Annotated in this window: 51 protein-coding genes and 5 tRNA genes (2 of these 56 running past the window's edge); 25 read left to right on the top strand and 31 right to left on the bottom strand. The window is 52.2% G+C overall.

Translation table 11 applies throughout. From position 1 onward, the window contains the following. The 4 genes from sixA to ACLJPE_RS17930 form a co-directional block, all read right to left on the bottom strand. Positions 1-173, bottom strand: the start of a protein-coding gene (gene sixA / locus ACLJPE_RS17945; RefSeq protein WP_001195805.1) for a phosphohistidine phosphatase SixA. It extends 313 nt beyond the left edge of the window; 173 of the gene's 486 nt are visible here — the first part of the coding sequence; the start codon lies at positions 171-173; its stop codon lies off the left edge, out of view. A 208-nt stretch (positions 174-381) separates the two neighbouring features. Further along, positions 382-2,529 carry a fatty acid oxidation complex subunit alpha FadJ gene (gene fadJ, locus ACLJPE_RS17940; RefSeq protein WP_000214136.1) on the bottom strand — a complete coding sequence of 716 codons (2,148 nt, stop codon included), beginning with the start codon at positions 2,527-2,529 and terminating at the stop codon, positions 382-384. Then, positions 2,529-3,839, bottom strand: coding sequence for an acetyl-CoA C-acyltransferase FadI (gene fadI, locus ACLJPE_RS17935; protein ID WP_001248130.1), 1,311 nt, complete (start codon positions 3,837-3,839; stop codon positions 2,529-2,531). The genes fadJ and fadI overlap by 1 nt, the downstream gene beginning before the upstream one ends. Positions 3,840-4,016: 177 nt before the next feature. After that, positions 4,017-4,301, bottom strand: coding sequence for a YfcZ/YiiS family protein (locus ACLJPE_RS17930; RefSeq protein WP_000030904.1), 285 nt, complete (start codon positions 4,299-4,301; stop codon positions 4,017-4,019). Positions 4,302-4,671: 370 nt separating this feature from the next. Here ACLJPE_RS17930 and fadL point away from each other — a divergent pair, with 370 nt between their 5' ends. Further along, entirely contained in the window at positions 4,672-5,979 is a 1,308-nt protein-coding gene (gene fadL / locus ACLJPE_RS17925) for a long-chain fatty acid transporter FadL (protein ID WP_001549822.1), read from the top strand. Positions 5,980-6,039: 60 nt separating this feature from the next. Here the strand turns inward: fadL and mlaA are convergent, their stop codons facing one another. After that, positions 6,040-6,795 (bottom strand): phospholipid-binding lipoprotein MlaA, encoded by a 756-nt coding sequence (gene mlaA, locus ACLJPE_RS17920; RefSeq protein WP_000776787.1) that lies wholly within the window; start codon positions 6,793-6,795, stop codon positions 6,040-6,042. Positions 6,796-7,083: 288 nt separating this feature from the next. Between mlaA and ACLJPE_RS17915 the strand changes: the two genes are divergently transcribed. Together ACLJPE_RS17915 and ACLJPE_RS17910 are read left to right on the top strand one after the other, a co-directional pair. Continuing rightward, positions 7,084-8,025: a formate/nitrite transporter family protein gene (locus ACLJPE_RS17915; RefSeq protein WP_000377772.1), complete on the top strand. Its 942-nt coding sequence runs from the start codon at positions 7,084-7,086 to the stop codon at positions 8,023-8,025. Positions 8,026-8,100: 75 nt separating this feature from the next. Then, a tRNA-Arg gene (locus ACLJPE_RS17910) sits at positions 8,101-8,175 on the top strand. 155 nt (positions 8,176-8,330) lie between these two features. Here ACLJPE_RS17910 and pgtE read toward each other — a convergent pair. From pgtE to pgtC, 4 genes are all read right to left on the bottom strand, one after another. After that, a complete protein-coding gene (gene pgtE / locus ACLJPE_RS17905; RefSeq protein WP_000716003.1) occupies positions 8,331-9,269 on the bottom strand; it encodes an omptin family outer membrane protease PgtE in 939 nt (312 codons plus the stop codon). 267 nt (positions 9,270-9,536) lie between these two features. After that, positions 9,537-10,784, bottom strand: a complete 1,248-nt coding sequence (gene pgtA, locus ACLJPE_RS17900; protein WP_000930843.1) for a two-component system response regulator PgtA — start codon at positions 10,782-10,784, stop codon at positions 9,537-9,539. Continuing rightward, complete coding sequence (gene pgtB, locus ACLJPE_RS17895; RefSeq protein ID WP_000678501.1) at positions 10,774-12,780, bottom strand: two-component system sensor histidine kinase PgtB; 2,007 nt, start codon at positions 12,778-12,780, stop codon at positions 10,774-10,776. Before pgtB ends, pgtA begins: the two co-directional genes overlap by 11 nt. Further along, positions 12,777-13,970: a phosphoglycerate transport regulator PgtC gene (gene pgtC, locus ACLJPE_RS17890; protein WP_000467983.1), complete on the bottom strand. Its 1,194-nt coding sequence runs from the start codon at positions 13,968-13,970 to the stop codon at positions 12,777-12,779. Before pgtC ends, pgtB begins: the two co-directional genes overlap by 4 nt. 435 nt (positions 13,971-14,405) lie before the next feature. On the opposite strand from pgtC, the gene pgtP reads away from it, so the two are divergent. After that, positions 14,406-15,797, top strand: coding sequence for a phosphoglycerate transporter PgtP (gene pgtP, locus ACLJPE_RS17885; protein ID WP_000955744.1), 1,392 nt, complete (start codon positions 14,406-14,408; stop codon positions 15,795-15,797). A gap of 249 nt (positions 15,798-16,046) precedes the next feature. On the opposite strand, the gene ACLJPE_RS17880 is transcribed toward pgtP, so the two are convergent. Further along, a complete protein-coding gene (locus tag ACLJPE_RS17880; RefSeq protein ID WP_000639889.1) occupies positions 16,047-16,289 on the bottom strand; it encodes a YfdY family protein in 243 nt (80 codons plus the stop codon). A 521-nt stretch (positions 16,290-16,810) separates the two neighbouring features. Here ACLJPE_RS17880 and lpxP point away from each other — a divergent pair. Next, the gene (gene lpxP, locus ACLJPE_RS17875) at positions 16,811-17,731 is read left to right on the top strand and encodes a kdo(2)-lipid IV(A) palmitoleoyltransferase (protein WP_000484431.1); all 921 of its coding nucleotides are present in this window, start codon (positions 16,811-16,813) and stop codon (positions 17,729-17,731) included. Positions 17,732-18,133: 402 nt separating this feature from the next. Next, positions 18,134-18,205 (top strand): membrane protein YpdK, encoded by a 72-nt coding sequence (gene ypdK / locus ACLJPE_RS17870; RefSeq protein WP_010723117.1) that lies wholly within the window; start codon positions 18,134-18,136, stop codon positions 18,203-18,205. A gap of 49 nt (positions 18,206-18,254) precedes the next feature. Here the strand turns inward: ypdK and alaC are convergent, their stop codons facing one another. After that, positions 18,255-19,493, bottom strand: a complete 1,239-nt coding sequence (gene alaC / locus ACLJPE_RS17865) for an alanine transaminase (RefSeq protein ID WP_000763118.1) — start codon at positions 19,491-19,493, stop codon at positions 18,255-18,257. 721 nt (positions 19,494-20,214) lie between these two features. After that, positions 20,215-21,180, bottom strand: a complete 966-nt coding sequence (gene glk, locus ACLJPE_RS17860; protein WP_000170372.1) for a glucokinase — start codon at positions 21,178-21,180, stop codon at positions 20,215-20,217. A gap of 203 nt (positions 21,181-21,383) precedes the next feature. Here glk and ACLJPE_RS17855 point away from each other — a divergent pair, with 203 nt between their 5' ends. Next, positions 21,384-22,619: an ion channel protein gene (locus ACLJPE_RS17855; protein ID WP_000468928.1), complete on the top strand. Its 1,236-nt coding sequence runs from the start codon at positions 21,384-21,386 to the stop codon at positions 22,617-22,619. Between the two features lie 19 nt (positions 22,620-22,638). Here the strand turns inward: ACLJPE_RS17855 and ACLJPE_RS17850 are convergent, their stop codons facing one another. Beyond that, positions 22,639-24,291 carry an alpha-keto acid decarboxylase family protein gene (locus tag ACLJPE_RS17850; RefSeq protein ID WP_001180876.1) on the bottom strand — a complete coding sequence of 551 codons (1,653 nt, stop codon included), beginning with the start codon at positions 24,289-24,291 and terminating at the stop codon, positions 22,639-22,641. Positions 24,292-24,470: 179 nt separating this feature from the next. On the opposite strand from ACLJPE_RS17850, the gene mgrA reads away from it, so the two are divergent. Both mgrA and ypeC read left to right on the top strand, forming a co-directional pair. Next, complete coding sequence (gene mgrA / locus ACLJPE_RS17845) at positions 24,471-25,469, top strand: L-glyceraldehyde 3-phosphate reductase (protein ID WP_000640283.1); 999 nt, start codon at positions 24,471-24,473, stop codon at positions 25,467-25,469. A gap of 113 nt (positions 25,470-25,582) precedes the next feature. Further along, the gene (gene ypeC / locus ACLJPE_RS17840; RefSeq protein WP_000490091.1) at positions 25,583-25,909 is read left to right on the top strand and encodes a DUF2502 domain-containing protein YpeC; all 327 of its coding nucleotides are present in this window, start codon (positions 25,583-25,585) and stop codon (positions 25,907-25,909) included. Between the two features lie 60 nt (positions 25,910-25,969). On the opposite strand, the gene ACLJPE_RS17835 is transcribed toward ypeC, so the two are convergent. Then, complete coding sequence (locus ACLJPE_RS17835) at positions 25,970-27,211, bottom strand: Nramp family divalent metal transporter (protein ID WP_000131734.1); 1,242 nt, start codon at positions 27,209-27,211, stop codon at positions 25,970-25,972. A 342-nt stretch (positions 27,212-27,553) separates the two neighbouring features. On the opposite strand from ACLJPE_RS17835, the gene nupC reads away from it, so the two are divergent. Continuing rightward, positions 27,554-28,756, top strand: a complete 1,203-nt coding sequence (nupC, locus tag ACLJPE_RS17830) for a nucleoside permease NupC (protein ID WP_000376343.1) — start codon at positions 27,554-27,556, stop codon at positions 28,754-28,756. 52 nt (positions 28,757-28,808) lie between these two features. Here nupC and ACLJPE_RS17825 read toward each other — a convergent pair whose 3' ends face one another. Beyond that, positions 28,809-30,998, bottom strand: coding sequence for a sensor domain-containing phosphodiesterase (locus ACLJPE_RS17825; protein WP_000884546.1), 2,190 nt, complete (start codon positions 30,996-30,998; stop codon positions 28,809-28,811). 190 nt (positions 30,999-31,188) lie between these two features. After that, positions 31,189-31,264 (bottom strand) — tRNA-Ala (locus ACLJPE_RS17820). Positions 31,265-31,485: 221 nt separating this feature from the next. Between ACLJPE_RS17820 and ACLJPE_RS17815 the strand changes: the two genes are divergently transcribed. Together ACLJPE_RS17815 and ACLJPE_RS17810 are read left to right on the top strand one after the other, a co-directional pair. Continuing rightward, complete coding sequence (locus ACLJPE_RS17815) at positions 31,486-31,848, top strand: MerR family transcriptional regulator (protein WP_000472034.1); 363 nt, start codon at positions 31,486-31,488, stop codon at positions 31,846-31,848. Position 31,849: 1 nt separating this feature from the next. Beyond that, a complete protein-coding gene (locus ACLJPE_RS17810) occupies positions 31,850-32,242 on the top strand; it encodes a MerR family transcriptional regulator (RefSeq protein WP_000826514.1) in 393 nt (130 codons plus the stop codon). 53 nt (positions 32,243-32,295) lie between these two features. On the opposite strand, the gene gltX is transcribed toward ACLJPE_RS17810, so the two are convergent. Beyond that, the gene (gene gltX, locus ACLJPE_RS17805) at positions 32,296-33,711 is read right to left on the bottom strand and encodes a glutamate--tRNA ligase (protein ID WP_000695623.1); all 1,416 of its coding nucleotides are present in this window, start codon (positions 33,709-33,711) and stop codon (positions 32,296-32,298) included. A 258-nt stretch (positions 33,712-33,969) separates the two neighbouring features. Here gltX and ACLJPE_RS17800 point away from each other — a divergent pair. From ACLJPE_RS17800 to ACLJPE_RS17790, 3 genes are all read left to right on the top strand, one after another. Then, positions 33,970-34,045, top strand: a tRNA-Val gene (locus ACLJPE_RS17800). Positions 34,046-34,090: 45 nt separating this feature from the next. Next, positions 34,091-34,166 (top strand) — tRNA-Val (locus tag ACLJPE_RS17795). 4 nt (positions 34,167-34,170) lie between these two features. Then, positions 34,171-34,246: transfer RNA gene (locus ACLJPE_RS17790), tRNA-Lys, on the top strand. 317 nt (positions 34,247-34,563) lie between these two features. Here the strand turns inward: ACLJPE_RS17790 and ACLJPE_RS17785 are convergent. Genes ACLJPE_RS17785 through xapA form a run of 4 tightly spaced genes read right to left on the bottom strand, consistent with a single transcriptional unit; the run spans position 34,564 to position 37,861 of the window. Beyond that, the gene (locus tag ACLJPE_RS17785; protein ID WP_000438884.1) at positions 34,564-35,448 is read right to left on the bottom strand and encodes a LysR family transcriptional regulator; all 885 of its coding nucleotides are present in this window, start codon (positions 35,446-35,448) and stop codon (positions 34,564-34,566) included. 51 nt (positions 35,449-35,499) lie between these two features. Further along, positions 35,500-35,658: a XapX domain-containing protein gene (locus ACLJPE_RS17780; RefSeq protein WP_000658727.1), complete on the bottom strand. Its 159-nt coding sequence runs from the start codon at positions 35,656-35,658 to the stop codon at positions 35,500-35,502. A 58-nt stretch (positions 35,659-35,716) separates the two neighbouring features. Continuing rightward, the gene (locus ACLJPE_RS17775; protein ID WP_023215011.1) at positions 35,717-36,973 is read right to left on the bottom strand and encodes a nucleoside permease; all 1,257 of its coding nucleotides are present in this window, start codon (positions 36,971-36,973) and stop codon (positions 35,717-35,719) included. A 54-nt stretch (positions 36,974-37,027) separates the two neighbouring features. Then, positions 37,028-37,861 (bottom strand): xanthosine phosphorylase, encoded by an 834-nt coding sequence (xapA, locus tag ACLJPE_RS17770; protein WP_001119755.1) that lies wholly within the window; start codon positions 37,859-37,861, stop codon positions 37,028-37,030. Between the two features lie 255 nt (positions 37,862-38,116). Here xapA and ACLJPE_RS17765 point away from each other — a divergent pair, with 255 nt between their 5' ends. Next, positions 38,117-38,878: an outer membrane protein OmpK gene (locus ACLJPE_RS17765; protein WP_000722939.1), complete on the top strand. Its 762-nt coding sequence runs from the start codon at positions 38,117-38,119 to the stop codon at positions 38,876-38,878. Positions 38,879-38,939: 61 nt separating this feature from the next. Here ACLJPE_RS17765 and ACLJPE_RS17760 read toward each other — a convergent pair whose 3' ends face one another. Beyond that, entirely contained in the window at positions 38,940-39,866 is a 927-nt protein-coding gene (locus tag ACLJPE_RS17760; RefSeq protein ID WP_001109838.1) for a LysR family transcriptional regulator, read from the bottom strand. Positions 39,867-39,955: 89 nt separating this feature from the next. Here ACLJPE_RS17760 and ACLJPE_RS17755 point away from each other — a divergent pair, with 89 nt between their 5' ends. Further along, positions 39,956-40,954 (top strand): bile acid:sodium symporter family protein, encoded by a 999-nt coding sequence (locus tag ACLJPE_RS17755; RefSeq protein WP_000765569.1) that lies wholly within the window; start codon positions 39,956-39,958, stop codon positions 40,952-40,954. Here the strand turns inward: ACLJPE_RS17755 and ACLJPE_RS17750 are convergent. From ACLJPE_RS17750 to zipA, 3 genes are all read right to left on the bottom strand, one after another. Beyond that, positions 40,951-41,169 (bottom strand): DUF3820 family protein, encoded by a 219-nt coding sequence (locus ACLJPE_RS17750; RefSeq protein WP_001519708.1) that lies wholly within the window; start codon positions 41,167-41,169, stop codon positions 40,951-40,953. The genes ACLJPE_RS17755 and ACLJPE_RS17750 overlap by 4 nt on opposite strands. 1 nt (position 41,170) lies before the next feature. Continuing rightward, positions 41,171-43,186, bottom strand: a complete 2,016-nt coding sequence (ligA, locus tag ACLJPE_RS17745) for an NAD-dependent DNA ligase LigA (RefSeq protein WP_000433269.1) — start codon at positions 43,184-43,186, stop codon at positions 41,171-41,173. 71 nt (positions 43,187-43,257) lie between these two features. Then, on the bottom strand, positions 43,258-44,244 hold the full coding sequence (zipA, locus tag ACLJPE_RS17740; RefSeq protein ID WP_000983115.1) for a cell division protein ZipA: 987 nt from the start codon (positions 44,242-44,244) through the stop codon (positions 43,258-43,260). Positions 44,245-44,475: 231 nt separating this feature from the next. Between zipA and cysZ the strand changes: the two genes are divergently transcribed. The 5 genes from cysZ to crr all read left to right on the top strand — a co-directional run bounded on the left by cysZ (position 44,476) and on the right by crr (position 49,339). Beyond that, positions 44,476-45,237: a sulfate transporter CysZ gene (gene cysZ, locus ACLJPE_RS17735; RefSeq protein WP_000255008.1), complete on the top strand. Its 762-nt coding sequence runs from the start codon at positions 44,476-44,478 to the stop codon at positions 45,235-45,237. 163 nt (positions 45,238-45,400) lie between these two features. Beyond that, positions 45,401-46,372: a cysteine synthase A gene (gene cysK, locus ACLJPE_RS17730; protein ID WP_000036904.1), complete on the top strand. Its 972-nt coding sequence runs from the start codon at positions 45,401-45,403 to the stop codon at positions 46,370-46,372. 383 nt (positions 46,373-46,755) lie between these two features. After that, positions 46,756-47,013, top strand: a complete 258-nt coding sequence (gene ptsH, locus ACLJPE_RS17725) for a phosphocarrier protein Hpr (protein WP_000487600.1) — start codon at positions 46,756-46,758, stop codon at positions 47,011-47,013. A gap of 48 nt (positions 47,014-47,061) precedes the next feature. Next, the gene (ptsI, locus tag ACLJPE_RS17720) at positions 47,062-48,789 is read left to right on the top strand and encodes a phosphoenolpyruvate-protein phosphotransferase PtsI (protein ID WP_000623118.1); all 1,728 of its coding nucleotides are present in this window, start codon (positions 47,062-47,064) and stop codon (positions 48,787-48,789) included. Between the two features lie 40 nt (positions 48,790-48,829). Further along, a complete protein-coding gene (gene crr / locus ACLJPE_RS17715; protein ID WP_000522253.1) occupies positions 48,830-49,339 on the top strand; it encodes a PTS glucose transporter subunit IIA in 510 nt (169 codons plus the stop codon). A 163-nt stretch (positions 49,340-49,502) separates the two neighbouring features. On the opposite strand, the gene ACLJPE_RS17710 is transcribed toward crr, so the two are convergent. Both ACLJPE_RS17710 and pdxK read right to left on the bottom strand, forming a co-directional pair. Next, positions 49,503-49,742 carry a hypothetical protein gene (locus ACLJPE_RS17710; RefSeq protein ID WP_000844541.1) on the bottom strand — a complete coding sequence of 80 codons (240 nt, stop codon included), beginning with the start codon at positions 49,740-49,742 and terminating at the stop codon, positions 49,503-49,505. After that, positions 49,739-50,605 (bottom strand): pyridoxine/pyridoxal/pyridoxamine kinase, encoded by an 867-nt coding sequence (pdxK, locus tag ACLJPE_RS17705; protein ID WP_000529602.1) that lies wholly within the window; start codon positions 50,603-50,605, stop codon positions 49,739-49,741. The genes ACLJPE_RS17710 and pdxK overlap by 4 nt, the downstream gene beginning before the upstream one ends. A gap of 82 nt (positions 50,606-50,687) precedes the next feature. Here pdxK and ptsJ point away from each other — a divergent pair, with 82 nt between their 5' ends. Genes ptsJ through ACLJPE_RS17690 form a run of 3 tightly spaced genes read left to right on the top strand, consistent with a single transcriptional unit; the run spans position 50,688 to position 53,150 of the window. After that, complete coding sequence (gene ptsJ, locus ACLJPE_RS17700) at positions 50,688-51,980, top strand: transcriptional regulator PtsJ (protein ID WP_023212336.1); 1,293 nt, start codon at positions 50,688-50,690, stop codon at positions 51,978-51,980. Positions 51,981-51,994: 14 nt separating this feature from the next. After that, on the top strand, positions 51,995-52,714 hold the full coding sequence (locus ACLJPE_RS17695; RefSeq protein ID WP_001263743.1) for a GMP synthase: 720 nt from the start codon (positions 51,995-51,997) through the stop codon (positions 52,712-52,714). 58 nt (positions 52,715-52,772) lie between these two features. Continuing rightward, entirely contained in the window at positions 52,773-53,150 is a 378-nt protein-coding gene (locus ACLJPE_RS17690; protein ID WP_000710731.1) for a YfeK family protein, read from the top strand. A 32-nt stretch (positions 53,151-53,182) separates the two neighbouring features. Here ACLJPE_RS17690 and cysM read toward each other — a convergent pair whose 3' ends face one another. From cysM to cysT, 4 genes are all read right to left on the bottom strand, one after another. Next, positions 53,183-54,094 carry a cysteine synthase CysM gene (gene cysM / locus ACLJPE_RS17685; protein WP_001093877.1) on the bottom strand — a complete coding sequence of 304 codons (912 nt, stop codon included), beginning with the start codon at positions 54,092-54,094 and terminating at the stop codon, positions 53,183-53,185. Between the two features lie 120 nt (positions 54,095-54,214). After that, entirely contained in the window at positions 54,215-55,309 is a 1,095-nt protein-coding gene (gene cysA / locus ACLJPE_RS17680) for a sulfate/thiosulfate ABC transporter ATP-binding protein CysA (RefSeq protein ID WP_000021072.1), read from the bottom strand. Beyond that, positions 55,299-56,174 (bottom strand): sulfate/thiosulfate ABC transporter permease CysW, encoded by an 876-nt coding sequence (cysW, locus tag ACLJPE_RS17675; protein ID WP_000852705.1) that lies wholly within the window; start codon positions 56,172-56,174, stop codon positions 55,299-55,301. The genes cysA and cysW overlap by 11 nt, the downstream gene beginning before the upstream one ends. After that, a protein-coding gene (cysT, locus tag ACLJPE_RS17670; RefSeq protein ID WP_000881745.1) for a sulfate/thiosulfate ABC transporter permease CysT crosses the window boundary here: on the bottom strand, positions 56,174-56,521 show its 3' end. 486 nt of this gene lie beyond the right edge of the window; only the last 348 of its 834 coding nucleotides appear in the window; the start codon falls outside the window, past its right edge — the gene reads right to left on this strand; it ends in the stop codon at positions 56,174-56,176. Before cysT ends, cysW begins: the two co-directional genes overlap by 1 nt.

The raw sequence follows: 56,521 nt of genomic DNA, 5'->3' as shown, positions 1-56,521 counted from the left end.
TGTTCGGCCCGAAGAAACGGACTCACCAGAACACGTTCGATATCCACTTTTTGACCTTTCAGCCAGTTCGCCATCAGGCGAGACTCGTCACACCCACAAGAGGTCAAGGGACGAACCGAATCACTGGCGGCATCGAGGGCTGCGTCGCCGTGACGCATGATAAAAACTTGCATATTGCACCGCTTTTGTTAACCAGTTTCACCAACACGCTTACCACATGCCCCTATTGGCTGCGGCAAAAATGCGGTGGCCGGCATTGTGCCTTATCCATTCACTGAATGAAACGCTGTTTTTTACCTCAATGGCGTAAGTATAGTCAATCCTTGATTATTATTTCGCCACTAAGGAGGCATTCAGTGCGGATTCATATTCTCTTTGACCTCAATTTCCCTGGTCAGTTTCCCTATTCGTCCAGAAATGCTCCCTGCGCTCCGCCATGCGCACTAATTGTTCACAAGGCGCGTAACGAGGACCGTAAAGTGCGGCCAGGCGCTGTAATGTCGCCACCATTTCACCCGGCCCGAGAGCATCCATATAGCGGAACGGGCCACCGAGAAACGGCGGAAAACCGATACCAAACACGGCGCCGATATCGCCATCGCGCGCGCTGCGAATCACTTTTTCGTCGAAACAGCGCGCCGCTTCGTTAAGCATTAACATGACACAGCGCTCTGCCACCTGCTGCGCAGACAATCGACTCTGCCCTTGTACGCCAATAAGCTTATAAATAGCAGGGTCAACCTGTTTTTTGCTTTTACGCCCTTTTTCGCCATAAAGATAGAAACCGCGACCATTTTTTCTACCTTTGCGATCGTCATTCAAAATTGAAGCGACAACATTTGCAGGCGCGCTAAAACGTTCTCCATACGCCGCCTCAAGCACAGGAATAATTTTAGTGCCCGTGTCGATTCCTACCTCATCCAAAAGTTGGATTGGCCCCACCGGAAAACCAAATTTTACCAGGGCGGCGTCAATATGTTCGACGCGTTCGCCTTCAGTCAGCATCCGAATCGCCTCATTGATATATGGCGCAAGAATTCGGTTAACATAAAACCCGGCTTTATCGCTGACGACTATCGGGGTTTTACCCTGTTTTTTCGCCAGCTTAACGGTCGTGGCGATGGTCTGCGCGGAAGTAGACGCATGAGGAATGACCTCAACCAGCGGCATTTTTTCGACCGGGCTAAAAAAGTGCAATCCAATCACCTGTTCCGGTCTGGCCGCATTCGCCGCAATATCGCCAATCGGCAGGGAAGAAGTATTGGAGGCAAAAATGGTGTGAGCAGCGCAATTTTGTTCCACTTCCGCCACCATCTGTTGTTTTAACGGCAGATCTTCAAACACCGCTTCAATGACCAGATCACGATGACTGAAACCACGGTAATCGGTCGAACCTGATATCAACGCCAACTGTTTATCGCGTTCGCTGGCTTTGATATGGCGGCGGCGTACTTTTGTTTCAAGCAGATCCCAGCTGTACTTCAGAGCATGATTGATTCCCTGAGTATTTATATCCTTAATTCGTACTGGCAAGCCGCCTTTACAGGCCGTAACCCAGGCGATACCGCCGCCCATTAACCCGCCGCCTAAGATGCCCACGCTGTTCAGCGGGCCGGGCGGCGCATCGCTACCGGGATCTTTTTTCACCTCGGTACTGGCAAAGAAAATAGCACGCAGCGCCTGCGATTGAGGCGTCATCGCCAGCTCGCCGAAAGCGCGCGCTTCCGCGTCATAGCCGCTACTGCTGCCCTGCGCCAGTCCGGTTTCAATCACATCAATGATCCGCTCCGTCGCCGGATAATTACCCTGCGTTTTTTGCGCCGTCTTTTTACGCACCAGGCGAAATAACAGCGCGCGCCCCAGCGGCCCCGCCAGGATACGTTCACGGACCGGTAATGTCCGTTGCGCCAGACGTTCTTTTTTAGCCAGCTCGACAGCCGCTTCCAGTAAAATAGTTTGCGGCACCACATCATCAACCAGCCCGGCTTTAAGCGCCTGTCTGGCGCGAAGCTGTTTACCTGTCAGGATCATATCCAGCGCGGTACTGACCCCCACCAGCCGTGGAAGTCGCTGCGTTCCGCCCGATCCCGGTAAAAGCCCTAACTGTACCTCCGGCAGTCCAAGAACGGTTTTAACGTCATCGGTACAGATGCGCCGATGGCAGGCCAGCGCCATTTCAAGGCCGCCCCCCAGACAGGCGCCATGAATGGCGGCGATAACCGGAACAGGCAACGCCTGGATCTCCGCCATCAGTTGTTGCCCCTGACGCGCCAGCGTTTCCGCTTCCTGCGCGTTTTGGCAGTGGCCTATCATGTTGATATCAGCGCCAGCAATAAAGTTATCTGCTTTGGCTGAGATAAAAACAACGCCCTGCAACGCTTTATTTTCCCGGATCTGCTTCAGGATGGCGCGTACCTGCGCGGCAAACTCCGCTTTCAGGGTGTTCACCTTTTCTCCAGGGACATCAATAGCGACAACCGCGACATTATCCAGACGCACGTTAAGCATAAAAGCTGATGTGGTAGTCATTATTCCGCCTCCAGAACCATCGCCGCGCCAAGACCGCCAGCCGCGCAGGCCGTGACCAGGCCAAAACCTCCGCCCCGACGCCGTAATTCATGCAACGTTTGGGTTATCATCCGCGCGCCCGTTGCGGCAAAAGGATGCCCGTAGGCGATTGAGCCGCCGAGCACGTTGAATTTAGCGTCATCCACCTCCCCTGTTGCCTGCGCACGACCAAGCACCTCACGGGCAAATCGTTCGCTGCCCAGCAGTTGTAAGTTCGCCAGAGTCTGGGCGGCAAACGCTTCATGCATGTCAAAAAGCGTCAGATCGGCCATCGTCAACCCGGCCCGCTCCAGCGCCAGCGGCGTTGACCAGGCCGGCCCCAATAGCATGTCCTGCCAGACATCAATAGCGGTAAAGGCGTAGCTGCGCAGATAACCAAGCGGGTGCAGCCCCAGCTCTTTAGCGCGGGATTCGGTCATCAGAATAACGGCGGCAGCGCCGTCGGTCAGCGGTGTACTATTGGCGGCGGTCACGGAGCCATGTTTTCTGTCAAAAGCGGGACGCAGTTTAGCGTAGTCCGCCAGCGTGGAGGTGCCGCGAATGTTGTTGTCTTCTGCAAAGGGGTTTTTATACGGCGGCACATAGGTCGTCATCACTTCTTCCGCCAGTTTACCCTCCGCCCATGCCTGCGCGGCGCGCTGATGTGAACGATGCGCCAGCGCGTCCTGCTGTTCACGCGTAATACCATACGTTTTCGCCATCTGTTCGGCGGTATCGCCCATGCGCAGACCGGTGGAATACTCAGCAACGGCGGGAGGAACGGGCAGCAGGTCGCGTAAGCGCAGACGAGAAAAAAGCGTCAGCCGTTGGCGGGTCGTCCGGGCTTTATTGACATCAACCAGTACCCGCGCCAGGGCTTTACTCACGCCTATTGGCAGTACCGACGACGAATCTGCGCCGCCAGCGATACCCGCGCGTATCGTGCCGGCCATCAGGCTTTCCGCCACATTCGCTACCGCCTGAAAACTGGTGGCGCAGGCGCGGCTTACGCTATAGGCATCGGTATGAACATTCATCCCCGTACCCAGCACAATTTCGCGCGCAATATTGGGGGCTTCCGGCATTTGTACTACCTGACCAAAAACCAGTTGCTCAATGGCATCGGCTGGAATTTCACTGCGCGCCAGCAGCTCGCCTACCACCATCTTGCCGAGATCAACAGCGGGAATACCATGAAATGCAGTGGCCTGACGAGCGAAGGGGGTTCGTAACCCACTGACAATAGCAATGCGATCGCCCTGACGGGTGACCAACGGTAAAGCCTGACGCATAGTACTCCCCTGTAAAAAAATAAATTAGTGGTCTGACCTGATCACAGTCTTAACCAATTTTTTACATTTAGCCAAGCAGAGAGAAAAGAAAGTGGGAGCTAAGGCACAGTGAAGGGAAGCGACAAAAAAAGAAAACGCCTCCGCCAGATGATGACGGAGGCGTCGTGAATGAACGGATTAACGCAGGCCGAGCTGGAAGATCAGCGTTTCTGCTTCGCAGGCGAAAACAAAATCAATATCCAGACGAACGCCTTCGGATTCCTCGGTAAAGGTTGGCGTAATTTGGCAAGGTTCAGACTCCACGCTACGCGCTTTTTCGGTTAACGCCGCCAGCGTCTCTTCAGCCTCTGCGCGGGTAGCGAATACGCGGCTGTATGACGCGGTGCAATCGGAGTTGTCCATGATGGTTCCAACGTCCATACAGCAGCAAACCGGGGTTTCATCAGCACTGCATTTACTCATTGTAGATTTCCTCTGTATTTGCACCCAGGGTGCCAGATAAACGATGGGGATATTTTACGCTCCCGGCATTCGCCTCTCCAGTCGTTAATGGTGGGAAACGCGTTAAGTGACCGAAATCACACTTAAAAATGATCTAAAACAAAAATCACGCGATCGGGTGACCGTTAAGCCCGCCGATTTTGCCAGCCAGATCTCGTTTCTAAGATCACAATTGAAAAAACTTATAAACATACTTGCAACATTCTAGCTGGTCAGACCTATACTCTCGCCACTGGTCTGATTTCTAAGTCGTACCGCAGACCCTACACTTCGCGCTCCTGTTACAGCATGTAACATAGTTTGTATAAAAATAATCAATGAGGTTATGGTCATGAGCCAGAAAACCCTGTTTACAAAGTCTGCTCTCGCAGTCGCAGTGGCAATCATCTCCACCCAAGCCTGGTCTGCAGGCTTTCAGTTAAACGAATTTTCTTCCTCTGGCCTTGGCCGGGCCTATTCGGGTGAAGGCGCAATCGCAGATGATGCGGGTAACGTTAGCCGCAACCCGGCGTTAATTACTATGTTTGACCGCCCGACGTTTTCAGCGGGCGCGGTTTATATTGATCCTGATGTTAATATTAGCGGGACATCGCCATCTCGTCGGACGTTAGATGCGGATAACATCGCGCCGACGGCCTGGGTGCCGAACGTCCATTTTGTCGCCCCGATTAACGATCAGTTTGGCTGGGGAGCTTCTATTACCTCTAACTATGGTCTGGCGACAGAGTTTAACGACACATACGCCGGCGGCTCGGTTGGCGGTACGACCGATCTTGAAACCATGAACCTGAATTTAAGCGGCGCTTATCGCTTAAATGAGGCCTGGAGCTTCGGCCTCGGCTTTGATGCGGTATACGCGCGCGCGAAAATCGAACGTTTTGCGGGCGATTTAGGCCAGTTGGTCGCGGCACAGAATCCGGCGCTGGCGCCGGTCGCGGGTCGGATTCCCAGCGATACCAAGATTGCCCACCTGAACGGTAATCAGTGGGGCTTTGGCTGGAATGCCGGGATCCTTTATGAACTGGATAAAAATAACCGCTACGCGCTGACCTACCGCTCGGAAGTCAAAATTGACTTTAAAGGCAACTACAGTAGCGATCTTCCCATCGCTATAAACCAATTTAATCTGCCCATCCCAACGGCAACCGGCGGCGCGACGCAGTCAGGCTACCTGACGCTGAATCTGCCGGAAATGTGGGAAGTGTCCGGTTATAACCGTGTGGCGCCACAGTGGGCCATCCACTATAGCCTGGCCTATACCAGCTGGAGTCAGTTCCAGGAATTGAAGGCAAAATCGACCGCCGGCGATACGCTCTTTGAGAAGCATGAAGGCTTTAAAGACGCTTATCGCATTGCGTTGGGTACCACCTATTACTACGATGACAACTGGACGTTCCGTACCGGTATCGCCTTCGATGACAGCCCGGTACCAGCGCAAAACCGTTCTATCTCTATTCCGGACCAGGACCGTTTCTGGCTGAGCGCCGGTACGACTTACGCCTTTAACAAAGATGCGTCTGTCGACGTTGGCGTCTCTTATATGCATGGTCAGAGCGTGAAAATTAATGAAGGCCCTTATCAGTTTGAATCTGAAGGGAAAGCCTGGCTGTTCGGTACTAACTTTAACTACGCGTTCTAATCTCTTTCTGAAACGGATCAAAAAGGTGAGCATTGCGCTCACCTTTTTATTTACTGCCGTTTATTCCGAGTCGATCTCTTTGAGTTCGTCCTGAATCGCCTGCGCGTTCGGGTTTTCCTGCGGCTTGAGTTTTCCGCCATTGGCGATAAAGTCATGACGCTGGAAGTACGCCTCGCGCACCATAATATAAGGATCGGAAGACTGGCGCAGCAAACCATCGGAGTCCAGCAACTGCGCGCGGGTTTCTATCCCTTCGATAGTCCATTTTCCTATGGACATTGGCCAGGTCAACCACGAGAGCACCGGATACAAGGTATCCGCCATATCCCCGCCATCTTCACGCAGCGTGAAGCTGCCGTAGAACGGAAGTTGCATATAAGGCCCATACCCCACGCCATAATGGCCCAGCGTACTGCCAAAGCGATGCGGTTCAACGCGCTGCAGCTTAGGATTCGCCATTCCCGCGACGTCAATAAAGCCGCCCATCCCTAATAAGGTATTCAGGAAGAAACGGGTGAAATGCACCATACCCTGATAAGGATCGCCCTGCAGGAAATAGTTCACCATGATCGCCGGTTCTTCGAGGTTGCCGGTGAAATTACTTAAACCGTTACGCGCAGGCTGTGGAACATAATCACGCCAGGCGACCGCGACCGGCCGAACAACATACGGGTCCAGCACATTAAAGTTGAAGTTGTACATGGTGCGGTTAAACCCTTCAAATGGGTCTGAACGCCCCTGCTGTTCTGTACCGGAACTCGCACACCCGACCAGCAGTGTGGTTCCCAGCGCCAGCGCCGACAGGCGAAGCTTCATAGATGTCTCCCTGTGAATTATGGCTATCGCTGATTGCCATCCATGACGGAACGCTACCGTATCCGCCTGTTTAGGTGTGAGCGATTTTAACAGCACGTCAAACGATGTCTATATGCGCGATCTCATTGCTCTGAGCATAGCCTGGTAACGCAACAACGTGACGGCCCTATTCTAACGAAACAGATAAAAACGAGCGTGATCATTTTTATTTTTTCGGAGAATGCCCCGGCCTGGGTAAATGAAAAACCGCTACGCTTTATTAATATGTGTTAATCAGCAGAGATCATCATGGATAGCCTTAACGACGATAAAATTAACCGGCACAGCAGTGACCTGGAAGTTGAAAGCGAAGAAAAACAAAGCGGTAAAGAGATTGAAGTGGATGAAGATCGTCTTCCTTCCCGCGCCATGGCGATTCATGAACATATTCGCCAGGATGGTGAAAAAGAAATGGAACGCGATGCGATGGCTTTGCTCTGGTCAGCCATTGCCGCAGGACTTTCTATGGGGGCATCACTCCTGGCGAAAGGGATTTTCCACGTGCAGCTTGAAGGCGTTCCCGGCGGCTTTTTACTGGAAAATCTCGGCTATACCTTTGGTTTTATCATTGTCATCATGGCCCGCCAGCAATTATTTACTGAAAATACCGTTACTGCCGTATTGCCGGTAATGCAAAATCCCACTCTGAGTAACGTTGGCCTGCTGATGCGCTTATGGGGCGTAGTCTTATTGGGCAACCTTATTGGCACCGGGGTTGCGGCGTGGGCATTTGAATATATGCCTATATTTGATGAAGAGACCCGCGACGCCTTTGTCAAAATTGGTATGGAGGTCATGAAAAATAGCCCAACGGAGATGTTTGCCAACGCGATTATCTCTGGCTGGATCATCGCCACAATGGTATGGATGTTTCCTGCTGCAGGCGGGGCAAAAATTGTGGTCATTATTTTGATGACCTGGCTTATCGCGCTGGGCGATACCACCCATATTGTCGTCGGTTCCGTTGAAATTTTGTATTTGGTTTTCAACGGCACGCTGCCCTGGAGCGACTTTCTCTGGCCCTTCGCCCTTCCCACACTTGCCGGAAATATCTGCGGCGGCACCTTTATTTTCGCATTGATGAGCCACGCGCAGATCCGCAACGATATGAGCAATAAGCGTAAGGAAGAAGCGAGGCTACGCGGCGAGCGCCTGGAACGGGAGCGGAAAAAAGCGGAAAAACAGCGCTGAGTGGCGACGGTTTAACCAGTCAGGCGGCGCTACACTTACTCCGGCGAATAAAAAACGCTATACTGGCGGCGCGTTGTCCCCTTAGTTAAATGGATATAACGAGCCCCTCCTAAGGGCTAGTTGCAGGTTCGATTCCTGCAGGGGACACCATTGATACCCAGGACATTCTCTTCTTGCTGCATAACCTTTCGAGCGGTCCCCTTTCATGTTGCTTTTATTGCCCCTATGCAATATCACCGGACATGCCATACGTTCAGCAAAAAGTCGTCATCGGCCGGTTATGACCGATGACATCCTGATGTGGTCTAGAAGCGGTACTGCAACCCCGCGGTAACCGTATAGTTATTATTAGCTATACCTGCGGCATCGCCACCAAAATAAGCCGTATCACCGCTGGTTTTATCTATGATTTGCGTACCGCCCTTACCTTCTTCATATTTACTGTAAGCAAACTCAGCAAAGATTTTTGCATTACTGGTAATATAATATCCGGCGTCAATAGAAGCGCCATAATATCGTGAATTTTCCGTTTTTTCACGGAAGGTAAGTTTGCGCATGTAGTGTTCGTCATTATCATGCGCATTTACCCAGTCGCTGTATTTTAACAGTACATTACACTCAAAGTCATTAATACGATAATCACCCGCCAGCCCGATATAGGGCATTTCGAAACGCTGGCTATAACCTATGCCGCGCACGCCATGAGGAAAATTACCAATATACCGACCATTATCATAAATATAAGACCCGCCTCTTGCCGTCCAGCTAAAACGGGTTTCCTGATAGCCCGCTGTTACGCCCGCCTTGTAGTTATCGCCCTGCAATAACCAACCTTTCACGTTCAAATCGTATTCATTAGCATAGTTGGCGCTGGTGTCCGGATGAATTGAACGATCGGTCCAGCCAGGCTGCTCACTGCTCATCCAGTCATGGTCAACCATATGACCCGATCCCGACGCCAAAGACGTCCAGCCGCGGGCGTCCAGCGTCATGAACGAATAGGGTTCCCATGATAAATCCCCCTGCAACGTGGCGACATTTTTTATTTTCCAGTCCAGTTGACTCAGCTTCCGCCCGGTGTCGGTATCATAAACCAGCTCCCTGGATTTACCATTTAACACCCCCACAGAAAGGGATGTCGTGACGCTCTCAGGAGAGACGTCCGGAATAAATAAGGTAGACTCCGCATAAGCCGACTCAGAAAATACGGCGATCATCATTACTGCAATAGCATGTTTTTTCATTTCTCTTGTCCTCATATTCAGATGTAATCTGGAGAGGTAATGAAGTTTTCATCTTGTCAAATCGTCGGACAAGAGTACATTTATTATGCCAGAGAAATTGACGCATTTTTACTTTATATTGAAGTTAAGAAATAGAATTCGATGCTCAGGAGAATAATAAGCAAGCTATAATCATGATGGAATGATTTACCATTACGGTGATGCGGCGTTATCTGGCTAACGACATCGTTGCTGATGTTGTCAGCCAGATTGAAAGTAACTGTAATATCAGAATTTATAATGCTCTTTACTTAAACCATATTTTTTCATGCGCAGATAAAGTTTTTTACGGGGAATTTGCAGGTACTCCGCCACTTCATTAATTCGTCCCTGATGAATATTTAATGCTTCGGTAATAATTTGTCGCTCATACTCTTCAACGCGCCGGTCAAGCGGGGTCGGCTCCTGAAGAAGCAACTGCGGGTTGACCGTTTCCGCCAGCGGCAGCACGCCAACAGCAAAAAGCTCTGCCGCATTAGCCAGTTCGCGCACATTGCTTGGCCAGGCGCGTCGCATTATTCCTTTCAGTAATTCCCCCGCTATTTCCGGCACGGGATGATTGAGTCGCAGGCAGGCTTTTCGAAGATAATGGCGAAATAACGGCTCGATATCATCCGGTCGCTGAGAAAGAGACTGGCAGGCGATTTGGGTCATGGCGAAACAGTAGTAAAGCTCGGCCGCAATCTGGTTAGCTGCCGCCTGCTCCACCAGCGAAGCGCTGCCAACGCCCACCAAACGAAAAGGCCGATGCTCCAGGCTTTGTAAACGCGCCAGATGGTGCTGCTGTTCGCGTGTCAGATATTCGGGATGACTCAACACCAGCGTACCTCCTTGCGCCTGGTCGATGAATGTCTCCAACTGCCCGGCATTCTCCGGCGTGAGTTCATAGCGTACAAACGGCCCTTTCGCGTTACGCCCCAGTTGATGGAGATAACGGGCGCCAGTCATACGTCCAGTGCCATGCTCACCGTAAAACCATACGGCAATGTCCGTTTCCGCCAGTTGTTGTAACCGTTGTCGAAACTGATTCATCCACTCGCTGCGCCCAATCAGTTCAACCTGTAACGTCTGCTGGCAATATTGCCGCCGTGCAATGACCGACCGGCGCTGGCGTAGCGCGTCTTCAATTAATATCAACAGCTTGCCCGGATCGACGGGTTTTTGCAGAAAATCCCAGGCGCCCTTTTTCACCGCATCAACCGCCATCGGTACATCGCCATGTCCGGTAATCAATAAGATTGGCAGTTGATCGTCATCCTGATGAAACAGCGTCATAAGATCGATACCGGAACACCCCGGCATACATACATCGCTCAAAACGATCCCCTCCCAATCCGCTTTTACCCACTCTTTGGCCTCGAAAGGATGGGTAAAGCCACGCACGCGGTAGCCTGCCTGCTCAAGCATTTGGGTATAGGCGTCAAGTACATCAACGTCATCATCAATCAGCAAAATAGAACATTCATCATTCAACATCATCGACATCCGTTACCGAGAATTGCAGCACCACGCAAGCGTTACGCGTCAGCGTCGACGCCAGACGCAGGTCGCCCTTCATTTGCGCCATCAGCGACACGCTAATCGACAGCCCAATACCCAATCCGACAGCTTTACTGGTAGTAAATGGCTTGAGTAAAGAGGGCAACAGCGCCACAGGCCAGCCAGGGCCGTTATCTGCAATATAAACCTCCAGCGCCTCTCCCTGCGTCTGCCACGTCACCGCGATCGCCGCATCATGCGAACAGGCGTCAAGCGCATTCGCCAGTACATTCACCAGAACCTGCTGAATACGCACTTCATCGCCGCTAACCCATACGGTGTCGGTTGGCAGTGAAAGCGCTCCCTGCCGGGATTGGTGGCGCATGGCCAATAACTCCCATGCCGCCACGAAAGTTTGGCGCAGATCAACGGGATACAATGGCGTTTCCAGCTCCGCCCGGCGGGTAAACTGCCGCAGCGAACGGATGATGGCGTCAATCCGGTTAATGAGCCCTTCCGCTTTGGTGAGAGTATTTCTCGCCTGTCCGCTCTGACCTTGTTCAATCGCGCGTCCCGCCGTAAATAAATACATTGAAAGCGCATTCAGCGGCTGGTTAATTTCATGCGCCAGCGTGGTCATGGTCTGGCCGACTACCGCCAGTTTCGCCGTCTGAATCAACTCATCCTGCATGGCGCGCAGGTCGGCTTCTATCTCTTTGCGCTCGGCGACCTCTTGTTCAAGCTGCCTGCGTTGCATATTGAGCTGGCCCAGCGTATGACGTAGCAAACGGGCTATCCGTCCTAGCTCATCGCGCCCGTAAACCGGGATAGTCGAGTCGGTTCTCCCCAGCCCTATCTGTACCACAGCCTGATTAAGCGCGGTAAAACGCTTTACCAGCCGGGAACGGATAAAATAGTGGTTGAGTCCCCAGGCCAGCAACAACGCCAGGAGCGTCGCCACTAAAATAAGCCCGCCGCTAACGCGGACAATCTGTTCCAGGCGTTGATTGAACGTCTGCATTTGCTGGTGACTACTACCTAACTGCGCCTCAAGCAGCGTGCGAAAGCGCCCTAGCGTAGCCTCTCTGGCGCGGCTGGCGTCCAGTAAGGCTTTTTGCGCCGCAACATAATCGCGCATGGTATCGGGCATCTTATTTTTTACCATCCCGATTTCCAATAGTTCGTCGATGGTTTGCCGCAGCGTGATCGTACTGGGCCAGTCATCGAGCGCACGAATATTCTCATCCGCCGTTTTTTTTAGGTTTTCCAGATAGCGAATATGGGTCTCCACCAGCATCCCGTCATTATTGCCGGACTTGAGCTCATTCAATCTGTCGCGCAGGTCGTCAACAATCTGATTTTCAATTCGCGCCAGGGTATATACCTGTTGCTGCTCGTTCTGCACCTCGCGCGAACGTTGCAAGTACTGCGCTGCATCGCCCTGATTCGCCTCAATTTGATCGAGCAGAGTCCCCTGCTGCCAGGTAAAATCCTGTACCAGCGAATTTAGCTCCGTGGTGAAATCATCATGGAGCCAGTCAATACGAGCGGAAAGCTCGCTGACTTTCTCCCGCACCAAAAACATGTTGTAGAGGGCGTTGTCCAGCTCCGCCAGCAAGGTCCGGCTATCCTGTAAAATGACGGACAGTTGCCGGCGCTCAGCAAGCTGAAGCCCCTGACTGAGACGCTCAATCTTATCCAGATGCTGAATAATCTGCGTACGTAACTGCAAACGTACCGTCGTGTTCGGCGCCAACAAAAATTCATTGAGTTGATCCACGGCCAGATTCAGGTTCCCCTCAATTAAAAAAGCGGAATGGATGCGAGGGAAATATTCATCAAGCGAATAGCGAACCTGCGAACTTTGCTCATGCCAGGAATAAAGGCTGACCATACTGACAATCAGCGTCAGTAATGCGCCCGTTAAAAATGCACCCCGTAAACTGTTGCTGATACTGAGCTGACGAAGCCGTTGCAATAATCTCCCCTTCATTTCAGCTCTTCCAGTTTGTGAATCGCCAGCCGCTGATTGTTCAGAAACCAGATCTGCCACTCCATCATTTTTTGTTCGGCAAAGCTTTTATTATCAAACTGCGCCAGCCAGGTTTCATCTTCGCTGCTTGCCGCATCCACCGGGACGCTGGTCAATAAGGCTCTGATTTCAGGTAAGGGGCGTTTAAGCCGCGTTTCTGCGCTGTGCAACGCTCGCCATGCATCTTTAAGCTGCGCGAGACGAAAACTGATCGCGGTATCAAACATGCGTTGTACCAGTTGCTGACGCTTCAGGATCAGACGATAGTTCAACGGCGGCTGGGCCATCAAACGCTGTTGTTGCGCGGCGCGAGGATTATCGGCGCTAAGCGGTGCGACGGGATACTTACCGGTATTCGCGTCAGCCAGTATCCTTTGCCCTTTCGGACTTAATAAGTAATGAATAAAAGCACGCGCTTCGTCTGCATGACGGCTGTTTTTCAACACCGCGACGTAAGTGGGCGACACCGCAGAATACGGGAAATAGGTAAAAGCAAGATTAGGATCGTTAAGTAGCAAATTAGCATAGTTATCAATGACCGGCCCGGCAACGCCAAGCCCGCTTTTGATTTTATCCGCTACGCCGAAACTGCGAGAGGAAATCGTGACCAAATTACCCGAGATTGCCAGCAGCGTCGCCCACCCTGCCGTCCAGCCTTTTTGCTGCAACAGCGACTCCACCATCAAATGATTGGTGTCTGAGCGTGACGGACTGCTCATTAATAGAGCGCCCTGGTAACTGGGCAGGCCCATATCCTGCCAGTCGGCAGGCGGCGGAAGATGGCGCGCAGCGAGCGCTGAACGATTGATCAATAGCCCAAATCCGGATACCGCTACCGCCACTGAAGTTGAGCGGATAGAACGCGGCACCAGCTTCTGGCTGGCGGCAGGCGCGCTATCTAATAGCGCCAGCTTTTGGTGCTCCTGAAGGTGTTGCAACAGCATGGGGGATGACGTCAGGATCAGATCGACATTTTCCGCATTCGCCGTATCAAGTAATTGCTCTAAAGAACCGCTGGTGCGGTTGAGCGTACGAATCATGACGGAACCCGGCTCCGTCTGCCAGCGCTGGATAATCCAGGCGGTCGCGCTGGGTGAAAAGGTCGTTGCCATCACCAGCTCGCGGCTGTACGCTTGGCAAGAACCGAACATCGCCGCCAGCCATAGCGTAAAAGCGCCCACTCTGGCGAAACGACCACAGCATGAGAAAAGTCGATTTGTGATCCCGTTCATAAATATCGATATCACATAAAGAAAATATTGAGACAAAACTTACCCTTTTATTTCTGTTGGCATCCAGAACAGCGTTATTTGAATAATAACGGGTCCGTCGCTCGAAAACATCAATAAAGCGTATCAGATTACTGGCAGCAAATTTGTTAATATCCGCACATGCTAACGATAAAACGGCCATGCCAATAATTAAAGTTTCACCACACCCTTCAGGATGGGTCAAAAATAACCTTTAAATTCACCCAATTGAGTCAATTTTGACACATTTCTTCGACTTGAATTTTATTGTCACTCCTTTCACTCTACCGACAAAACCTCCTGATGTTCATCTCACTATAAAATACAGGTGACTCCATGTTAACAATATTAAAAACAGGGCAATCGGCGCATAAAGTCCCACCGGAAAAAGTCCAGGCTACGTATGGTCGATATCGTATACAGGCATTGTTAAGCGTATTTCTGGGATATCTCGCTTACTATATAGTCAGAAACAACTTCACATTATCGACGCCTTATTTAAAAGAGCAATTGGATCTCAGCGCTACGCAAATCGGCCTGCTGAGTAGCTGTATGCTTATTGCTTACGGAATCAGTAAAGGCGTAATGAGCAGTCTGGCGGATAAAGCCAGTCCAAAAGTCTTCATGGCGTGCGGTCTGGTACTCTGCGCGATTGTTAACGTTGGGCTGGGATTCAGTAGCGCATTCTGGATATTTGCCGCTCTGGTGGTCTTCAATGGCCTTTTTCAGGGCATGGGCGTCGGCCCCTCGTTTATTACTATTGCAAACTGGTTCCCTCGTCGGGAGCGCGGACGCGTAGGCGCCTTCTGGAATATCTCGCATAACGTTGGCGGCGGGATCGTCGCGCCTATCGTCGGTGCGGCTTTTGCGATATTGGGCAGCGAACACTGGCAAAGCGCCAGTTATATCGTTCCGGCCTGCGTCGCCGTCATTTTTGCCTTAATTGTTCTGGTATTGGGAAAAGGTTCGCCGCGCGAAGAAGGTCTTCCCTCCCTGGAACAGATGATGCCGGAAGAAAAAGTCATACTGAAAACGAAGAATACGGCAAAAGCGCCGGAAAATATGAGCGCATGGCAAATCTTCTGTACTTATGTGCTGCGCAATAAAAATGCCTGGTATATTTCGCTGGTCGATGTCTTCGTCTATATGGTGCGGTTTGGCATGATTAGCTGGTTGCCTATCTATCTGTTGACAGTAAAACACTTTTCAAAAGAACAGATGAGCGTCGCGTTTCTCTTTTTCGAGTGGGCGGCGATTCCTTCCACGCTACTGGCAGGCTGGCTGTCAGATAAACTGTTTAAGGGCCGCAGAATGCCGTTAGCCATGATTTGCATGGCGCTGATTTTTGTCTGTCTGATCGGATACTGGAAAAGTGAATCTTTGCTGATGGTAACGATTTTCGCCGCCATTGTAGGTTGTCTGATTTACGTCCCGCAATTCCTCGCGTCCGTACAGACAATGGAGATAGTCCCCAGCTTTGCCGTAGGTTCCGCCGTCGGATTACGTGGGTTCATGAGCTATATTTTCGGCGCCTCGTTGGGCACCAGCCTGTTTGGCGTCATGGTGGATAAACTGGGCTGGTACGGCGGATTTTATCTTCTGATGGGCGGTATCGTATGCTGCATTCTATTCTGTTACCTCTCCCATCGCGGCGCGCTGGAACTGGAACGTCAGCGCCAGAATGCGTTACATAATCAGGACTCGCTGCAGCTTGCGGACGCGCAATAAACGATTAGCCTTCCCGGGGAACAGAAGCGCCGACATCGTATATACCCAAAATAATTCGAGTTGCTTAAAGGCGGCAAGGGAGTGAGTCCCCAGGAGCATAGATAACGATGTGACTGGGGTGAGCGACAAATCTGCCGGGAGCAGATTTGAACGTCGCGTGCGACGGCCCGTCAGGGCGAGGCCCATGGATGGGTCGAGTAATCCGTAGCCAACACATAAGCAACTTGAAGTATGAAGGGTATCTACTGACTAACGCTTACCGTATCCCACCATAAAGCGAATAATTAACCCACATGCCGGTGCGAGAAAAAGCAATAATCCGCTAACGATGTCATCGCCATCCTGCAGCCATACATTGAGTAAATAAATCAGCGCGGCAAGGATAACCATTCCCGTAAAAGAAGAAACCGCAGAAAAAGCCCCCATCACCTGACCGATATAGCCACTCACGGCAAGTATACTTATTGCAAGAAATGTCCATAAATAGATCATCTATAATACCTCCTGTCTATGGCAAGGCTTCCATATAGCCTTACAGTCCCTCTCACTTCTCCTTTAAGATAAACCTTATCAGCACGTCATTTCCATAACATTTATCTCACATTTTATTTTTCTAATCATTTTTCAATAACCTTCGTCTGAAATAAAATTATTACTGTAAAAACAATGCATTAAAAATAATGATTAGCTTATTTTTGCTACGGAAGAAATATTTACGCTTCTTGATAAAGAATTTCTGGGCGCGAGTAAATAACTGGTGGTACATTAGCCTGCCTGGCGTTCATGCCCTCGTGGTTTAGTACTGACTTAGTTTTACACTCCTTACGGGAACCATTGTCGTACATGATGGCCTAACTATACGCAAATCATTCAAGTTACCCTGATGGGCTTACTCAAGTAAGTGCTTCGGATAAGCGAACGCAACTTGAAGGATGATGCGTATTTCAGAGTGTACCGCTGCGGATAATGACTCTTCTGCGATACATTATTTTCGTATCTACAGAAGGTATTTTATGTTTCCTCAAAGCAAATTTTCACGCGCGTTTTTGCACCCGCGCTACTGGCTGACGTGGTTTGGCGTTGGCGTCCTCTGGTTACTGGTGCAGCTTCCCTACCCGGTTTTGCGTTTTCTGGGCACCCGCACCGGTAAACTGGCGCGCCCCTTCCTGAAGCGACGTGAGTCGATCGCCCAGAAAAATATTGAACTCTGTTTTCCGACCCTCTCCCGGGAAGAAAGGGAAAAACTGATCGCCGAGAATTTCCACTCTCTTGGCATGGCGCTGCTTGAAACGGGCATGGCCTGGTTCTGGCCTGATAGCCGGGTTCGCAAATGGTTTGATGTGGACGGGCTGGATAACCTTACCCGTGCGCAGGCGCAAAATCGCGGCGTAATGGTCGTTGGCGTGCATTTTATGTCGCTGGAATTGGGAGGCCGGGTAATGGGTCTCTGCCAGCCGATGATGGCGACCTATCGTCCGCATAACAATCCGCTCATGGAGTGGGTGCAGACGCGCGGTCGTATGCGCTCAAATAAAGCGATGATCGGCAGAAACAATCTGCGCGGCATTGTGGGCGCGCTAAAAAAAGGGGAAGCCGTTTGGTTTGCTCCCGACCAGGACTACGGCCCTAAAGGCAGCTCCTTTGCGCCATTTTTCGCGGTCGAAAACGTCGCCACCACCAACGGCACCTATGTACTGTCCAGGCTGTCTGGTGCCGCCATGTTGACCGTTACAATGGTCAGGAAATCCGATAACTCGGGTTATCGTCTGTATATTACCCCTGAAATGGAAGGTTACCCGGCAGATGAAAATCAAGCCGCTGCCTATATGAATAAAATTATTGAGAAAGAGATCATGCGCGCCCCGGAGCAATATCTCTGGATTCATCGCCGTTTCAAGACTCGCCCGTTGGGAGAAGCGTCACTCTACATCTGAAAAAGGCCGCAAGGCCTTTTATTTTGTCATTTCGCATTGCCATAATATTCACATCGTAAATTACTCATTCCTGCTTTTAGCGATAAGTCTCCTGTTTACAGGCGTTTTTTTACTGTGTCGGCGGCGTCGCTCAATAGCGATTCATCACTGTCAGAAATTAAACTGTCGCCGATTCCCGACACTTGTAAGTTACTAAAAGTAAATAAGAAAATGCCTCTTGTTTCACCTCATTTTTAGGCGTACATTAGCGCCGTCTGGAGCGATGACGCGCAGAATTCTGAGGTGATGCAGGCGGTCGAAACACGAATAATTCTCAATTTCGTATTGTCCGGCATCAACTCTCTATAATCAGGTAAGTGTAAGTTCATTTAGGCGTACGACAGGTACGCGGAGAGATGAAACGTGAAATATTTCTTTATGGGCATTTCATTTATGGTCATCGTTTGGGCCGGTACTTTCGCCCTGATGATTTAAAAGTACAATGCAAAGAAAAACAGGAGCCATGGGGCTCCTGTTTGCTTTTCTACTCCGTGCTCGCCTCAACGGGTTTTGGATGTGACGGCAGCACGCCATCGGCGCGGAACATCGCTTTAATCCCTCTGACGGCCTGGCGAATGCGATCGCGATTCTCTATTAATGCAAAGCGTACATGGGTGTCGCCATAGTCACCAAAGCCTATCCCTGGAGAAACGCAAACCTTCGCCTCATTCAGCAGCTTCTTGGCAAACTCAAGCGACCCCATCGCCGCATATTGCTCCGGGATTTTCGCCCAGACGTACATTGAGGCTTTCGGCATTTCAACCATCCAGCCCGCCTCATGCAACCCCTTCACCAGCACATCGCGACGACGTTTATACTGCTCGGCAATATCGCGCACGCACTGCTGATCGCCTTCCAGAGCGGCGATAGCCGCCACCTGAAGTGGGGTAAAGGTGCCATAATCGTGATAACTTTTAATGCGCGCCAGCGCGCTGACCAGGGTTTTATTGCCCACCATAAACCCAATACGCCAGCCCGCCATATTATAGCTTTTCGACAGTGTGAAAAATTCGACCGCCACGTCGCGCGCGCCAGGCACCTGCATAATGGATGGCGCTTTCCAGCCGTCGTACACGATATCGGCATACGCCAGATCGTGCACTACCAGCACATCATAACGTTTAGCCAGAGCGACCACTTTTTCAAAAAATTCCAGTTCGACGCACTGGGCCGTAGGGTTAGACGGAAAACCCAAAATCATCATTTTCGGTTTCGGATAACTTTCGCGAATAGCGCGCTCCAGCTCGTTGAAGAAATCCACCCCCTCTACCAATGGAACCGAACGCACCTGCGCCCCGGCGATAACGGCGCCATAGATATGAATCGGGTAACTGGGGTTCGGCACCAGTACCGTATCACCATGATCCAGCGTCGCCAGCATTAAATGCGCCAGTCCCTCTTTGGAACCGATGGTCACAATCGCTTCGGTTTCCGGATCGATATCGACATCATAACGTTCCTGATACCAGTGAGAAATCGCGCGGCGTAAGCGCGGTATGCCGCGAGACGTGGAATAACCGTGCGTATCCGGACGCTGCGCGACGGTGCAAAGTTTTTCGACAATGTGGGGAGGGGTTGCGCCATCAGGATTACCCATACTGAAATCAATAATATCTTCGCCGCGCCGACGCGCAGCCATTTTGAGTTCAGCGGTGATGTTAAAAACATAGGGCGGAAGGCGATCGATACGCGTAAAGCGACGTTCAGGGCGGAAGTCAGCCATAATATCCTCAGATTAACGTTAGCGCCCGGACCGTCCGAGCGACGCTGCCACGATGGTGGCTCCTTTAGAAAATAGCCTGAAAATTTTCTTCCTGTCGAGAGGCTAATGAAAATATTTTTTAGCGACGAAAAAGAGGAACAACAGTAAAAATTTACTTTTTAAGCGTGTCGTTATAGCATCAAAAAAAACAATATTATTAACAAATTGATATCTTTGAATTTACCTAAAGCGGTACAGCCGACGATAATTTCCTGTCAATAAACCTTATCTCAAATAATCCCCTTTTGATTTTGTGGTTTTTCCTCTTTAACCAAAATCCTTACTAAGGATAATGGTATTCAATCATGTCATATTGCGGTGTTTTTCAGGGACATTTCCCCGAAAATAAAGATCCTTTCCGGCAAGATGCCGCGATGAAACCGTAAATAAGGCAGCGAACCGGGTACGTATAATAAAATAAATCCCTGTTTTCGCCTGACTAACCGCCATGACGTGATGACTCAACGCGCTGGTGTTTGACCTTTCGCTCAGCAAGAGTAAAGTGAAATAATTCAGACAGTTGAAGCATTCATGCACAGGAACGGCAATGAAAAAAACCGCGTGAGGCACGCGGTTTGAGACTGGCAAGAGAATGATTAATTGCCTGATGACGCTGCGCTTATCAGGCCTACAGATGACACACTTTTGTAGGCCGGATAAGGCGTTTATGCCACCATCTGGCTTATAGAATATGACCTAATGTCTGGCGCAGATGCGCGCCGGAACCTAACAAGCCAGGGTTATCATGGACAATCAGATAGACCGGAATACCGTGTACATAATCTTTAAAGCGGCCTTTATCTTCAAAGCCACCACGGAAGCCGGACGCTTTAAAAAATTCCAGGAAGCGCGGGACAATACCGCCAGCGATATAAACGCCGCCAAATGTCCCCATGGTTAACGCCAGGTCGCCGCCAAATCGCCCCATTATGACGCAAAAGAGCGACAACGCGCGGCGACAATCGATACAGCTATCCGCCAGGGCGCGTTCGGTAATATCTTTCGGGCGCAGATTTTCCGGCAGACGGTTGTCGGACTTAACAATCGCCCGGTAAAGATTCACCAGCCCCGGGCCAGACAGCACGCGCTCGGCGGAAACATGGCCAATTTCGGCGCGCAATATTTCCAGAATCATAGCTTCTTCTTCGCTATTAGGCGCAAAATCGACATGCCCGCCTTCGCCCGGAAGGCTAATCCAACGCTTATCCACATGCACCAGATGCGCCACGCCCAAGCCGGTTCCCGCGCCATACACCGCAATAGGTTTGCCGTCTACCGGTTCGCCGCCGCCGAACTGAATTAAATGCTCTTTTTTCAGCATCGGGATCGCCATCGACACGGCGGTGAAATCGTTGATGATTTCCAGATGGCTAAAGCCGAGATTTTTTTTCATTTCCGCAATAGAAAAAGCCCAGGTATGGTTAGTCATCGCTACCCAGTCACCGGTAATCGGGCAGGCTATGGCGATACAACCATCTTCCACGTTGACGCTATGCTCATCGAGATAAACGCGCACCACGGCCTCAAGACTGGGATAATCCAGGCCGGAATACGTTTTGGCCTGCGAGATTTCTCCACTGGCGATATCACACAGGGCAAGACGCGCATTCGTGCCGCCTACATCTCCTACTAAAGCATACTTTGTCATTCTTCTACTGCTCCGCTAAAGTCAAAATAAGTCTTTGTCACACTGTAAATTCATGGGGGCATAACAACAACGGCCATCAGGCTGACTGCCTATAAATATAGATCTTCATCACAGAATTACTTTCTTGTTTCAGCACCAATTGCAGCAATGCCGTCGGGCAGGCTGTGCAAAATAGGTATACGACCCCGTGTAAGGAAGAGATTATGTTCCACCCGCGTGCCCGAACGATGCTGCTGCTGTCGCTCCCTGCACTGATTATTGGCGTAGCGTCAAGCCTGGTTTTAATCGCCTCGATGAAAGTCGCGTCGGTTTTTCAGCAATTTCTTTGGCAACGACTGCCCGCCAGCATCGGCATCGCTTATGATTCGCCGTTCTGGATAGTGGGTATGCTCACGCTAACCGGGATCGTGGTGGGTTTGATTATCCGTTACAGTCCCGGACACGCTGGCCCCGATCCGGCCATCGAACCGTTAATCAGTATGCCGGTCTCGCCATCTGCGCTGCCCGGGCTGCTTCTCGCCTTAATCATCGGCCTTGCTGGTGGGGTAAGTTTGGGGCCAGAGCATCCGATAATGACAATAAATATCGCGCTGGCGGCGGCTTTCGGTTCCCGCCTGTTTCCGCGTATCACGGCGTTAGACTGGACGATTCTGGCCTCAGCGGGCACCATCGGCGCGCTATTCGGCACGCCCGTCGCCGCAGCGCTGATTTTTTCGCAAACCCTTAGCGGCTCTAACGATATTCCCATGTGGGATCGCCTGTTTGCGCCGTTAATGGCGGCAGCGGCGGGGTCACTCACTACCAGCCTGTTCTTTCATCCGCATTTTTCGTTACCCATCGCCCATTACACGCAGATGCGGCTGGTGGACATTGCCAGCGGAGCGATCGTCGCGGCGATCGCCATTGCTGCAGGGATGGTCGCCGTCTGGTGCCTTCCGCGTCTGCATGAGTTGCTGCACCGACTAAAAAATCCGGTCCTGATTCTCGGCATTGGCGGTTTTATACTGGGTATTCTGGGCGTCATTGGCGGGCCGCTTACCCTGTTTAAAGGCCTGGACGAAATGCAACAAATGGCGTTTAGCCAGACGTTGGGCGCGGGAGATTATTTTACCTTAGCCGCCGTCAAACTCGCCGCGCTGGTCATCGCGGCGGCGAGCGGCTTTCGCGGCGGGCGCATTTTTCCGGCTGTGTTTATCGGCGCGGCGCTGGGGCTCATGCTCCATGCTCATGTTGAGGCCGTACCCGCGGCGATTACCGTCTCCTGCGCGATTCTTGGCTTAGTGCTGGTAGTGACGCGTGATGGCTGGCTCAGTCTGTTTATGGCGGCAGTTGTCGTACCGGATACCAATCTGCTGCCGCTGCTCTGCATTGTGATGCTCCCCGCCTGGCTATTGCTGGCGGGAAAACCGTTGCTGGCCGCCAACCGTCACGAACCCTAATCCGGCGCAGCGGGGGCCATTATCCCCCGTTGCGGGCTTCCAGCGCCCGGGTCACGGTACGCAGTAATTCCGGCAGATCGGCTTTTGGCAACATCACTTCAATAAATGACAGACGTTGTGGGCGCGCCAGCCGTTCGAGGACCTCCGCCAGTTGGATAGCCTGCGTCACCCGCCAGCACTCCGCCTGTTGCGCCGCGTTTAGCGCCGGTGGTATCTGCGTCCAGTTCCAGCTCGCGATGTCGTTATACCGCTGGGCCGCGCCGTGAATGGCGCGCTCTACGGTATAGCCGTCATTGTTGAGCAGCAGGATGACCGGCGCCTGCCCGTCGCGTAACATCGAGCCCATCTCCTGAATCGTGAGCTGCGCCGCGCCATCGCCGATAACCAGAATCACCCGCCGATCGGGGCAGGCGGTTTGCGCGCCAAACGCGGCGGGCAAGGAATAGCCGATAGACCCCCACAGCGGCTGAACCACAACTTCCGCACCGTCAGGAAGCGACAACGCGGCAGCGCCAAAAGCGGCGGTCCCCTGGTCGACAAGGATAATATCGCCGGGTTTGAGATACTGCTGTAAAGTTTGCCAGAAACTTTCCTGGGTCAGTTCTCCCTTATCAATCCGCACTGGCTGTCCGGCGGAACGCGTCGGCGGCGGCGCAAAAGCGCATTCAAGGCACAGTTCGCGCAGCGTAGACACCGCCTGCGCCATCGGGAGGTTGAACCAGGTTTCGCCGATGCGCGACGCGTAAGGCTGAATCTCCAGCGTGCGTTCCGCCGGCAATTGTTGGGTAAATCCGGCCGTAAGGGTATCGACAAAACGGGTGCCGACGCAGATAACCCTATCGGCGTCCTCTATGGCCTGACGCACTTCTTTGCTGCTGGCGCCTGCGCTATAGGTGCCAACGAAGTTCGGGTGCTGCTCATCAAAAAGCCCCTTCCCCATCAGTAGTGTCGCATGAGCGATGGGCGTTTCCGCCATCCAGCGCTGCAACAGTGGTCGTAAACCAAAACGCCCGGCAAGAAAGTCGGCCAATAGCGCAATGCGCCGACTGTTCATCAGGCACTGACGGGCGTGGTAACGAAAAGCCGTCTCCACACCGCTTTGCGCTTCATGCACGGGCAACGCCAGCGCCTCCGTAGGCGGGATGGCCGTTTTTTTCGCCACGTCGGCGGGCAACATGATGTATCCTGGCCTGCGTGCGGCAAGCATTTCACCCAATACACGGTCAATCTCGAAACAGGCGTTCTGTTCATCCAATATTGAGCTGGCAACAGATATCGCCTGACTCATGCGATAAAAATGACGAAAATCGCCGTCACCGAGGGTATGGTGCATCAATTCGCCACGCTGCTGCGCAGCGCTACAGGGCGCGCCGACGATATGCAAGACCGGGACATATTCCGCGTAACTGCCCGCGATACCGTTAATAGCGCTAAGTTCTCCCACGCCAAAGGTGGTGAGTAGCGCTCCAGTGCCCGACATGCGCGCATAACCGTCCGCGGCATAAGCGGCGTTCAGCTCATTAGCGCATCCCACCCAACGCAAGGTCGGGTGGTCAATCACATGGTCAAGAAACTGCAAGTTATAATCGCCCGGTACGCCAAAAAGATGGCCAATGCCGCATCCTGCCAGTCTGTCCAGCAAATAGTCGGCCACGGTATAGGGGTTTTGCATGACAGCTTTCCTTCTGACGTTGACATTATGTTGAGTATTAAGGAATGGCGATGGCTGTCCAGCACGACGGGGATGAAAGCCTGGAAAACAATGTTTACAGCGGCGAACAGTAAAATCCGGATACCGCCTGGCGAGTGTAACCGTATACACTATTTATTCACGCCACAGGGGGAAAGGTCATGATTTATCAGCCCGATGAAAATCGTTATCACACAATGGAGTATCGTCGCTGCGGGCGCAGCGGCGTCAAACTTCCCGCCATTTCGCTGGGGTTATGGCACAACTTCGGCGATGCGACACGGGTAGAAAATAGCCGGGCGCTGCTGCAACGCGCGTTCGATCTGGGCATTACCCACTTTGATCTCGCCAATAATTATGGGCCGCCGCCGGGCTCCGCAGAATGCAATTTTGGCCGCATTCTGCAGGAAGATTTTTTACCGTGGCGCGATGAATTGATCATCTCCACCAAAGCGGGCTACACCATGTGGGATGGCCCTTATGGCGACTGGGGTTCACGGAAATACCTTATCGCCAGCCTCGATCAAAGCCTGAAACGTATGGGGCTGGAGTATGTCGACATCTTTTATCACCATCGTCCCGATCCCGAAACGCCGCTTAAAGAGACGATGAAAGCGTTAGATCACCTTGTGCGCCAGGGCAAAGCGTTGTACGTGGGGATCTCTAACTATCCTGCCGATCTGGCCAGACAAGCTATCGATATTCTGGAGGATCTCGGCACGCCTTGCCTGATTCATCAGCCTAAATATTCGCTTTTTGAGCGTTGGGTAGAGGACGGGCTGCTGGCGCTGTTGCAGGAAAAAGGCGTCGGTAGTATTGCCTTCTCGCCGCTGGCGGGCGGGCAGCTCACTGACCGTTATCTGAATGGCATTCCGGAAGATTCCCGCGCGGCGAGCGGAAGCCGTTTCCTTAAACCAGAACAGATTACCGCCGACAAACTGGAAAAAGTTCGCCAGTTGAATGAACTGGCTGCGCGACGGGGCCAAAAATTGTCTCAGATGGCGCTCGCCTGGGTGCTGCGTAACGATAACGTTACCTCGGTACTGATTGGCGCCAGCAAACCGTCGCAAATCGAAGACGCCGTAGGAATGCTGGCCAATCGCCGTTTTTCGGCGGCGGAATGTGCAGAAATTGACGCTATTCTGGAGGGCCGGTTTTAGCAAAAAATGCTCTCCTTCATGATTTAAGAGTTAAGGCGATGAAACAAATCTTTACTGCTTTGTAATATTGCATTAACAGGCCGGCGACGGCTCGATCGTGAAGGAGAGAAAGTATGTTCAGGTCACTGATTCTGGCGGCAGCCTTGCTGGCTTTTACACCGCTTGCCGCGAATGCGGGCGAAATCACCCTGTTGCCCTCAATAAAATTACAGATTGGCGATCGCGATGATTACGGTAACTACTGGGACGGTGGTCGCTGGCGCGACCGTGATTACTGGCACAACCATTATGAATGGCGTAAAAATCGCTGGTGGCGCCATGACAACGGCTATCATCGCGGCTGGGATAAGCGTAAAGCGTATGAACGCGGTTATCGGGAAGGCTGGCGCGATCGCGACGATCATCGCGGGCGAGGCCGGGGTCACAAACATCATCACTAAGCCTCCTGCTGAATAACAGCCCGATGACGCCCACGCATCGGGCCTGCTATCTTTCTGTCTTTATGACAATCCCATTACCGTTCCAACCAGCAACCAGATATTCAGGGCGACGACCAGCACGACAATTATCCAGCCAATCTGTTTTACCCGCCGGGTGTTCACCAGCTCGCCCATTAGCGTAGCGTTACTGGTGAAAATCAGGAGCGGCACCAGCGCCAGCGCAATACCAAAACTCAGCAGCACCTGGCTCATCACCAGAATTCGGGTAGGGTCCAGCCCCATCAAAATCACAATAAATGAGGGCAGCATGGTAATGGTGCGCCGTACCCACAGCGGAATGTGAAAACGGACAAACCCTTGCATCACCACCTGCCCCGCCAGAGTCCCTACCACGGTGGAGGAAAGCCCTGCCGCTACCAGACTAAGACCAAACACCGTTGCCGCCGCATGGCTTAGTAACGGTTCCAGCGTCAGGTATGCCTGATCGAGGTCGGCGATGCCAGTGTGGCCGCTAAAATGAAACGCCGCCGCGGCGGTTGCCATCATTGCCAGATTGACAAAACCGGCAATCGTCATGGCAATAGCGACATCCCATTTCGTTGCTGAGTACCGTTGTTGCCGCGTTCCGCCGTGCAGATGCTGCGTTAATGACGAGTGCAGATAAATCACGTGCGGCATAATCGTCGCGCCAAGCACGCCGGCGGCTAAGAATACGGCTTCCGGGTTCGGTAGCGCCGGGATAACCATTCCTTTGCCGAGCTGCGCCATATCAGGCTGAGAGAAAAACAGCTCCACAATGTAAGCAGCGGCGACAAAAAGCAGTAAACCGCCGATGACTTTTTCAAGCGGTTTTTGACCGCGGCGTTGTAACATTAAAATCAGAAACGTCGCGATACCGGTCAATACCGCGCCCTGTAATAAAGAGACGCCCAGGATCAGCTTAAAACCTATTGCCGCGCCGATAAATTCAGCTAAATCGGTGGCCATCGCGATGATTTCCGCCTGTACCCAGTAAAACCAGACTACCGGGCGCGGATAATGGTCGCGAATTTGCTCCGCCAGGTTCTTACCCGTGGCGATTCCGAGTTTTGCCGAGAGGATTTGAATCAGCATCGCCATCAGGTTCGCCCAGACCACCACCCAGAGTAGCTGGTAGCCAAAGCTGGCGCCGGCCTGAATATTGGTCGCGAAGTTACCAGGATCGATATAACCAATCGCGGCAATGAACGCAGGTCCCATTAATGCGAGCCGTAGCTTGCGCGCCGCCCGTCCGCTGCTATTCTCTACGCGATTGTCAGTCATCTTTTGCCTCAAAAACATAGCCTTTGCTATGTTTTATGCTATGTTTATTGATAATGATTATCAAGTGCATTTCAATGGGTACGGGTGATTACTTTGATAGTGTGAAACGATAGACCGATACGATGGCGACCTGTATCAGAACAGTTTGGCTTAACATTACAAGATTAGCACACTGATATAACTTTTCATTTTCATATTCAGTACAGTAAAAGTGTATTACAGATCACTAATTTTGAATCTCGTCACAGGTCCTTATTATAGTGTGTGTTGGATCTCGTTTTCTTTACGGCTGTTGCATAGAATGTGCACGAAAATTAAACCTGCCTCATATTTGGAGCAAATATGGACCGCGTCCTTCATTTTGTCCTGGCGCTTGCCGTTGTTGCGGTACTCGCACTGCTGGTTAGCAGCGACCGTAAAAAAATTCGCATTCGTTATGTCATTCAGTTACTTGTTATCGAAGTGCTACTGGCCTGGTTCTTCCTGAACTCTGATGTTGGCCTTGGCTTCGTAAAAGGTTTCTCCGAGATGTTTGAAAAACTGCTCGGATTTGCCAACGAAGGGACAAACTTCGTCTTCGGCAGTATGAACGATCAAGGTTTGGCGTTCTTCTTCCTGAAAGTATTGTGCCCGATTGTCTTTATTTCCGCGTTGATCGGTATTCTCCAGCATATCCGTGTTCTGCCAGTGGTCATCCGCGCTATTGGTTTCCTGCTGTCCAAAGTAAACGGTATGGGCAAACTGGAATCTTTTAACGCCGTCAGCTCGCTGATCCTCGGCCAGTCTGAGAACTTTATCGCTTATAAAGATATCCTCGGCAAAATGTCTCGCAACCGTATGTACACTATGGCTGCAACGGCGATGTCGACCGTTTCCATGTCTATCGTAGGCGCGTATATGACCATGCTGGACCCTAAATATGTGGTCGCAGCGCTGGTTCTGAACATGTTCAGCACCTTTATCGTACTGTCGCTGATCAACCCCTATACCGTTGATGCCAGCGAAGAAAATATTCAGATGTCGAACCTGCATGAAGGCCAAAGTTTCTTCGAAATGCTGGGCGAGTACATTCTGGCAGGTTTTAAAGTGGCGATTATCGTCGCGGCGATGCTGATCGGCTTCATCGCGCTGATCGCGGCGCTGAACGCGCTGTTCGCAACGGTTACCGGTTGGTTCGGTTACAGCATCTCCTTCCAGGGCATTCTGGGTTACATCTTCTACCCGGTCGCATGGGTAATGGGCGTACCGTCCAGTGAAGCGCTGCAGGTGGGCAGTATCATGGCGACCAAACTGGTTTCCAACGAATTCGTGGCGATGATGGATCTGCAGAAAATCGCCTCTACCCTCTCTCCACGCGCTGAAGGCATTATCTCCGTCTTCCTGGTGTCCTTCGCGAACTTCTCTTCCATCGGTATTATTGCGGGCGCGATTAAAGGCCTGAACGAAGAGCAAGGCAACGTGGTTTCCCGTTTTGGTCTGAAGCTGGTGTACGGTTCTACGCTGGTGAGCGTACTGTCCGCCTCTATCGCGGCGCTGGTACTGTAAGTCTGCGTTTAATGTAGAAACCGGGGAGCTATCCCCGGTTTTTTTATGCCGCTTATTTACCTAACGGGCGCGGGCGGCCAATCAGATATCCCTGCAAACTGTGTACGCCAAGCTGCAATAGCAGATCGCGCTGCGCAGGCGTTTCAACAAACTCAGCCACGACGCTCAACGATTTCGCTTTCGCTAAATCAGTGATGGATTTCACGATCATCGCATCCAGGGAGTCCGTCAGGATATCTTTTACGAAACAACCGTCGATTTTAATGATGTCCGCCTTGAGGCGTTTTAGCCGTTCATAGTTTGCATAACCGGTACCGAAATCATCAATGGCGATTTTTAGGCCAAATTTACGCAACTGGTTGATATTGTGCATACTGATTTCGGAATGAGAGAAGGCCTGTTCTTCAGTAATTTCGATGATGACCGAAGCAGGCGGGACGCCATAGCGTTTAAAAAGCTGCATAATGCGCGACGCCGTCTCTTTTTGCAGCAGCGTCAGCGGCATCAAATTAACCGAGAAACGCGCCCCCTGCTCCGCCGAAGGATGCGCGGACAACCATTGCAGGAGCGCTTCCATCACCTGCATATCAAACCGTACGCTCAGGTTAAACTGGGCGATAAGCGGAATGAACTGATTGGGCATCATGATACCGTCGTCGCACCGAAGCCGCGTCAGAATCTCGTCATACCCTTTTCCCTGCGCGTCGCGAATGGGTTGCGCATACAAAACCAGCGCACCACGCTCCAGCGCCTGACGGATTTTCTGCAACCGCAGCACCCGTTCCGTCGTCTGCCCGGAAGCGGCTTCAATACTCTGGGTCAGTGCAAGCACCCGACGGTGCGAACAGGATTGCTCCGCCAGCCAGCTTAATTGCCCCAACAGCGGTTGCAAGGTTTCCTGGCGACCATCGAATGTTCCCCACGATGCGCCGTATTCCATGTCCAGACCGGTATTGTTCCAGTAAATTTTGCGGTTATTAAGCACATTGAGCATATATTGCAGGCGGGCTTCCGTCTCCGGTCCCGTCAATACCAGCAATAATTCACTGCCCGGCAGATGGAAAATTTTCTCCTTTTCCAGCAGCAGCGGCTGCAACACGCGAAACACCTCGCGTTCGCAATGCACGCGCATCTGCATACCGTAATGACGGCTCAGAAATTCCAGGTTTTCCATGCGTAAATAACACACGCTTTGCCCGGCATCCTGTAAAAGAAACTGCTCCAGCGCACGCAGGTTAGGCAGCTGCGTCAACGGATCGGTCAACGCCTGCGAGTGCCATTGTCGATTCAACCATTCGCTACGCTGATTAATCCGCGCCATGTACAACAAACAAATACTAAAAGAAATGAGAACTGAAAGGATAAATGCCAGCGAATATTCTGAGCCCACGCCCTGCAGAAAATTGCGGTTATAGCTAAGCAGGAATAGCGCAGTGAGAGCCCAACTAAAATTCAACAGCGGATAGCTGATTTTCCCCACGCCGATGGTAAATCCGATGAACAGAACTGGCACCAGATAGCCAGCAATATACTTTGTCTCGAAAGGCGTACACAGCACCGCTAATAGCGTCGCCAGAGTGGCAAACCAGAGAAGCGTAAACAGGCGTTTTTCTTTGGCGAGATAAGGAGCGACATCCCTCCGCCAGAAAATACGAATATAGTGCGGGCTAACTATCATCCGCAGCGGATAATAGAAAAAGAGGGTAAAAATAAGCGCGGCAGAAATCAGACTCAATAAATCGACAATCGAGAAAATAGCGGTGCCGGTGCCAAAGAAGGTAGAGATTGTCACCGGGAAAGCCAGGTAGTGCCCCGCCAGATGCATACTGATTTTTATGCCAAACGGCGTCATTAACCCTAACCAGAAAACGCGTAGCCAGATGCCTTGGTTGGGTATTCCGTAGCGCCAGCGCGCGCCCAGCTGCCAGCGAACGATAGCGCAAACCAGCAACACGGGAAACGTCTGGCAAAATAGCAGCACCATCGCCTGTGGCAGAGGTAAATGAAAATTCCATTCATTAGTCAACATCATTCCGCCTACCATCGGCGCGACGCCACGGCGGCCAAATAAGAACAGCACGGAAAACATGACGCAGAGCGGTAGCCAGGCCAGAAAGATATAGCTGGAATCAATTGTGGCGCGGGGAGAAATGAGACGGGATAGCAGAACAGCCGGAACAGTCAGGCAGAAAGCCAGTAAAAATATTTTTATATTTTTTAATACGTTACACTTATCCAGCATTGCTTTAATGCTCACATCATTATATAAGGCGCATGAATAATAAGTATATTCGCATTATGAAGCAATCTAACAAAAGCTCATATTGACCGCAAAAGCAGCGGCAAACAAACGCACCTGAAGAGCAGATCAGACGCCATGAATTTTGTGACAAAAAGCAAAAACCCCCGCTTTTCAGCGAGGGTTTGAATATTGGTGGAGCTAAGCGGGATCGAACCGCTGACCTCTTGCATGCCATGCAAGCGCTCTCCCAGCTGAGCTATAGCCCCACTACGTAAAGCTTGTCGAGTTGACGGGCGGCATCATATGAATTCCCTCGGCATGTGTCAACGGCAAAATGAACTTGCCGAATTCAATCGCTGAAAAAGCATTCAAATAAAGGACATTGCGGCACAACTCGCATTCAGTAGTTAAACACGTCACGGTTTCGACTAAAATGGTGCTATAAAATGAACCACTAATTAACCCCACGACTATTCAGGGAATCGTTATGTTCAAGGAACGGATGACGCCAGAAGAACTCGCTAATCTCACCGGTTACAGCCGACAAACCATCAATAAATGGGTACGGAAAGAAGGCTGGGCAACATCGCCCAAACCTGGCGTCCAGGGCGGTAAAGCCCGTCTGGTTCATGTAAACGAACAGGTTCGTGAATATATCCGCAGCGCTGAACGTTCAGTTGACCATCACGCAGACACATTCACGCCTGCCAGCAACGCATCGCTTGAAGCGCTGCTTATGACGCTCGCCAAAGAGATGACCTCATCCGAGCAGAAACAGTTTACCTCTCTCCTCGTGCGTGAAGGGATTACCGGTTTGTTACAACGCTTAGGGATACGCGATAGCAAATAATATGAAAAGATTACGCAGTAAAATGACCACTGAAGAGCTGGCTGAATGCCTCGGCGTGGCCAGACAAACCGTCAATCGCTGGATCAGAGAACAACACTGGAAAACCGAAAAATTTCCCGGCGTCAAAGGCGGACGCGCAAGACTCATCCATATTGATGCCAGCGTGCGGGAGTTTATTCTCAATATTCCGGCTTTTCGCAAACTGCCTGCGTTTTATCAGGCGGAAGAGGCTTTCGCAGAATATGCGAACGCGGCGCACAGTCACGCTTATCGACAAATTATTGATGCCGTTGAAAATATGTCTGCTCAGGAACAGGAAAAACTGGCGCTGTTTTTATCGCGGGAAGGTATTCGCGGATTTCTGACGCGTTTAGGTATCAATGAGGCGGACTAACAAATAATAAACGGCAGGCGTCTGCCCTGCCGTTTATTCTGTTTCAGCTGGCGTTACTGCTGGCTTTCACGCTCGGCGATAAAGCCCAGCGCTTTGTTGATGCGCTCAATGCTGCGGGTTTTGCCAATCGCATGTACGGTGACATCCAGCGCAGGCGACTGCCCGGCACCGGTCACAGCCACACGCAGCGGCATCCCTACTTTACCCATCCCCACTTCCAGCTCATCCGCCGTGGCCTGAATCGCGTGGTGGACGTTTTCTGCTGACCAGTCCGTAATCGCCGACAGCTTGTCGCGCACCACTTCCAGCGGCTGACGCGCCACCGGGCGGAGGTGTTTTTTCGCCGCATCGGCGTCAAACTCGCTGAAGTCTTCATAGAAGTAGCGGCAGCTCTGCGCCATCTCTTTCAGAGTTTTGCAGCGTTCGCCCAGCAACTTCACCAGTTCAGCAAGCTGCGGGCCGTTACGGGTGTCGATATTTTCCTGCTCGATATGCCACTGCAAATGCGTCGCCACATATTCCGGCGCCAGCGTATTGATATAGTGGTGGTTCAGCCACAGCAGTTTATCGGTGTTGAACGCGCTCGCAGACTTGCTCACCGCACCGAGGGAGAACAGCTTGATCATCTCTTCGCGGGTGAAGATTTCCTGATCGCCGCTGGACCAGCCCAGACGCACCAGATAGTTCAGCAACGCTTCCGGCAGATAACCGTCATCGCGATACTGCATCACGCTCACCGCACCGTGACGTTTAGACAGCTTTTTACCGTCGTCGCCGTTAATCATCGACACATGCGCGTACATCGGCACCGGCGCGTTTAACGCTTTCAGAATGTTAATCTGGCGCGGAGTATTGTTGATATGGTCTTCGCCACGAATCACATGGGTAATTTCCATATCCCAGTCGTCCACCACCACACAGAAGTTGTAGGTCGGCGAACCGTCGGTACGACGAATGATCAGATCGTCCAGCTCCTGATTGCTGAATTCGATCGGCCCACGGATCTGATCATCAAAAATAACGGAACCGTCCTGCGGGTTAGCAAAGCGCACCACGCATGGCTCATCGTCGGCATGATGTTCGTGACTGTGGCGGCAGCGCCCGTCATAACGCGGCTTCTCGCCTTTCGCCATCTGATCTTCACGCAGTTGCTCCAGACGCTCTTTAGAGCAGTAGCATTTATAGGCCGTTCCCGCCTCCAGCATCTCGTCAATCACCGCGTTATAGCGATCAAAACGTTTGGTCTGGAAATATGGGCCTTCGTCCCATTCCAGGTTCAGCCAGTTCATACCATCCATGATGGCTTCAATGGCTTCCGGCGTGGAACGCTCAAGATCGGTGTCTTCAATACGCAGCACGAACTCACCGCCGTGGTGACGTGCGAAAAGCCAGGAATAAAGAGCAGTACGCGCGCCGCCGACGTGCAGATAACCTGTCGGGCTAGGCGCGAAGCGAGTTTTGATTTTCATGAAATGGCCTTACGTTTATAAAGATGCCGACAACCGGCAAATCCTGGAAAGATGAATAGCCTTGTATTCTATCACTGTGGCTTGATTCCTCAATGTTGATCCGGTCAGAACGCTACGCTTTGCTATTTCCGTATAGAAATCATGCAGCGCGGAGTAATTCACGATCGTTTTGTTTAATTTTACGACGAACAAACAAAAACTTTAGAAAATGCGTTGACTCATTTTCAACTCTCCCTATAATGCGACTCCACACAGCGGGGGTGATTAGCTCAGCTGGGAGAGCACCTCCCTTACAAGGAGGGGGTCGGCGGTTCGATCCCGTCATCACCCACCAACTACTTTATGTAGTCTCCGCCGTGTAGATAAGAAATTGAGAAGTGGGTGATTAGCTCAGCTGGGAGAGCACCTCCCTTACAAGGAGGGGGTCGGCGGTTCGATCCCGTCATCACCCACCACTTCGGGTCGTTAGCTCAGTTGGTAGAGCAGTTGACTTTTAATCAATTGGTCGCAGGTTCGAATCCTGCACGACCCACCAATGTAAAAAAGCGCCCTAAAGGCGCTTTTTTTGCTATCTGCGATTTATAAGATTCGAACCTGCCGCAAGTTCGGGTCTTGCCTGATGCGCTGCGCTTATCAGGCCTACAGACGACACTGCACACGTAGGCCGGATAAGACGTTAGTCGCCATCCGGCGCAGACGACACCGCACGCGTAGGCCGGATAAGACGTTAGTCGCCATCCGGCGCAGACGACACCGCACACGTAGGCCGGATAAGACGTTAGTCGCCATCCGGCGCAGACGACACCGCACTCGTAGGCCGGATAAGACGTTAGTCGCCATCCGGCACAGACATCATACCGTCAACGCCGCCACCAGTTTCTCCAGTGCTGGCGTTGCCTGCTGCTGGTCATACACAATATACAAATCCGCCGGAATACGTTCCTCTAACGGACGGAACACCACACCCGGCCAGCTCATTTGCGCATAGCCATCAGCCATCAACGTAATCCCAATCCCCATACTGATCATCGCCAACACCGTTTGCGGCTCAACCACTTCCCGAATAATCATTGGCGAGAAACCCGCCTGTTGGCATACACGTTGTAAAAATCCCCAATCAGAATGCACGGAAGGCAGCGTGACAAAATATTCATTGCGCAACGCCGCCAGCGGCACAGAATCTCTGGATGCCAGATCGTGATCTTCCGGAACTGCAACCATGAATGCAGATTCATGCAAACGTATGCTGGTAAAACCGACTGCCGGTTCGATAGCCATACGCCAGATCCCTGCATCAAGCTCCCGACGCTCTAACAACGCCATTTGCATACCTGGAGACTTTTCGCGAAAAAGTACTTCAACATTGGGGTTTGCTTTCAAAAAGTGACGCATCGCAGGGCGCATTCTTCCCCACAGCGCCGTACCAACCACACCCAGTTCAATGCGCCCCGCTTCACCGCGACCAATCTGCTCCACTCGCGCCAGCGCCTGATTTGCATTGGCTAACAAGCGACGTGACTCTTCCATCAAAACTTTCCCGGCATGGGTTAATGCAACGCTGCGGGAATGACGAATAAACAACAATGTACCCAGTTGCTGTTCAAGTTCTTTGATATGGATACTCAAGGGAGGTTGTGACATATTTAACCGGGCAGCAGCCCGGCCAAAATGCAATTCTTCTGCAACAGCGAGGAAATAACGTAATAGCTTTAGATCAATACGATGGGCTCGTTCCATCACTATCGCACTCCAGCAATAAGGGATAACGTCTGGAATTTACCATATTACCTAGTAAAAAATAGATTTAACGACAAGATACCCAATATACATAAATACAATAGATAACACCCCGGGTAAAACATTTGGTGCAGGAATAGGTATACGGCATAAAGTAAAAAATGCGCCAATACCAAATCCAATACCGGAAGAGAGAATAATTTCTTTCATGCTGTGTCCTTGTTCATAAAAATGGACTGGCGAACATCCTCTCGCCAGTCAAATAAAATTAATGTGCTAATGATTTGGTCGACAGTTTTTCTGGATGGTGCTGATATTTAAAGAACAATGCAAAAATAACGGCCAATGCCAGAGCGTAGGCGGCAAAGACCAGCCAGATGGTTTGCCAATCTTTTACGCCATCAATAGAAAAATAATCCACGGCCATACCGCTTAAAAGAGACCCAATCCACGCCCCCACGCCGTTAACCATGGTCATAAATAGCCCCTGCGCGCTGGCGCGAATACTTGAGTCCACCTCCTGCTCTACAAATACTGACCCTGAGATGTTGAAGAAATCAAATGCGCAGCCATAAACAATCATCGACAGCAGCAATAGCACAAAGCCAAACGGGGATGGATCGCCAAAGGCAAAGAAGCCGAAACGCAGCGTCCATGCCAGCATGCTCATCAGCATTACCGTTTTAATACCAAAGCGTTTAAGGAAGAACGGAATGGTGAGGATAAAGCCCACTTCCGCCATCTGCGAAACTGAAAGCAAGATAGAGGGATACTTCACCACAAAACTACCGGCAAACTCAGGATTACGGGCAAAATCATGCAGGAACGGATTACCGAAGACATTGGTAATTTGCAGCACCGCCCCCAACATCATCGCAAACAAAAAGAAGATTGCCATGCGTGGATTTTTAAACAGAACAAAAGCATCCAGTCCGAGCTTACTGGCAAGCGTGGTGTTCGCCTTCTTCTCGGCTACCGGAATTTTCGGTAACGTCAGTGCATACAGGGCCAGCAATAACGATGCGCCAGAAGCGATGTATAATTGCGCACTGCTCAGTTCCAGCCCCATCAGGCTCACCGTCCACATCGCAACAATAAAACCTATTGTGCCGAAAACGCGCACAGGCGGAAATGACGTTACCGGATCCTGACCTGCTTTCGCCAGACAGGAGTACGAAACGCTATTGGATAATGCAATCGTTGGCATATACGCCATCGCATTAACCAACATCACCCAGAACATCGTCTGGGGATCGGTAACGGTGGTGGCGTACAATAACGCCCCCGCGCAAACCAGATGGCAAAGCATATAGGCTCGCTCAGCGCGCAGCCATTTATCAGCAATGATCCCCATAATGCCCGGCATGATAATCGCTGCCAGCCCTTTTGAGCTGTAGACCATACCAACATTCGCGCCGGTAAAATCCAGTGTATTGATCATGTAAGAGCCCAGGGTAACCAGCCAGCTCCCCCAGATAAAATATTGCAAGAACGACATGACTTTTAAGCGGGACGTAATACCCATTTTTTATTCCTTGCCGTGAGATAAAGCCCCAATACGGGGCCGTAGTCATTGTGTTTAGGCCAGCTTACGTAAAAAGCCGCAAATCAGATTTATAAAGTTCTGCCGAGAAAGTTCAGCCGCAGCCAGCGTTTGCGCATGGGAGAGTTTTACATCGCCCAGCCCTTCCGCCAGATTGGTGATCGCTGAGACAGCAACAACTTTGAGACCACAATGACGTGCGCTAATCACCTCAGGGACAACGGACATTCCGACCACATCGCCGCCAATAATCTGCATCATGCGGATTTCTGCCGCCGTTTCGAAGTTCGGACCCGGATAAGAAACAAATACGCCTTCAGTGAGGGGGAATCCCTCCTCTGCCGCAACGGACTGAAGCATGGCGCGATAATCTGCGTCATAAGCATTAGCCAGCGAGAAGAAGCGATCGCCATAACGATCATCGTTTGGCCCCACCATCGGCGTACCGGGCATCGTATTAATGTGATCGCTAAGCGCAACCAGGCTACCCGGCCCCACTTCCGGACGCAGAGATCCTGCCGCATTGGTGCAGAACAACACTTCACAGCCCAGTAATTTCAACGTGCGAATGGCATCGGTCATCACCGCCATTCCACGCCCTTCATAAAAATGCCCGCGGCCTTTCATACAGGCCACCGGAACACCCGCCAGATGGCCGAGCACCAGTTCACCAGCATGGCCGTGTACGGTGCTGACGGGAAATCCCGGCAATTTCTCGTAAGAAATGGCTACCGCATCTTCGATTTGATCCGCCAGAGCACCCAACCCGGAACCTAAAATAAACGCGACTCGCGGGGTAAATGCCGGTTTATGTGCATGAATAATATCAACACAATACTCAGGATTATGAGAAAAAAGAGCGTGAGGCATAAGTTTCCTTGTTCTATCGGATTTAATTTGACTCCTTTTTATAACGACCATCGCCCCTTGCTGACCAATACACTTTTCACGTGTCATCAATAGCCATTTAATATCGATAGATTTAGATCGCTTCTGTATTAATACAGAGGTAAAACAGTATTGGTTTTTGCTTGCACTTCATATTAACAATATGCCGCTTTCATATTTATAAATTGCCTCTTTTTAATTAACCCATTAATAATTATCGGCATAGGGAAATATGCTATGAAAAAAATTCTTACTCTGACGCTTTCTTCTTTGCTCATTATTCCCACACTCACCCATGCGGAATTTAAAGGCGGGTTCGCCGATATCGGCCTCCATTACCTCGACTGGACATCAGACACCACGGAAAAAACCAGTAAAAAATCTCATAAAGATGATTTTGGGTACCTGGAACTGGAAGGCGGAGCGAATTTTAGCTGGGGAGAAATGTACGTTTTTTTCGACTGGGAAAATTTTTACAATGGCCGCCACGCTAAACCCGGCAGCGAACAGCGTTACACCTTTAAAAATACTAACCGTATTTATCTGGGCGATACAGGATTAAACCTCTATCTCCATGCCTACGGGACGTACGGTTCACCTCATCGCGCTAATTTCCATGATGACATGTTTCTCTATGGTTTAGGCTATAACTTCGCAGGTAACGGTTACTGGTTTAAACCCTTCTTTGCCAAACGTTATACCGATCAGACCTACTACACAGGCGATAATGGTTATGTATTAGGTTGGGTGGCCGGCTATAGCTTCTCGTTGGGTAGTGAGAAATTCAGCGTAACGAACTGGAATGAGTATGAGTTTGACCGCGATGCGTCCTACGCTGCGGGCAATGGCGGGAAAGATGGCATTAATGGCGCAGTAGCGCTGTGGTGGAATGCGACTCCTCACCTGACCGCAGGAGTACAATATCGTTACGCTGATAATAAGTTAGGAGAATCCTTCCTGCAGGATGGCATTATTTATTCCATCAAATACCTGTTTTAATGCACTGCCCTGTCAAAAATGGCAGGGCAAGACCGCACCTCACGCACGGACAGATAGATATTTATAGCTGATACAGTGGATCTTTCGCCCTCGCGGCGGTTAATTCGCTGGCCTGGGTGCGTACTACATCCCATAACGCCTGCGCCGCGGTGGATAAAGAACGGTTTTTTCGCCGCGCCAGCATGAGCTGCCTTTCAACTACGGGCGTCAGCCGTTTAACCTGTAAGTGGCTGCCCTGCGGGAGCGGTAACGCCAGCGCGGGCAGTACGCTGATGCCGATTCCCGCTTCCACCATTGGAAAAAGCGTGGCCGGGTGACCAATCTCCTGAACAATATTGGCATCAATCGAAAAGTGGGCCAACGCCGCATCAATCAGCGGTCGACTGCCGGAAGCATAATCCTGTAAGACCAGCGACGCCTGTTTAAGATCCTGCCAGCTTACCCATTCCTGATGCGCCAGCGGATGATCCTGGCGACACAACAGTAAAAAAGGCTCTGATAAGATGGCTTCACACTGTAAATCCACCGCTGCGCCAGGATCGATAACGATGCCAAAATCCACTTCTCCCTGACGGATACTCTCCAGCACCCACTGCTGCGGACGATCGTGCAATACAAAATCAATAGCGGGATAAAGTGAATTACTTTGGGCAATGCATTGCGGAATAAGATGCGCAGAAATGGTTTGGCTCGCGGCAACGCGCACGGTGCCGGTTAATTGTGTCCCTACTCTGCCTGCATCGCGCAGTATGCTGTTCAGTTCATCAAGCACCCGCTCCAGACGCGTCGCCAGTTGTTGCCCCGCCTCGGTCAGCACCACCTCACGCGTGGTGCGATCCAGCAGTCTGACGCCGGTTTGCCGCTCCAGCTCTTTTACGCTATGACTGACCGCAGACTGGCTCAGTCCAATCCTGTCCCCTGCCCGGCTAAAACTTTTGGTCTGGGCGACGGTAATAAAAATACGCAGTTGACGCAGTGAATAGTTCATCGACTAAATTCATATATAGATGCAATAAATCAATTTTATTTCTCAAAGCGAAAAACGCAAAATAGCTGCACCGACTTTCAGGAGTTTTTATGAAACTTTTTCGTATCCTTGACCCTTTCACGCTGACACTTATCACCGTGGTACTACTGGCCTCTTTTTTCCCGGCGGAAGGCGGCTTTGTGCCTGTCGTTGAAGGTATTACGACAGCGGCTATCGCTCTGCTGTTTTTTATGCATGGCGCGAAGCTTTCACGTGAAGCGATCATCGCTGGCGGCAGCCACTGGCGGTTGCACCTGTGGGTCATGTGCAGCACTTTTGTGCTCTTTCCTGTCCTCGGCGTACTGTTTGCCTGGTGGGCGCCTGTCAATGTCGACCCTATGCTCTACAGCGGCTTTCTGTATCTGTGTATTTTGCCCGCCACCGTGCAGTCTGCGATTGCGTTTACTTCACTCGCGGGCGGTAACGTCGCGGCCGCGGTGTGCTCAGCGTCTGCGTCCAGTCTGCTGGGCATTTTCCTGTCGCCGCTGCTGGTCGGTCTGGTAATGAATATTCATGGCGCGCAGGGCAGTCTGGAAGAGGTGGGCAAAATTATGCTGCAACTGCTGCTGCCTTTTGTGCTGGGACACCTGTCTCGCCCGTGGATCGGCAACTGGGTCGCGCGCAACAAAAAGTGGATCGCGAAAACGGATCAGACCTCTATTCTGCTGGTGGTCTACTCGGCGTTCAGCGAAGCGGTGGTCAACGGCATCTGGCACAAAGTCGGCTGGGGATCGCTGCTGTTTATCGTCGTGGTCAGCCTCATACTGTTGGCGATCGTCATCGCTATTAACGTCTTTGTCGCCCGTAAATGCGGCTTCAATAAAGCCGACGAAATCACTATTGTTTTCTGCGGTTCGAAAAAAAGCCTGGCCAACGGGATCCCGATGGCCAATATTCTTTTTCCGACGTCAGTGCTGGGTATGATGGTATTACCGCTGATGATCTTCCACCAGATCCAACTGATGGTCTGCGCAGGGCTGGCGCGGCGCTACAAACGCCAGACCGAGAAGTTACAGGCGCAGCAGGAAAGCCGCGCCGCGAAAGCTTAAAGCGGGCGTTTCAGGGGCTGTACCAGTTGCGTCAGCCCCTCGGTTTTAATCAGCAGAGTGATTTGCATCAACTCCCCCAGTTTACCCGCCGGAAATTGATCTTTACGGGCAAACCACAGCAAATACTCTTCCGGAAGGTCGATCAATCGACGTCCCTGATATTTGCCGAACGGCATCACGGTGTTGGCGATTTCAACCAGCTGCTCTTTTTCCATCTCAGGCATCCAGTAAGCGGATCATTTCCGCTTCATCAATCACGGTAATACCCAGTTCCTGCGCTTTGGTCAGTTTGGAACCCGCCGCTTCACCGGCAATCACCAGATCGGTTTTCTTCGATACGCTGCCTGCCACTTTCGCGCCCAGCGCCACTAAACGCGCTTTAGCGTCATCGCGGGACATCTGGCTCAGGCTACCGGTTAGTACCACGGTTTTACCGGCAAACGGGCTATCGATCTCTTGCACATTAATGACTACCGGCGCGGGCCAGTGAACCCCTTCCGCCAGTAGCTGCCCAATCACGTCACGATTACTCTCTTCGGCAAAAAAGTTAAAGACGTGCGTAGCGACCACAATCCCCACGTCAGGTACTTTCTGCAACTCGTCAATGGTGGCGGCCTGCAGCGCCTCCAACGTGCCGAAATAAGCCGCCAGCCCCGCCGCCGTCGCCTCACCCACTTCACGGATGCCCAGCGCATAGAGAAAACGCGCAAAGGTCGTCGCTTTGGCTTTTTCCAGCGCGTTTACAACATTTTGCGCGGACTTTGGCCCCATTCGGTCCAGGCCGGTCAGTTTACCCGCCGTCAGACGGAACAGATCCGCTGGCGTATGGACATACTCCCTTTCCACCAGTTGGTCGATGATCTTATCGCCCATCCCGTCTACATCCATCGCCCGGCGCGACACAAAATGTTTCAGCGACTCTTTACGCTGCGCGCCGCAAATCAGCCCGCCGGTACAACGGGTAACGGCTTCGCCTTCAACGCGCTCTACGTCCGATCCGCACACCGGACAGTGCGTTGGAAACACAATCGGACGCGTCTCTTCAGGGCGTTCGGACAGAACCACGTTGACCACCTGAGGGATCACATCTCCTGCCCGACGGATAACCACCTTATCGCCAATACGCAAGCCAAGCCGTTCAATTTCATCGGCATTATGCAACGTGGCATTGCTGACCAGCACACCAGCCACCTGAACTGGTTCCAGACGCGCCACCGGCGTAATCGCCCCGGTGCGCCCGACCTGAAACTCAACATCGCGCACAAAAGTCATCTGCTCCTGAGCAGGGAATTTAAACGCCACCGCCCAGCGCGGCGCGCGGGCCACAAAGCCCAGCTGTTCCTGCAAAGCCAGCGAGTTGACCTTAATCACCACGCCGTCGATATCAAAACCGAGCGTGGGGCGATCTTTTTCGACGTTGTGATAAAAATCCAGTACCGCCTGGGGAGAATCGCACAGCGTCACGCGATCGCTGACCGGTAGCCCCCACGCTTTAAATTGCAGCAAACGTCCCAGATGCGTATCCGGCAACTCGCCGCCTTCCAGAATACCGACGCCGTAGCAGAAAAATGTTAGTGGTCGCTTCGCCGTAATACGCGGATCGAGCTGACGCAGCGAGCCCGCCGCCGCGTTACGCGGGTTAGCAAACACTTTGCCGCCAGTACGGCGCGCGTCTTCATTGATCTTTTCGAACCCGGCCTGCGGTAAAAATACCTCTCCGCGAACTTCAAGACGCGCCGGAATGTTATCGCCATGCAGCTTTAAAGGAATGGCACGAATCGTGCGCACGTTTGAAGTGATATCTTCACCGGTGGTGCCGTCGCCACGCGTCGCAGCGCTCACCAGCACGCCGTTTTCATACAGAATGCTGACCGCCAGGCCATCCAGTTTTAGCTCGCAGCACCAGATGACATTTTCCGTGCTTTTTAGACGATCCTGCACTCGCTTGTTAAACGCCAGGAAGCTTTCTTCATCAAATACGTTATCGAGCGACAGCATCGGTACTTCATGGCGAATCTGGTTGAATGCCGTCAGCGGCGCCGCGCCAACGCGCTGCGTGGGCGAATCCGGCGTGATAAGGTCCGGACGTTGCGCCTCCAGCTCTCGCAGTTCCCGCATCAGGCGGTCATATTCGGCGTCGGGAATCTCCGGCGCATCCATCACATGATACAGATATTCATGATGGCGAAGCGTGGTTCGCAGTTCTGTCAGTTGTTGTTCGATTGGTTCCATATCACACCATCAATGATAAAAAACCCCCGACAGGCGGGGGTTACGTTAAAAATGTCACACCTGCGTTAACCTCAGGCGTTAGCGTCCATCACCTCGCGGATGCGGTCCTGATATTCGCGCAGTTTCTGCGGCGTCATCATCCGACGCTGGTCATCCAGCACGACGCCGCCGACCTCATCAGCGATATGCTGCGCGGATTGCAGCATCAGCTTGAAGTTCTGCAGCGCATCGCCGTAAGACGGTACCTGCATAAAGATAGTGACGCCAGGCGTAGTGAAGTCCGTCATTTCAGGATCGAACGTTCCCGGATTGACCATATTCGCGAGACTGAACAAGGCCGGGCCGCTGCCGTCCGGGCTCAAATGACGATGGAAAATATTCATATCGCCAAATTTAAAGCCTGACTGCTGAATACTGTTCAGTAACACTTCACCATTAAGCTCGCTGCCATGATGGGCCGCGACGTTCATAATGATGACCGCCTCTTTACGCTGCGGTTTTTCCACAACCGGCGCTTCTTCCACTACCGGTTCCGCCTCAACCACAGGTTCCGCAGGCTGGAAGGTTTGCGCTGATGGCGGCGGCGCGGGCTGCGCAACAGGCTGCGGCGTTTGCGACGGCGGTGCAGGCTGCTGTTGCGGCGGCTGTACCGGCGGCGCAGATGGCTGAACCTGCTGAGGCTGCGGCGCAGGTTGGACCGGTTGCTGAACCGGCTGTTGCATCGGCGCTTGCGGCTGCGGCGGCGCCGCTGGACGCGGTTGCGCAGACGCATAAGGCGGCTGGTACTGGTGTTGCGGCGACTGACGAGGGGCATCATGCTCCTGCGGCTGGCCGGGGGCATGATTTACGCGGTGAACACGAACTTCACCCACGCCTTCGTCTTCTTCAACATCGTCGTCATACGAGTCGTCGTCGCGTTTCGATTTCATGCGTTTTAGTGGACGATCGCGGAACATAGAAGATCGTTCTTTACGGCTGGTCCAGAAACCATGTACCAGTAAAGCGATTATGGCGATCGCGCCAACAATGATTAATATCAGACGCAAATCCTGCATCATTATATTCTCTGTTGTTCTAACACCTTGCCACCACGGCAAACATTTACTCACTAAGAGTATTTGCCGATTACGTCAAGTGCAAGTGTACTGTTGGCTTTCGCAGCATAAAGATGAAGGAAAATGTACTTTTTGCTGTTTTTTCGAACATTTCCGAACTATCCACCGTCTGATAACCGGGTAAGATATCCCACGTTTACCCAGGGCTTTAAGAAAAAGGAGTATGTCCTGAATATGGTTTCATCATCCACAACCGTACCACGTAGCGGCGTCTATTATTTCTCGCAAGGATGGAAGTTAGTCACCCTACCGGGAATCCGCCGCTTTGTTATTTTACCTTTGCTGGTCAACATTGTGCTGATGGGCGGCGCATTTTGGTGGCTGTTTACGCAGCTTGACGCCTGGATACCTTCGTTGATGAGTCATGTGCCGGACTGGCTGCAATGGCTGAGCTATCTGCTGTGGCCGATTGCGGTTATCTCTGTTCTGCTGGTCTTTGGCTATTTTTTCTCTACCCTCGCCAACTGGATCGCCGCGCCGTTTAACGGCCTTTTAGCCGAACAGCTTGAGGCGCGGTTAACCGGCGCCACGCCGCCAGATACCGGCATACTCGGCATCATGAAAGATGTACCGCGCATTATGAAACGTGAATGGCAAAAGCTGGCGTGGTATCTGCCGCGCGCTATTGTGCTGCTGGTTCTCTATTTCATTCCTGGCATTGGCCAAACCATCGCGCCGGTGTTGTGGTTTTTGTTCAGCGCCTGGATGCTGGCGATCCAGTATTGCGACTACCCGTTTGATAACCACAAAGTGCCGTTTAAAACGATGCGCGCCGCGTTGCGCACGCAGAAGGTGGCGAATATGCAATTTGGCGCGCTCACCAGCCTCTTTACGATGATTCCGGTGCTTAACCTGTTCATTATGCCTGTCGCCGTCTGTGGCGCGACGGCAATGTGGGTTGATTGCTGGCGTGCTAAGCACGCGTTATGGAAATAACGTAAAAATGTATAAATAAGAGATGGCTTATGCTGTCTCTTATTCCATACTGATAACCATTATTTCCCATCAGCATATAGATATGCGAAATCCTTACTTCCCCATATCTGGCTGGAAGGTATGCTGGGAAGGTATCCCAATTTCATACAGTTAAGGACAGGCCATGAGTAAGATTTATGAAGATAACTCGCTGACTATCGGTCATACGCCGCTGGTTCGACTGAACCGTATCGGTAATGGACGCATTCTGGCGAAGGTGGAGTCGCGCAACCCGAGCTTCAGCGTCAAGTGCCGTATCGGCGCCAATATGATTTGGGATGCCGAAAAGCGTGGCGTACTGAAACCTGGCGTGGAACTGGTGGAGCCGACCAGCGGCAACACCGGTATTGCGCTGGCGTATGTCGCCGCCGCGCGCGGTTACAAACTCACCCTGACCATGCCGGAGACCATGAGCATTGAACGCCGCAAGCTACTCAAAGCATTAGGCGCGAATCTGGTGCTGACCGAAGGGGCGAAAGGGATGAAAGGCGCTATTCAGAAAGCCGAAGAAATTGTCGCCAGCGATCCGCAAAAATATCTCCTGCTCCAGCAGTTCAGCAACCCTGCCAACCCGGAAATCCATGAAAAAACTACCGGCCCGGAAATCTGGGAAGACACCGATGGTCAGGTGGATGTGTTTATCTCCGGCGTCGGCACTGGCGGTACGTTAACCGGCGTCACGCGTTATATCAAAGGGACGAAGGGTAAAACCGATCTTATCACCGTTGCGGTAGAACCCACTGACTCCCCGGTTATCGCCCAGGCGCTGGCTGGTGAAGAGATCAAACCAGGCCCGCATAAAATTCAGGGCATCGGCGCAGGCTTCATCCCGGGCAACCTGGATCTGAAACTGATTGATAAAGTGGTTGGCATCACCAATGAAGAAGCCATTTCTACCGCGCGCCGTCTGATGGAAGAGGAAGGTATTCTGGCAGGAATTTCTTCCGGCGCCGCGGTTGCTGCAGCGCTTAAGCTGCAGGAAGATGAAAGCTTTACCAATAAGAATATTGTGGTTATCCTACCTTCATCGGGTGAGCGTTATCTGAGCACCGCGTTGTTCGCCGATCTCTTTACTGAGAAAGAACTGCAACAGTGATGCCAGCATGTTAAAAACGCGTAAAAAAGCACCTTTTTGGGTGCTTTTTTGTGGCCTGCTTCAAACTTTCACCTCACCTGGCATTGATTCACCCTGCCGGAACTGGTATTTAACCAGACTAATTATTTTGATGCGCGAAATTAATCGTTACAGGAAAAGCGTTAGCTGAATCGATTTTATGATTTGGTTCAAATCTTCCTTTCGCGGCATAATGTTTAATGACGAGCGAAACGTCAGCGGCCATAAGTTGCCAGCAACGGATTGCGTAGAACACCTTTTGTGTCGCGTCCCGTTTACGCCGGCGCTAACAATACAGGCTAAAGTTGAGCCGCCAGGCTAGACTTTAGTTCCACAACACTAAACCTATAAGTTGGGGAAATACAATGTTCCAGCAAGAAGTTACCATTACCGCTCCGAACGGTCTGCACACCCGCCCTGCTGCTCAGTTTGTTAAAGAAGCAAAAGGCTTCACTTCTGAGATTACTGTGACTTCCAACGGCAAAAGCGCCAGCGCGAAAAGCCTGTTTAAACTGCAGACTCTGGGCCTGACTCAAGGCACCGTCGTCACCATCTCCGCAGAAGGTGAAGATGAGCAGAAAGCGGTTGAACATCTGGTCAAACTGATGGCGGAACTCGAGTAAGTTTTTTTCCGGGTTCTTTTAAAAATCAGTCACAAGTAAGGTAGGGTTATGATTTCAGGCATTTTAGCATCCCCGGGTATCGCTTTCGGCAAAGCACTGCTGCTGAAAGAAGACGAAATCGTCATTGACCGGAAAAAAATTTCTGCCGACAAGGTTGATCAGGAAGTTGAACGTTTTCTGAGCGGTCGTGCCAAGGCATCTGCGCAACTGGAAGCGATCAAGACAAAAGCTGGTGAAACGTTCGGTGAAGAAAAAGAAGCCATCTTTGAAGGGCATATTATGCTGCTCGAAGATGAGGAGCTGGAGCAGGAAATCATAGCCCTGATTAAAGATAAGCACATGACGGCTGACGCAGCCGCACATGAAGTTATCGAAGGTCAGGCCACTGCCCTGGAAGAACTGGATGATGAATACCTGAAAGAGCGCGCGGCTGACGTACGTGATATCGGTAAGCGCCTGCTGCGCAACATCCTGGGTCTGGCCATTATCGATCTGAGCGCGATTCAGGAAGAAGTTATCCTGGTTGCCGCTGACCTGACGCCATCAGAAACTGCACAGCTGAACCTGCAGAAAGTGCTGGGCTTCATCACCGACGCGGGCGGACGCACGTCTCATACCTCCATCATGGCGCGTTCTCTGGAACTGCCGGCGATCGTAGGTACCGGTAGCGTCACCTCTCAGGTGAAAAACGGCGACTATCTGATTCTGGATGCCGTAAACAACCAGGTTTACGTCAACCCGACCAACGATGTTATTGAGCAACTGCGCGCCGTCCAGGAGCAGGTTGCGACCGAGAAAGCGGAACTCGCAAAACTGAAAGATCTGCCGGCAATCACGCTGGATGGACATCAGGTTGAAGTTTGCGCCAACATCGGTACCGTTCGTGACGTTGAAGGCGCTGAGCGCAACGGCGCGGAAGGCGTTGGTCTGTATCGTACTGAATTCCTGTTCATGGATCGCGACGCGCTGCCGACGGAAGAAGAGCAGTTTGCCGCCTATAAAGCGGTCGCTGAAGCGTGCGGCTCGCAGGCGGTTATCGTCCGTACCATGGACATTGGCGGCGACAAAGAGCTGCCGTACATGAACTTCCCGAAAGAAGAGAACCCGTTCCTGGGCTGGCGCGCCGTGCGTATCGCCATGGATCGCAAAGAGATCCTGCGTGACCAGGTTCGCGCGATTCTGCGTGCCTCCGCTTTCGGTAAATTGCGCATTATGTTCCCGATGATCATCTCTGTTGAAGAAGTTCGCGCGCTGCGCAAAGAGATTGAAATCTACAAACAGGAACTGCGTGACGAAGGTAAAGCATTTGACGAAAGCATTGAGATTGGCGTGATGGTGGAAACACCGGCTGCGGCGACAATTGCGCGTCATTTAGCCAAAGAAGTTGATTTCTTTAGTATCGGCACCAATGATTTAACGCAGTACACCCTGGCAGTTGACCGTGGTAATGATATGATTTCACACCTTTACCAGCCAATGTCACCGTCCGTACTGAACTTGATCAAGCAAGTTATTGATGCTTCTCATGCAGAAGGTAAATGGACTGGCATGTGTGGTGAGCTTGCAGGCGACGAACGTGCTACACTTCTGTTGCTGGGGATGGGTCTGGACGAATTCTCTATGAGCGCCATTTCTATCCCGCGCATTAAGAAGATTATCCGTAACACGAACTTCGAAGATGCGAAGGTGTTAGCAGAGCAGGCTCTTGCTCAACCGACAACGGACGAGTTAATGACGCTGGTTAACAAGTTCATTGAAGAAAAAACAATCTGCTAATCCACGAGATGCGGCCCAATTTACTGCTTAGGAGAAGATCATGGGTTTGTTCGATAAACTAAAATCTCTGGTTTCTGATGATAAGAAAGACACCGGAACTATTGAGATTGTTGCCCCGCTCTCTGGCGAGATCGTCAACATCGAAGACGTGCCGGATGTAGTTTTTGCTGAAAAAATCGTTGGTGATGGCATCGCTATCAAACCAACCGGTAACAAAATGGTCGCCCCTGTTGACGGTACCATCGGCAAAATCTTTGAAACCAACCATGCGTTCTCTATCGAATCCGATAGCGGCATTGAGCTGTTCGTTCACTTCGGTATCGACACCGTTGAGCTGAAAGGCGAAGGCTTCAAGCGTATTGCTGAAGAAGGTCAGCGCGTGAAAGTTGGCGATCCGGTCATCGAGTTCGATCTGCCGTTGCTGGAAGAAAAAGCCAAGTCTACCCTGACTCCGGTTGTTATCTCCAACATGGATGAAATCAAAGAACTGATCAAACTGTCCGGTAGCGTGACCGTGGGTGAAACTCCGGTTATCCGCATTAAGAAGTAATTCTTGCCGCAGTGAAGAATGGCGCCTTTGGGCGCCATTTTTTTTGCCTGTAGGCCGGATAAGGCGCTTGCGCCGCCATCCGGCGATGGTGCGGCGCACTGCCTGATGGCGCTACGCTTATCAGGCCTACAAGGTTGCGAACATTTCAGCGCCAATCCACGGGTTACAACTGCGAGGTCACCGGGCGAAAGCACTTCTCGCGCATCAGGATCTTCATCCCATCCGGGCCACTCTCCAGCATCCTGCGTTCAGAATCGGACACTTGCAACTCGCACTGATAGCCGCCAGTGATACCAAACATCGCCCGCGCTACGCAAATATCTTCCAGCGCGTCCAGCCCGCTCGTTTCAAAATGCCCCACGATACGTCCCTGCTGGCGAACTACCAGCCGATAACTCTTCATCGCGCCTCCCCTGCCGGCGGCAGAATTAACTCATCACAGCCACACTGCTGTGTCCAGGTCATCACCTCCAGCACGCGCTGCGCCGCATCTTTTGCCGCGGTCGTCAGTTTTTTTCCCTGCACAATACCGCTGACCAGCTCGGCGCAGAAGAGATCTCCCGTCCCTTTTAATTCCGTCGCCACCCGCGGGTGGGCAAAGACCTCCACGACCTGCGCGGTAACGACGGCAACCGTTATGGTCTCCAGAGATTCGCCCGGCGCGCTGGTGATAACCACCCATTTCAGCGTATCGGAAAGCAGCGATTGCGCCGCCGCCACCGCCTCTTCCAGCGTGCGACACGGTTTACCACTCAGCATCTCCAGCTCAAATACGTTCGGCGTTAGCCCCTGCGCCTGCGGCAACAAATGTGTGCGATAAGCCTTCGGAATTTCCGCCTGCACATACATTCCACTGTCGGTATCGCCAATGACCGGATCAACAAGAATACACACCTCCGGATGCGAAGCCCGGATCGCCATTAGCCACTTCGAAAGCAAGACAATTTGGTCTGCGCTGCCCATGTAACCGGTGGTAATCGCTTTTAATTCACGTAGCGCATCGCGCTCATTCAACGCCGTAAGGTAGCCTGCAAACCACTCGGCGGGAATAATGCCGCCATAAAAGGTTTTATAGTGCGGCGTATTGCTGAACAGCACCGTCGGGACAGCCGCCACGCGTAATCCCTGCGCTTTAATGGCCGGAACAGCGATGCTGTTGCCTACGCTGCCGTACACGACCTGTGACTGGACGGCGACGATATCGGTCTGTAACGCCCGATGGTTGTCGTCGAAGAGCACTGACTGAATATCACTCTCTTGTCCCATAAAATTTTCCTCTCGCTGGACAGCAGGCTACCGCCTCATTATCATTGTCATATGCTAAAATTCATTTTGTCATAGGTCAATAATGATCGACGGAAAAACCGCTAACGAAATTTTTGACAGTATCCGTCAACACATTATTGCCGGCACGTTACGGGCAGAGGATTCGCTCCCGCCGGTACGGGAGCTGGCAAACGAATTAAAGGTGAACCGCAATACCGTCGCAGCGGCGTATAAACGGCTGATAACGGCGGGACTGGCGCAAAGTTTAGGCCGCAATGGGACGGTGATTAAAGGCAGTCCGTCTCCCGTAGCGCTGGAAGGCGGCGATCCGCATACGCCTCTGCACGACCTTTCCGGCGGCAATCCCGATCCGCAGCGTCTGCCTGACCTCAGCCATTATTTTGCCCGTCTCAACCGCACGCCGCATCTCTACGGCGATGCGCCCGTTTCCCCTGAACTACACGCCTGGGCGGCGCGCTGGCTACGGGATGCCACTCCCGTCGCAGGCGAAATTGATATCACCAGCGGAGCTATCGACGCTATCGAAAGACTGCTTTGCGCGCATCTGCTGCCGGGCGACAGCGTCGCGGTGGAAGATCCCTGTTTTTTAAGCAGTATCAATATGCTGCGCTATGCCGGTTTTAGCGCCAGCCCGGTCAGCGTAGATAGCGAAGGAATGCAGCCTGAAAAGCTGGAGCAGGCGCTAAATCAGGGCGCGCGGGCAGTGATCTTAACGCCGCGCGCGCACAACCCTACCGGCTGTAGTCTGAGCGCTCGCCGTGCCGCTGCGCTGCAAAATATACTGGCGCGTTACCCTCAGGTACTGGTCATTATCGACGATCACTTCGCCTTGCTTTCTTCGTCGCCCTGGCAGCCGGTTATTGCGCAGACAACGCAACACTGGGCGGTGATACGCTCCGTTTCCAAAGCCCTCGGCCCCGATTTACGTCTTGCTATTGTCGCCAGCGACAGCGCGACCTCGGCAAAACTTCGGCTGCGGCTAAATGCCGGTAGTCAGTGGGTCAGCCATCTGTTACAGGATCTGGTCTACGCCTGCCTGACCGACCCTGAGTATCAGCACAGGCTGGCGCAAACGCGGCTGTTTTACGCCGCCCGGCAACAAAAACTGGCCTGCGCCCTACAGCAATATGGCATCGCCATTTCTCCCGGCGACGGCGTGAATGCCTGGCTCCCGCTGGACACCCATAGCCAGGCTACCGCGTTTACGCTGGCAAAATCCGGCTGGCTGGTACGTGAGGGAGAAGCCTTTGGCGTAAGCGCGCCGTCTCACGGTCTACGTATCACGCTGTCGACATTAAATGACAGCGAGATCAACACGCTGGCGGCTGATATCCATCAGGCGCTAAATCGCTAACAGGAGAAAATAACGTGCGAGTTCATTTTGTTGTCCATGAGTCGTTTGAATCCGCTGGCGCTTATCTGAAATGGGCTGAAGATCGCGGTTATGCCATTTCATGGTCGCGCGTCTATGTCGGAGAAGCGCTACCGCCCAATGCCGATGAGTTCGATATGCTCGTGGTATTTGGCGGTCCGCAGTCGCCGCGTACCACCCGCGAAGAGTGCCCGTACTTTGACTCTCGCGCCGAACAGCACTTAATTAATCAGGCGATTACGGCCCGGCGAATGGTTATCGGCATTTGTCTTGGTTCGCAGCTCATTGGCGAGGCGCTGGGCGCCGCTGTGTGCCAAAGTCCGGAAAAAGAGATTGGTCACTACCCTATTACGCTCACTGAAGCCGGTCTGCGGCATCCGCTTATCGCCCACTTTGGCTCCCCGTTAACCGTCGGCCACTGGCACAACGATATGCCAGGACTCACCGATCAGGCGACCGTGCTGGCTGAAAGTGCCGGCTGTCCACGTCAGATAGTGCAGTACGGCAATTTTGTCTACGGCTTCCAGTGTCATATGGAATTTACCGTCGAGGCGGTTGAAGGATTAATCCAACATTCGCAACAGGAGTTGGCCGACGCGCAAGGGAAGCGTTTTATCCGCTCGGTCGCCGAGATGCGCGCATGGGATTACCAGCAGATGAATGAAAAGCTGTGGCGTTTTCTGGATGAACTCACGCTGGCGCACTCACAGAAATAACCATACCAGGAGTGTAACTTATTACCCAGCTAACGGTCTGAGGTGCTGTGATTATCGCATGAAAAAGGATTTTACCATGAAGAAAATTGTCTGCGCCGTCGTTGCGCTCCTGCTGACCCTACCCGCCTGGGCGAAGCTAAACGCCCACGAAGAAGCGCGCATTAACGCCATGCTTAATGCGCTGGCGCAGAAAAAGGATCTGACATTCGTTCGTAACGGTGATGCGCATAACTGCGAGGAAGCCGTATCGCACCTGCGCTTAAAACTGGGTAACACGCGCAATCGTATCGACACCGCCGAACAGTTTATCGATAAAGTCGCGTCGTCGTCGTCCATCACCGGAAAACCCTATATCGTTAAAATTCCTGGTAAAAGCGATGAAAACGCGCAGCCTTATTTACATGCGCTTATTGCGGAAACGGATAAAACGCTATAACACACGGGTGCCATACGACGATGGCACCTCGTTTAAATCCCCGCCCCCTGGCTGAAATGCTCTTCACCAAACACGCCGGTAGACAAGTAACGGTCGCCGCGATCGCAGATGATCGCCACCACTATCGCACCGGGCGTGGCTCGTGCGACGCGTAACGCACCCGCTACCGCGCCGCCGGAACTCACGCCGCAGAAAATCCCTTCACGCACCGCCAGTTCACGCATGGTGTTTTCGGCATCATTCTGATGAATATCCAGCACCTCATCCACCAGCGAAGCGTTAAATATGCCCGGCATATATTCCGCAGGCCAGCGGCGAATTCCCGGAATACTGCTGCCCTCTTCCGGCTGCAGGCCAACGATAGTGACCGGCTTTTCCTGCTCGCGCAGAAAACGCGACACGCCGGTAATGGTGCCGGTCGTGCCCATGCTGGAGACAAAATGCGTTACCCGCCCCTGCGTTTGCCGCCAGATTTCCGGGCCGGTGGTCGTGTAGTGGGCGTAGGGATTATCAGGATTATTAAACTGATCGAGCAGTTTACCTTCTCTGCGCTCAGACATAGCGAGCGCTAAATCGCGCGCCCCTTCCATTCCCTGCTCTTTAGTGACCAGAATCAGCTCCGCGCCATATGCCCGCATTGCCGCCCGACGCTCCTGGCTCATGTTGTCTGGCATCAACAGCTTCATGCGATAACCTTTCAGCGCGGCGATCATCGCCAGCGCAATGCCAGTGTTGCCGCTGGTCGCTTCAATCAGGACATCGCCCGGTTTAATTTCCCCGCGCTTTTCCGCCTCGACAATCATCGATAGCGCCGCGCGATCTTTCACCGATCCTGCTGGATTATTGCCTTCCAGCTTGACCCAGATTTCACTGCCGTTATCCGGCGCCAGACGTTGTAATTTGACCAGTGGCGTATTGCCGATGGTTTGTTCTAATGTATTCACGTTTTCAGCTCAATAAAAATGCCGGGTGGCGCTGTGCTTACCCGGCCTACAAAATCACGATATACGCTGTAGGCCCGGTAAGCGAAGCGCCACCGGGCGATAACTATGCAAATTAACCTATCAGGCAGACTCCGCAAGAGCAAGCGCCTCATGGGGCTCAATACGCTGGTCGCCATGATAGAGACGTGCGTTCTGTAAGCCGACAAACAAACGCTCGCCGCGCTGCGGGACGTCGTCACCCGCCATCACCACCGTCAGCGGATCGTGATACCACCCCAGCGGCTGCACCACTAGCTGTGTATAATGACCTTTCGGGCTGGCCTCAATGACCTGTACTGGTAGCGGAGAATCCAGGCTGGTGCGGCGGCTAATATCCACCTCCCACGGACGCAGGAACAGATCGACCGGCCCCTGGTACGCGGGCGTATAACCCAGCGGCCAGCGATGCGCGCCAACGTGAAACTGCCCGCCGCGGACGGTGCCTGTCAGGCGGTTCACCTCGCCCATAAACTCCAGTACGAAGCGGGTTGCCGGTTCACGCCACACTCGATCCGGCGCATCAGCCTGTTCGATATTGCCCTGACTCATCACCACCACCCGATCCGCCACTTCCGTCGCTTCTTCCTGATCGTGGGTGACAAAGACGCTGGTGAATTTCAGTTCTTCATGTAGCTGGCGCAACCAGCGACGTAACTCTTTACGTACCTGGGCATCCAGCGCGCCAAAGGGTTCATCCAGCAGTAGAATTTGCGGTTCCACGGCAAGCGCGCGCGCCAGCGCCACGCGCTGTTTTTGTCCGCCGGAAAGCTGGGCGGGGAAACGATCCGCGAGGTGCGCCAGTTGCACCATCTCCAGCAATTGCGTCACTTTCGTTTTAATCGCCGCCGCAGTTGGGCGGTCGCGTCGCGGCAGCACCGTCAGACCAAAAGCAATGTTGTCAAACACCGTCATATGGCGAAACAGCGCATAGTGCTGAAACACAAAACCGACTTTACGCTCACGCGCGTGCAGGCGGCTAACGTCCGTACCGTGGAAACGAATATGGCCGCTGGACTGATGTTCCAGCCCGGCAATAATGCGCAGCAGCGTCGTTTTGCCGGAACCTGACGGCCCCAACAAGGCAACCATCTGGCCGGAAGGAATATCCAGCGAGATATCATTCAGTACCTGAGTACGACCAAACGATTTCTTAATTCTGGCGATCTCAATGCTCATGATTTTCCTCCTGTTGCGCGCGTTTTTCCTGATTCTCCAGACGCCATTGCAACATGCTCTTCAAAAACAGGGTAATAATCGCCATTAGCGTCAACAATGCGGCGGCGGTAAAGGAGCCGACGGTGTTGTAGTCCTGCTCCAGTAATTCAATCTGTAACGGTAGCGATAACGTTTCGCCGCGAATCGAGCCGGACACCACCGACACCGCGCCAAACTCGCCAATCGCGCGGGCGTTGGTTAATACCACGCCGTAGAGTAGCGCCCAGCGAATATTCGGCAACGTCACGCGGCGAAACATTTGCCAGCCGGATGCGCCCAGTAAAATCGCCGCCTCATCTTCCTGACTGCCCTGGCTGAGCATCACTGGCACCAGTTCGCGCACCACAAACGGACAGGTGACAAAAATAGTGACCAGTACCATCCCCGGCCAGGAGAACATCATTTGCAAATTATGCTCATCCAGCCAGCCGCCCAACGGGCCGTTGGAGCCATAAAACAGCAGATAAACCAGACCGGCCACCACCGGCGAGACGGCAAAGGGAATATCCAGCAGGGTCAGCAGTAGCTGACGTCCGGGGAAGTTAAAGCGCGTCACCAGCCACGCCAGCAGAATGCCGAACACCAGATTCACCGGCACTGCGATCAAGGCAATCAACACCGTCAGCCAGATAGCGTGCAGCATGTCCGGATCGGCCAGATTTTGCAGTACCGGCATTAACCCTTTGCTGAACGCCTGCACGAAGATGTAAATCATCGGCACCAGCAGGATAAACGCCGAAACCAGCATCCCGACGCCAATCAGAAACCATTTTCCCCAGTTAATGCGGGGGACGTCGTATCGCTTCAATTGAGTCACTTCCGCCATTAATGACCTACCACACGTCGACCAAAGCGACTTTGCAAAGTATTGATAGAGAACAGCAGCAGCAAGGATGCCGCAAGGATCACCGAGGCAATAGCGCTGGCAGCTGGGTAATCAAACTCCTGCAAACGCACAAAAATCATCAGCGAGGTCACTTCTGTTTTCCAGGCGATATTTCCAGCGATAAAAATCACCGCGCCAAACTCGCCAAGGCTACGGGTAAAAGAGAGCGCCACGCCGGCAATCAGCGCAGGCGACAGCTCAGGCAGCACGACTTTGCGAAAACTTTGCAGGCGGGTGGCCCCCAGCGTTTGTGCCGCTTCTTCATATTCCGGCCCCAGCTCTTCCAG

The organism is Salmonella sp. SAL04196 (genome assembly GCF_046550835.1).
In the GTDB taxonomy this organism is placed as follows: Bacteria; Pseudomonadota; Gammaproteobacteria; order Enterobacterales; family Enterobacteriaceae; genus Salmonella; species Salmonella enterica.
This window is presented reverse-complemented; position numbering and strand designations above follow the sequence as displayed.

What these genes read in the sequence shown, in the direction of transcription:
- lpxP (WP_000484431.1), top strand. Translation starts at nt 16,811, where the DNA reads ATGTTTCCTCAAAGCAAATTTTCACGCGCGTTTTTGCACCCGCGCTAC.
- cysK (WP_000036904.1), top strand. Translation starts at nt 45,401, where the DNA reads ATGAGTAAGATTTATGAAGATAACTCGCTGACTATCGGTCATACGCCG.
- ACLJPE_RS17780 (WP_000658727.1), bottom strand. Translation starts at nt 35,658, where the DNA reads ATGAAAGAAATTATTCTCTCTTCCGGTATTGGATTTGGTATTGGCGCA.
- ptsI (WP_000623118.1), top strand. Translation starts at nt 47,062, where the DNA reads ATGATTTCAGGCATTTTAGCATCCCCGGGTATCGCTTTCGGCAAAGCA.
- ACLJPE_RS17765 (WP_000722939.1), top strand. Translation starts at nt 38,117, where the DNA reads ATGAAAAAAATTCTTACTCTGACGCTTTCTTCTTTGCTCATTATTCCC.
- ypeC (WP_000490091.1), top strand. Translation starts at nt 25,583, where the DNA reads ATGTTCAGGTCACTGATTCTGGCGGCAGCCTTGCTGGCTTTTACACCG.
- pgtB (WP_000678501.1), bottom strand. Translation starts at nt 12,780, where the DNA reads ATGAAGGGGAGATTATTGCAACGGCTTCGTCAGCTCAGTATCAGCAAC.
- ACLJPE_RS17825 (WP_000884546.1), bottom strand. Translation starts at nt 30,998, where the DNA reads ATGCTGGATAAGTGTAACGTATTAAAAAATATAAAAATATTTTTACTG.
- cysZ (WP_000255008.1), top strand. Translation starts at nt 44,476, where the DNA reads ATGGTTTCATCATCCACAACCGTACCACGTAGCGGCGTCTATTATTTC.
- mgrA (WP_000640283.1), top strand. Translation starts at nt 24,471, where the DNA reads ATGATTTATCAGCCCGATGAAAATCGTTATCACACAATGGAGTATCGT.
- fadL (WP_001549822.1), top strand. Translation starts at nt 4,672, where the DNA reads ATGAGCCAGAAAACCCTGTTTACAAAGTCTGCTCTCGCAGTCGCAGTG.
- ACLJPE_RS17810 (WP_000826514.1), top strand. Translation starts at nt 31,850, where the DNA reads ATGAAAAGATTACGCAGTAAAATGACCACTGAAGAGCTGGCTGAATGC.
- ACLJPE_RS17690 (WP_000710731.1), top strand. Translation starts at nt 52,773, where the DNA reads ATGAAAAAGGATTTTACCATGAAGAAAATTGTCTGCGCCGTCGTTGCG.
- ACLJPE_RS17750 (WP_001519708.1), bottom strand. Translation starts at nt 41,169, where the DNA reads ATGGAAAAAGAGCAGCTGGTTGAAATCGCCAACACCGTGATGCCGTTC.
- ACLJPE_RS17775 (WP_023215011.1), bottom strand. Translation starts at nt 36,973, where the DNA reads ATGGGTATTACGTCCCGCTTAAAAGTCATGTCGTTCTTGCAATATTTT.
- cysA (WP_000021072.1), bottom strand. Translation starts at nt 55,309, where the DNA reads ATGAGCATTGAGATCGCCAGAATTAAGAAATCGTTTGGTCGTACTCAG.
- alaC (WP_000763118.1), bottom strand. Translation starts at nt 19,493, where the DNA reads ATGGCTGACTTCCGCCCTGAACGTCGCTTTACGCGTATCGATCGCCTT.
- zipA (WP_000983115.1), bottom strand. Translation starts at nt 44,244, where the DNA reads ATGATGCAGGATTTGCGTCTGATATTAATCATTGTTGGCGCGATCGCC.
- ACLJPE_RS17785 (WP_000438884.1), bottom strand. Translation starts at nt 35,448, where the DNA reads ATGGAACGAGCCCATCGTATTGATCTAAAGCTATTACGTTATTTCCTC.
- pgtP (WP_000955744.1), top strand. Translation starts at nt 14,406, where the DNA reads ATGTTAACAATATTAAAAACAGGGCAATCGGCGCATAAAGTCCCACCG.
- ACLJPE_RS17755 (WP_000765569.1), top strand. Translation starts at nt 39,956, where the DNA reads ATGAAACTTTTTCGTATCCTTGACCCTTTCACGCTGACACTTATCACC.
- ACLJPE_RS17760 (WP_001109838.1), bottom strand. Translation starts at nt 39,866, where the DNA reads ATGAACTATTCACTGCGTCAACTGCGTATTTTTATTACCGTCGCCCAG.
- ACLJPE_RS17880 (WP_000639889.1), bottom strand. Translation starts at nt 16,289, where the DNA reads ATGATCTATTTATGGACATTTCTTGCAATAAGTATACTTGCCGTGAGT.
- ACLJPE_RS17915 (WP_000377772.1), top strand. Translation starts at nt 7,084, where the DNA reads ATGGATAGCCTTAACGACGATAAAATTAACCGGCACAGCAGTGACCTG.
- ACLJPE_RS17815 (WP_000472034.1), top strand. Translation starts at nt 31,486, where the DNA reads ATGTTCAAGGAACGGATGACGCCAGAAGAACTCGCTAATCTCACCGGT.
- crr (WP_000522253.1), top strand. Translation starts at nt 48,830, where the DNA reads ATGGGTTTGTTCGATAAACTAAAATCTCTGGTTTCTGATGATAAGAAA.
- ptsH (WP_000487600.1), top strand. Translation starts at nt 46,756, where the DNA reads ATGTTCCAGCAAGAAGTTACCATTACCGCTCCGAACGGTCTGCACACC.
- gltX (WP_000695623.1), bottom strand. Translation starts at nt 33,711, where the DNA reads ATGAAAATCAAAACTCGCTTCGCGCCTAGCCCGACAGGTTATCTGCAC.
- ACLJPE_RS17835 (WP_000131734.1), bottom strand. Translation starts at nt 27,211, where the DNA reads ATGACTGACAATCGCGTAGAGAATAGCAGCGGACGGGCGGCGCGCAAG.
- ACLJPE_RS17930 (WP_000030904.1), bottom strand. Translation starts at nt 4,301, where the DNA reads ATGAGTAAATGCAGTGCTGATGAAACCCCGGTTTGCTGCTGTATGGAC.
- ACLJPE_RS17710 (WP_000844541.1), bottom strand. Translation starts at nt 49,742, where the DNA reads ATGAAGAGTTATCGGCTGGTAGTTCGCCAGCAGGGACGTATCGTGGGG.
- fadJ (WP_000214136.1), bottom strand. Translation starts at nt 2,529, where the DNA reads ATGACTACCACATCAGCTTTTATGCTTAACGTGCGTCTGGATAATGTC.
- xapA (WP_001119755.1), bottom strand. Translation starts at nt 37,861, where the DNA reads ATGCCTCACGCTCTTTTTTCTCATAATCCTGAGTATTGTGTTGATATT.
- pgtE (WP_000716003.1), bottom strand. Translation starts at nt 9,269, where the DNA reads ATGAAAAAACATGCTATTGCAGTAATGATGATCGCCGTATTTTCTGAG.
- nupC (WP_000376343.1), top strand. Translation starts at nt 27,554, where the DNA reads ATGGACCGCGTCCTTCATTTTGTCCTGGCGCTTGCCGTTGTTGCGGTA.
- pgtC (WP_000467983.1), bottom strand. Translation starts at nt 13,970, where the DNA reads ATGTTCGGTTCTTGCCAAGCGTACAGCCGCGAGCTGGTGATGGCAACG.
- cysW (WP_000852705.1), bottom strand. Translation starts at nt 56,174, where the DNA reads ATGGCGGAAGTGACTCAATTGAAGCGATACGACGTCCCCCGCATTAAC.
- fadI (WP_001248130.1), bottom strand. Translation starts at nt 3,839, where the DNA reads ATGCGTCAGGCTTTACCGTTGGTCACCCGTCAGGGCGATCGCATTGCT.
- pdxK (WP_000529602.1), bottom strand. Translation starts at nt 50,605, where the DNA reads ATGGGACAAGAGAGTGATATTCAGTCAGTGCTCTTCGACGACAACCAT.
- ACLJPE_RS17850 (WP_001180876.1), bottom strand. Translation starts at nt 24,291, where the DNA reads ATGCAAAACCCCTATACCGTGGCCGACTATTTGCTGGACAGACTGGCA.
- ptsJ (WP_023212336.1), top strand. Translation starts at nt 50,688, where the DNA reads ATGATCGACGGAAAAACCGCTAACGAAATTTTTGACAGTATCCGTCAA.
- ligA (WP_000433269.1), bottom strand. Translation starts at nt 43,186, where the DNA reads ATGGAACCAATCGAACAACAACTGACAGAACTGCGAACCACGCTTCGC.
- mlaA (WP_000776787.1), bottom strand. Translation starts at nt 6,795, where the DNA reads ATGAAGCTTCGCCTGTCGGCGCTGGCGCTGGGAACCACACTGCTGGTC.
- glk (WP_000170372.1), bottom strand. Translation starts at nt 21,180, where the DNA reads ATGACAAAGTATGCTTTAGTAGGAGATGTAGGCGGCACGAATGCGCGT.
- pgtA (WP_000930843.1), bottom strand. Translation starts at nt 10,784, where the DNA reads ATGTTGAATGATGAATGTTCTATTTTGCTGATTGATGATGACGTTGAT.
- ACLJPE_RS17855 (WP_000468928.1), top strand. Translation starts at nt 21,384, where the DNA reads ATGTTCCACCCGCGTGCCCGAACGATGCTGCTGCTGTCGCTCCCTGCA.